The sequence below is a fragment of the Paludibacterium purpuratum genome (assembly GCF_004363805.1).
GTDB classification, from domain to species: Bacteria; Pseudomonadota; Gammaproteobacteria; order Burkholderiales; family Chromobacteriaceae; genus Paludibacterium; species Paludibacterium purpuratum.
On record NZ_SNZP01000005.1, the window covers coordinates 183990 to 240715 of the forward strand.

Consider the following 56726-nt stretch of genomic DNA (forward strand, 5'->3'; position numbering starts at 1 on the left):
GGAAGCTACAGCCTTCTTAGCGGCAGCCTTGTGATGCTTCTTGGCAGCCTTCTTGGCCGGAGCGGAAGCGTCAGCGGCTTGAGCCTTGGAAGCTACGGCCTTCTTAGCGGTAGCCTTGTGCTTCTTGGCAGCCTTCTTGGCCGGAGCGGAAGCGTCAGCAGCTTGAGCCTTCTGAGCCGAAGCGTCAGCCTTCTTAGCTACGTGCTTTTTAGCGGCGTGTTTTTTAACAACGTGATGCTTGGCCGGAGCGGCTGCGGCGGCCGAAGCGTCAGCAGCGAAGCTGCTGGCGGAAACCAGGCCGAATGCAGCGGTCAGGATAAGCGCAGCGATCTTTTTCATGAAAATCTCCACAATTGATGAATTTGACTCCTGAAGCACTGCAGTTAGCGCTTCCATAGTCGGTATCCTAGGCATGCCTTGTCTATTCGTCTGTGAGTGGTATGTAAGGTCATGTAACGACGTGTACATGCCGCCTCAGGCATTCGGCTCATCGGGCATCGGTCCATCCAACTGCGTCACCAGTAGCTGATCCACTTTAAAATTCTCGGTATCCACCACTTCGAATTTGTAGCCGCCATATTCGACCACATCGGTACGCTTGGGGATCTTGCGCAACATATACATCATGAAGCCGCCGATCGTTTCGTAGTTGGCATCGTCGGGAAACTCGTCGATCCCCAGCGCGCGCGAAACATCCTGTAGCGCGGTCATGCCATCGATCAACCAAGAGTGCTCGTCGCGACGCAGGATCTGCTCTTCCTGGGTTTGGCTGACCAAGTCGCCCATCACGGTGCTCATGACATCATTGAGGGTAATGATCCCCACCACCAGCGCATATTCGTTCATGACCACGGCAAAGTCTTCGCGAGACGCCTTGAAACGCTCCAACAGCTCGGACAGGGTCAGCGAATCGGGAATCACCATGACCGTACGGATCGGCAGCTCCTTGCGCAGCGAGATCGGCAAGCCCTTCAGTAGCCGCATCAACACGTCCTTGGAGTCGACGTAGCCGACCACACGATCGATGGTCTCGTCGCATACCAGGAACTTCGAGTGCGGCTGGGTCGCGATCTTCTCGCGAATCTCGTCTTCCGTGTCCGCCAGCGAGAAGTAGACAATGCTTTCGCGACTAGACATCGAAGAAGGAACGGTGCGGCTTTCCAGCTCGAACACGTTTTCGATCAAGTGATGTTCCTGGCGTTGCAGCACCCCGGCTTCGGCGCCGGCATCCATGATGGCGTAAATATCGTCGGAGGTGATTTCATCGCTACGCACCGACGGCATATTGAACAGTTTGAACAATTGGTTGGCCGTGCCATTGAAAAACCACACCAGCGGGCTGAACAAGGACAGGGACAACAGCAATGGACCGACGATCACCACGGCGATTCTCTCCGGATGAATCATCGCGGTACGTTTGGGAATCAAATCGGCAAAAACAATGAACAGCGATGTCACCACCGCAAACGACATGGCAAAACTGATGGTAGGCAGCAAATCGCCGCGATAAACCGTGCCGATCCAGGTTTCAAAGAACGGCGTCAACGCGGACTCGCCCAAAATACCGCCGAGAATCGCCACACCATTTAAACCGATCTGCACCACGGTAAAAAACTTACCTGGCTTTTCCTGCAACGCCAGTACTTTTTCTGCACGCAAATCGCCCTCTTCCAGGATCTGGCGCAGCTTGATCTTACGGGATGCTGCCAGCGCAATTTCCGAAACGGAAAAGAATGCGCTGGTGCACATTAATAGAAAAATAATCAATAAATGACTAGAGAGGCTCACAACACTTTCCTTGCTCTGAATGAGGGCTCCCCCAAAAGTATCCGTCATCCGCATGCCATCTTTGCCGCACGATCGGATACAGGAAGCCTATGTTAGGATACATTAATTTCTTTGATGGTAATAACTTGATGAATTGCGAGCTTTGTCTTTCAAGTGGCGAAACGCTGCTGTTTCGCGACGAGAAGTTGCGTGTCATTCTGGTCGACGATGCCGATTACCCCGGCTTTTGCCGTGTCATCTGGCATGACCATGTGAAAGAAATGTCAGATCTGAACGAGGCGGATCGCCGGCATCTGTTCGACTGGATCATGCATACCGAGCGCGCAGTGCGCGCCGTGCTGAACCCGGACAAGATCAACCTGGCGTCACTGGGCAACATGGTGCCGCACCTGCATTGGCACGTCATTCCGCGCTTTAGCGACGATCCCCATTTCCCTGCGCCGATCTGGGCACAAGCCCGGCGCGAAGGGCGCCGGCGCACGCATTCAGCTCTGGCGGAAAAACTCAAGGCTGCGCTACCGGCCTGATGTCGGCTTGCCGTGGCGCATCCGGCTCGATAGGCTGTCCTTAGCGCCTGTTCATGAACAGGCGCCAAAACAAAGGAGAGTCATCATGTTCCGCACCCTTATCAGCGCCGATCAATTACAAAAGCAGCGCGCCACGGACTGGGTCATTCTGGATTGCCGCTTCAGTCTCGACGCGCCGCAAGCCGGCGAGGCTGCCTGGCGCGACGGCCACCTGCCAGGCGCCCATTACCTTCATCTCGACTATCACCTATCCGGCAGCAAAAGCGGTCTGAACGGCCGGCACCCGCTGCCGGATGGTCAGCGTCTGGCGGTGGATCTCGGCGTGTGCGGCATCGGCCCCGACACACAGGTCGTGGCCTACGACGACGGCGCCGGGATGTATGCGGCGCGCGCCTGGTGGTTGCTGCGCTGGCTGGGCCACGAGCGCGTGGCAGTGCTGGATGGCGGTCTGGCAGCCTGGTTGAAGGCGGGCGGCACGCTGAACCGCGAAGAACCCGCACGTCACACCCGCCGCTTTGCGATGCGATCGGCGCATGCGGAATACGTCGACGTCGAACAAGTGCTAGACAATCTCTCCGAGCCTCAGTTCAGCGTGGTCGACGCCCGGGCACCGGAACGCTTTGCCGGACGAGGCGAAACGCTCGACCCGGTCGGCGGCCACATCCCCGGGGCACTCAACCGCTTCTTCCGAGACAATTTCACTGTCGACGGCGTATTCAAGGATGCCAATACGCTGCGCCAGGAGTGGCAAACCGTCCTCGGTCCCATCGAGGACGGTGCGCAGATCGTGCACCAGTGCGGTTCGGGCGTCAGTGCCTGCGTCAACCTACTGGCCATGGAAGTGGCCGGCCTGAGCGGCAGCCGGCTATACCCGGGCTCGTGGAGCGAATGGTGCGCCGATCCGACGCGCCCCATCGCGCGTTGATTAAAGCGCTCGCAAAGCGGCAGTCGGTTTCATAGAGCGCCGAGCATCAGACGCTGTAGTAGCCGCTGCCCAGCCTCCCATTGACCGAGCCGGCTATCGGCATTGATATGGCCGGCAAGGCCGATGTCGACAAAATGGCTCCCCCAATGCGCAGCCCTTTGCCGAGCATGCTCGATGGTGCAGTACGGGTCATCGCGACTGGCCACCACAATGGATGGAAACGGCAGACGCCATGCCGGCTCCCGTTCGAAACCGGTGGCCGGCACTTCGGTCGCAAAGGCCGAGCAAAGCACATCGGGCGGCGCCACCAGCAAGGCGCCCTTCACACGACGTTGCTCGGCCAAGCTCAGCGACGCTGCCCAGTGCACGACAGCGCTACAGCCCAGGCTGTGCGCCGCCAGCACCACGGTATCGTCGGCCTGCGCCACGGCATCGGCCAATCCGTGCACCCAGTCCGCGCATTGCGGTCGCAGCCAATCGGCCTGCTCGACGCGCAGGCAACCGGGGAAATTTTTTTCCCATAAGGTCTGCCAGTGCGCCGGGCCGGAGTCCTGCCAGCCGGGGACGATCACCAGAGAGGTCATCGTGCGCGCCTCAGGCCCAGTCCGGATGCCGGTAATCGACAATCAGCGGGGCATGATCGGAAAATTTCTCATCCTTATAGACCGAGGCTCGCTCGGCGCGACCGGCAATATCCGGCGAAGCTAATTGATAGTCGATGCGCCAGCCCACATCCTTGGCGTAAGCCTGACCGCGGTTGCTCCACCAGGAATAGCCAGGGGCATCCGGGTATAGCGAGCGCCAGGTATCGACCCAACCGACGCGCTCGAACAGATCGCTCATCCAGGCGCGCTCTTCGGGCAGGAAGCCAGAGTTCTTCAGATTGCCTTTCCAGTTTTTCAGATCGATTTCCCGATGGGCAATGTTCCAATCGCCGCAGAGCACCATCTCTCGCCCCTCGGCGCGCAGTGCTTCGAGGATAGGTAGAAAGCGCGCCATAAAAGCGAACTTCACCTGCTGGCGCTCCTCGCTACTGGAGCCGGAGGGCAAGTAGAGGGAAATCACGCTCAAATTGCCGAAATCGGCTCGCAGGTAGCGCCCCTCGGCATCGATATCGGCAATACCCAACCCTTCGACGACACGATCCGGCTCACGACGCGCATACAGTCCGACACCGCTGTAGCCCTTTTTTTCCGCAGGATGGAAAAAGCCGTGATAGCCATCCGGCGTCAACATGTGTTGCGCCAGATCCGGCACTTGCGCCTTGAGTTCCTGCACGCAGACGATGTCGGCATCGCTGCGTGCCATCCAGCTGAAAAAACCCTTCTTATCCGCGGAGCGGATGCCATTGAGGTTGGCGGAAACGATTCGAAGCACGCAGCTCTCCCATGTTATGCTTGCCGGCATGATGCAGACAGTTTTTCGAGGTAATAATGAGTAATTTCCGACACGATTTTATTCGATTTTCGCTGGATCGACAGGTGTTGCGCTTCGGCGACTTCGTCACCAAGGCCGGCAGGCAATCGCCGTACTTTTTCAACGCCGGCCTGTTCAACGACGGCTTGTCGACGCTGACGCTGTCGCGTTTCTACGCCCAGTCGATCATCGAGAGCGGTATCGACTTCGATATGCTGTTCGGCCCGGCCTACAAGGGCATTATCCTGGCCTCCGCCACCGCCATGGCGCTGGCGGAACGAGGCCGCAACCTGCCGTTCGCCTACAACCGCAAGGAAGCCAAAGATCACGGCGAAGGCGGCACGCTTGTCGGCGCGCCGCTGGCCGGCAAGGTCTTGATCATCGACGACGTGATTTCGGCAGGCACATCGGTGCGCGAGTCGGTCAACCTGATCCGCGCCGCCGGCGCCGAACCCGCCGGCGTGGCGATCGCGCTGGATCGCATGGAGCGCGGCTTGGGCGAACTCTCGGCGGTGCAGGAAGTCAGCCGCGACTTCGGCCTGCCGGTCGTGGCCATCGCCACGCTGGAAGACATGCTGGGCTATCTGCAGCAAAGTCCGGAACTGCAAAGCCACCTGACCGCGGTACAGGCCTATCGCCAGCAATACGGCATCCGCTAAGCCCGCAGATCATCAAAGAGAAAGCCGGCAAATGCCGGCTTTCTCTTTCCATCAAGCGTCTATTGCGCCGAATCCTTGCGCTTCCAGGCTGCACTCAGCGCCGAACTCAACTGATCCATGGTCTGCTTGGCCGCACCCTCGGCGGACTGGGCGGCAGCCAGCTCGGCATTGCTGCGCTCCACTGCCGCCTGCGCATCAAGCAGCCGCTGGTCGGCCAGTTTCTTGCCGGCCTCCGCCTGCACGCGACGGTTAGTGGCCTGGGACAACTGGGCATCGCCCTGCTGGTAGGCCATCTGAGCCGCCAGCAACTGCTCGTCCACGGTCTGAGCGGCAACGAGCGCAGAGGCCATCGACAAAAGCAGGCCCAAAGCCATGTATTTCATGCATGAACTCCATACAGTTACTTTCAGTGATTGAATTATGCGTCACCACAGTGGTCGACACAATTGCCCCCGCTTCGACGCTTGTGTAGGGCGCGTTTGCGAAGCAACGCACCAACCCGCCGGCAACGCACGGCACAAGCTATAAATCGACAACGACGGACAACCGTCACCTAACTGGAACGATTCATGACTGCATCTACTTCCCCGCTCCCCTTCTGGACACTGGCCACCCCCATTGCCGGATGGTTGTTGCTGGCCGGCAAGGCAGCCGGTCTGGGCGGCCCCTGGCAACTGCTGTTGGTGGCCGGCTTGCTGTTTGGCGTTCTGGCGGCGGTACACCATGCCGAGGTCGTGGCCCACCGCGTCGGCGAGCCCTTCGGCACGCTGGTGCTGGCCGGCGCGATCACCGCCATCGAGGTGGCGCTGATCGTCACGCTGATGGTGGCTGGCGGCAGCGCCACCTCGGCACTGGCGCGCGACACCATCTTCGCCACGGTCATGATCATTCTCAACGGTATCGTCGGTCTATGCCTACTGGCTGGCGGTCAACGTTTCGGCGAACAGCGTTTCAGCCTACTGGGCGTCAATGCAGCGCTCTCCACTTTGGCGGCAATCGTTGCACTCACGCTGATACTGCCGAACTTCACGACCACCCTCCCCGGACCGCTGTATAACCCCCGCCAGTTGGCTTTCGTCGCGGTCGCCTCGGTGGTGCTGTATGCGGCATTCGTCTTTGTTCAGACCGTGCGGCATCGCGATTATTTCCTGCCGCAGGACAACAGCGGCAATGAACACCTCCACGCAGCACCACCCACGACGCAAGTGACCTTGATCAGCCTCGTCGCACTGGTGGCGGGCTTGGCCGCCGTCGTGCTGTTGGCAAAAGCCATCTCGCCGATGATCGAGGCCGGCGTTGCAGGAATCGGCGCCCCGCACGCGCTGGTCGGGGTGATCATCGCCGCCATCGTACTGATGCCGGAAGGCTTGGCGGCGCTACGCGCGGCACGCGCCAACCGGCTTCAGACCAGCCTGAACCTGGCGCTCGGCTCGGCATTGGCCAGCATCGGCCTGTCGATTCCGGCCGTTGCCATCGTATCGATCGCCAAAGGCTGGCCCCTTACGCTCGGTATCGATGCCAAGGCCACCGTGCTGCTGTTGCTATCGCTGCTGATCGCCACGCTATCGCTGGGCAACGGCCGCACAACCATTTTGCAGGGGGTGGTCCATCTGGTTTTGTTCGCGACCTACCTGTTCCTGACTATTTTCCCTTGATGGGAAAAAGAAATGAAAAAAGCCCAGACTGGCGTCTGGGCTTTTTTCGAAATTGGTGGGTTGTGAAAGGCTCGAACTTTCGACCTACGGATTAAGAGTCCGCTGCTCTACCAACTGAGCTAACAACCCGATATTGCTGCGCAACCGGAAAGGTGGTGGGTCGTGAAAGGCTCGAACTTTCGACCTACGGATTAAGAGTCCGCTGCTCTACCAACTGAGCTAACGACCCCCTTCTGGTATACCGCACTGTTTTGTCGTTGCCGACAAACCAGAGAGCGGAATTCTAATCGCCAGACCGTAACCTGTAAAGCCCCTGACGGAATTTTTTTCGAAAGTGCGCGCGAACTCATCGCAGCAATCGACTCGGAGACCAGGGACAAGGAACAGTAAAAACAAAAAAACCAACCGCAAGGTTGGCTATTTTCTGGCAAATACTGGTTGGTGGGTCGTGCAAGATTCGAACTTGCGACCAACGGATTAAAAGTCCGCTGCTCTACCGGCTGAGCTAACGACCCCCGAGAGACCGCAACTATAATGAGGGGGATTTCCCATGTCAACGATTTTTTGACTTGGCGCGCACAAAATGCCGGTGTATTGGCGGCAATCAACGACGATGGGCGGCTATCGCACTACTCTCTTGAAAAAACCTGTCCGCCTACCCATGTTAAGTAATCAGGCAAGCCGACGACGATATCGCAAGCAACGATTTCCGGCACTTGATAAGGATGCAACGCCCGCAATTGCTGCTCGAGCTGCGGATAGGCATCGTCGGTGGTCTTGATGATCAACGGTATTTCATCAGCCGACTCGACCTTTCCTTCCCAGCGATAGACCGATCGGCAAGGGGCCAGGATATTGACGCACGCGGCCAAGCGCCCGGCGACCAGCGCTTGAGCGATGCGCTCGGCCTGCGCCCGATCCGGTACATTGCAGAATACCAGCAACGCCTTCATGGCAAAGAATCCTCCAAAGACGCCATCATGCCCATCGTTTTCTTCGTGTTGTTACTGCCCGTTATCGAGATTCTGTTGCTGGCTTCACTCGCCAGCCATATCGGTTTATTCGCCACACTATTGTACCTGCTCTTGAGCGCCTTGCTGGGCAGTTGGATGCTGCGCCATCAGAAGGTTGGCGCCTTGCTGACGCTGGGCAGCCTGCTTCGCAATGGCGAGGGCATATCCATATATTCCCTTCTATGGCCACTGCGCTACTCGTTGGCGGGTGTATTATTCATCATACCCGGTGTGCTGAGCGAGATTGTCGGGATTGTATTGCTGTTGCCGCTAAAGGGGCCGCGGGTCAATCTGGGCGCCAAGCCGACGGCGCACCCGATGGACGAAGAGGTGATCGAAGGAGAGTTCCAGCGCGTCGATACCCCATCCGAACGACTTGAGCACGACTCGCGCGACGAGCAACGCTAGAGCCCATTGGCTCAATCGGCGAGGCCGAGTCGGGCCAGGATGGCCGATTCGTCGCTGGGGCGCGCAATAGCCACAATTTTGTGGCGGTTCTTCTCGCCTGATAACAGTGTGACATCACGCCTGGGGACGTCGAAGCAGTCGGCCAACCACAGGATCAGCGCGCTATTGGCCTTGCCCTCGACCGGCGGCGCCGCCAGGCGAATCTTCAACGCCTCGCCATGTTCGCCGCAGATTTCGGTTTTTTTGGCCCCCGGCTGGACGTGCAAGGTCAAGGTAAACCCGTTTTCAGTGCTTTTCAGCCAGGATTTCATGGCAACTTTCATCAACAGTGTCCCAAGACAGGGATCGCATGGAGGATACAGCATGGATATCGGCATCAACCAGCAAGACCGACAACAGATTGCGGAAGGCCTTTCCCACCTGTTGGCAGACACTTACACCCTTTATCTCAAAACCCATAATTTCCATTGGAACGTCACCGGCCCGATGTTCCAAACGCTGCATCTAATGTTCGAGCAGCATTACAACGAATTGGCGCTGGCCGTCGATTTGATTGCCGAGCGCATCCGCGCGTTGGGCCATCCGGCACCGGGAAGTTATGCGGATTATGCCCACCTGACCGCCATATCGGAAGCCAATGGCGTACCCAAAGCAGAAGAAATGATCCGCCAACTAGTCGAAGGGCACGAAACGCTGTGCCGTACCGCACGCAGCATCTTTCCGGTCGTGGAGGAAGCTCGCGACGAACCGACCGCCGACCTACTGACTCAGCGGCTGCAGGTCCATGAAAAAACTGCTTGGATGCTGCGCAGTCTTCTGGAAAAATAAGGCGGAACAAGCGTTTGGCCCCGCCGACAGCACTTTGCGGGGCGCTTTCACCCGGATAGGAAATGCCATCAGCCCGCTCCCGACCACTTGACCGCGTTTGGCCCTGGCTGCTCGCCTTGGCGTTATCGCTTGGGGCACACTTGCTACTGCTGCTGTTGCCTGGCCCCGCAATCGCACCGACCGTGGCGGAAACACAGCCGCTGCAACTGCAGCTTTCGCCGGCGACGCCCCAAGCACCGATTGCGCCAGCATCCCGGCAACTCAAGGCACTCGCAGAGGCTAGGCCGCAGCAGCATCCTGAGCCCGCCGCGTACGCGCCCCCTTCCGCGGCGCCGCGCGCACATCGTGCCGCCACGCCGGCCACGGCACCGCTGTCGGTAGGAAACCTGCTGTCCCAGGTTGGCGCAGGCGTCGGTTCGGAAGAATCGGCTCAGCCACCGTCATCCGCCGGCACTCGACTCGTCTATGGCAGTTCGGCACGCGGCTATCTGTGGCGGCAATACATGGACGATTGGGTCAACAAAATGGAGCGTATCGGCGCACTGAACTATCCGCAGGAAGTGCGCAGCCAGGGACTGAGCGGCGGTCCGACGTTGAGCGTGGTGATCAATGCCGATGGCTCGCTGGCTGCGTTGCGTGTAACGATCAGCTCCCACAATGCCACGCTGGATGCGGCAGCGGAAAAGATCGTGCGCGCGGCGGCGCCGTTCGCGCCTTTCCCGCCAGCGCTGGCGGCCCAGGCGCAATCGCTGGAAATCCGCCGTAAATGGCACTTCACCACCGGCAACGATTTGTCGGTGCAATAACCAGGAAGATGCAATGTTCGAAGTCAATCGCAGTGTCGCTATTCTCCGTCCCAAACAACCGTTTCTGGACTGGCTGAAAAGCCTACCTGGCGGTTTCGAAACCGAGCCGACCCTGCACGATCTGCGGGAAAACGGCAATGCGCTGCTGGTGCCGGCGGTCGATGATCTCGATGAGCTGGCCGAATTCATTGCCGAAAACTGTATCGAGATGTTCGAAGCCGAGCTGGCCGACTGGTGCGAGGAAGACAAGCTGTGGCCGCAACAACGGTCGCAGGCGCTATTCGAGCGCTGGTTCGATATCGAGGTGCACGGTGTCGTGACCGATCTTGTCGCGGAACCGCTGGAACGCGATCGCTTCCAGCCTTTCGCCCTGGATGACGAATAAACAACAAACAATAGGCATGGCCACACCATGCTTCCACGAGGAAAAAAGGAGAAACCACACAATGCCGCACACCACCCGCATCAAAGTTCGGGGCTATCACCTCGACCTGTACAGCCATGTCAACAATGCCCGCTATCTCGAATTTCTCGAAGAGGCGCGCTGGACCTTGTTCGAAGAGCGCGCCGATCTGCCGCGCTATATGGCCTCGGGCCTGGCGCTGATCGTGGTCAACATCAATATCGATTACCGATACCCGGCCACCATGGGCGATGGGCTGATTATTGAATCGTCGGTCAAGTCGATCAGTCATCGTAGCGCGGTCATTCACCAACGCGTCGTGTTGGCCGGCAAGGACACGCTGGTGGCCGAAGCCGATGTAACGCTCGTGGCATTCGATGGCAAAGCCAACAAAGCGGTCCCGATCAGCGGCGAATTGAAGACCGTGCTCGAATCCATGCAGGTGCCGGCGACGGTCGAGTAAGGGCTGTTTACCGACCAGCGCCGTTCAAGAAAGATGGCACATAGGCCCTCACAACCCGGATTGGAAGTCGCAGAGCAATGAAGAAAATCCTGATCGCCCTGGTATTGGCGCTGGCCACCGGTTTCGCCGGCTATACCCTGTGGTTCGGTCCGACACCGGCGCCCGCCGTGCGCTTTACCACACTGCAGGGCCGGCAGATGGATCTGGCCTCGCTCAAGGGCAAGGTGGTACTGGTCAACTTCTGGGCCACCAGTTGCCCGGGCTGCATCGAGGAAATGCCGCAAATGCAGCGGATGGTGCAGCAATACGGTCCCGCCGGTTTCACGGTATTGGCGGTGGCGATGAACTACGACCCGCCCAACTACGTGCAGACGTTCGTGCAGAAGAATGCCTTGCCGTTTCTGGTGACCATGGATACGCAGGGTGAAATCGCCAAGGCATTCGGCGATATCCAACTGACGCCGAGCACTTTCCTGATCGATCGCGACGGCAACATCGTCAAGCGCTATGTCGGCGTGATGAACTTCAACGAGGTGAGACAACTGATCGAACGCGGTACGCGCGCCTGAGCGCGTACCGCTTCGTTATTTCTTGCCCGCGCAGACCGGACAGTCGGGATCGCGCGGCACCTTGAACTGGCGGAAACCACCCTCCAACGCATCGTAAACGGTCAAGCGCCCCAACGGCGAGGCGATGCCCGCCAGTAGCTTGATGGCCTCGACCGCTTGCAGACTACCGATGACCCCGACGAGCGGCGCCAGTACGCCGAAGGTGGCACAGGGACCGTCGGTAGCCGGCCCATCCTCCGGAAACAGGCAGTGATAGCAAGGGCTGTCGGCTTGGCGGCTGTCGAACACCGCCAATTGACCGTCAAAGCGCACGGCGGCGCCACTGACCAACGGCACCTGTGCCGCCACGGCGGCTCGGTTGATGGCGTGGCGCGTCGCGAAATTGTCGGAACAATCCAGTACCACATCGTGCGCGGCCACTTGCTGCAGCAGGTCGTCCGGTCCCAGCCGCCGGCACAGTGCCGTCACCTGAATGTCCGGATTCAATCCCAACATGCGCGCCTGAGCGGATTGTGCCTTGGCTTGCCCAAGGCTGGCCATGTCGTGTGCGATTTGACGCTGCAGGTTACTCAGTTCGACCGTGTCGTCGTCGGCGACGGTGATAAGGCCAACACCGGCGCTGGCCAGGTACAGGGCTACTGGAGACCCCAGCCCGCCGGCGCCGACCACCAAGGCGCGACCGGCGCTCACGCGGCGCTGGCCCGTCACATCGATCTGCGGCAACAGAATGTGCCGGCTGTAGCGCAACAGCGCGTTGTCGTCCAGTTCCATCACTCTTCTCATGACAACGCCGCTACCTAAGAGTCTGTTCATGACTTTAGGCAACGGCGTCTTTCAGGCAGGCGCGAAACGCGCCGGCTCACTCCTCGACAGTGCGACGGGAGAACTTGATGCCCAGTTGTTTCAACTTGCGATACAGGTGAGTGCGTTCCAGACCAACCTTCTGCGCCACGCGGCTCATATTGCCGTTTTCCAGCGAGATGTGGTACTCGAAATAGCGCCGTTCCAGTTGCTCGCGCAGTTCGCGCAGCGGCAAATTGAAGTCGAAGCCGGTCTCCTCGATCGGCTTCTCGTGGCGGAATTGCGCCAACACCTTGTTGACCGCCGGCGCATCGATGTCGTCGGACTCGGCAGTCAATGCCAAGCTCTTGATGATGCTGCGCAACTGTTCGAGATTGCCCGGCCAATCGTATTGCCGCAAGGCATTGAGAGCGGCGGTGGTCAGTTTGCGTGCCGGCACCTGCTTCGACTCGACCAGTTCGGTCAGAATCTGTTCGGCGATGAAGATGATGTCCTCGGCGTGTTCGCGTAGCGGCGGAATCGGCACGATGACGCTCGACAACGAGGTCAGCAACCGGTTGTCGCACTCCGGATCGACCAGCAGTTCCTGCAGCGGCCGGCTACACGAGCAGATCAACCGCACGTTGAAACGGTCGAGCTTGGACAGCAAAAATAGCAGACCCTGCTGAACGCGTCGGTTGTATTGACCGATTTCCGGCAGGAACAATACGCCGTTATTGGCTTTCTGCAGCAGCTCCAGCGGCGCATCCGCCAGTTGCTCCGGCTTGGCCGGGGTCACCCACGGCGTGTTGCCCTGATGGAAGAAGCGCGCGACCAATTCGAAGCCGGAACCGGACTCGCCGGTCATCAAGACCGGAGAACGAACCTTGGCGACCCGTTCCAACTGACGCTTGAGCTCCTGCACCGGCTCGCTCTTGCCCAATTTGTCGAGATTGAGGGAGGTATTGGCTTGCATGTCGCCATATTTGAGCGCGCGCTGCACGGTGGTCAGCAGCTTCTGCAAGGCAATCGGCTTCTCCAGAAAATCGAAGGCGCCGATGCGAGTGGCTTCCACCGCGGTGTCGATGCTGGCATGACCGGACATCATCACCACCGGCATGTTCAAATGTCCCGACTTGGCCCATTCTTTCAGCAGCGTGACGCCGTCGCAGTCGGGCATCCAGATATCCAGCAAAACAAGGGCCGGACGGGTCTGGTTCCGAAGCTGTCTGGCGACCTCGGCATTTTCCGCCAACGCCACCGTATAACCCTCGTCCTGCAGGATTTCGGACAGCAATTCGCGGATACCGATCTCATCGTCCACAATCAAAATGTCGCTGCTACGCACGCTTAGGCCTCCAGCATTGGCAAGATGAGAAGAATACGCGCACCTTGCGGATCGGCACTCCCGAGAATGACTTGCCCTTGGTGGTCCTCTACGATCTTTTTCACCACGGCAAGCCCCAACCCGGTTCCCTTGGACTTATTGGTCACATAGGGTTCGAATGCACGGGGAAGAATATCGGCCGAAAAACCGGGACCGCTGTCTTCCACGCAAACATACACGTTTCTTCCTTCTAGTCGGCTGCTAATGTGAATCATCGGGTTTTCGACGTCAAGAACTGCATCTTGCGCGTTTTGTAGCAGATTATGCAAAACCTGCCGCAATAACGCCGCGTCACCCATGATCATCAGCGGACCGTCGGAAAGGTCAATCTTAACAGCAGGATTGGATTCGTAAAGCGTCATCACCTCACGAATCACCCCATTTACATCAAGCTTTTGTAATTTGGTGCGTGGCGAACGGGCATAATCGCGGAAAGCATCGACCATCCCCTTTAGCGCCGCAACCTGATTCACGATGGTATCGGTTGCGCGGCGCAGTATTTCCGCATCCGCCGGCGCCAGTTTATCCGCCAGCTTCATTGCTAGCCGTTCCGCCGATAATTGAATCGGTGTCAGCGGATTGCGAATCTCATGGGCCAGCCGTTTGGCCACTTCACCCCAAGCGGCATCGCGCTGCGCCCGAGCCAGATCGGTAATATCGTCGAAGACCAATACATAGCCGGCATTGCTGAACTCCGACAAGCGCGCACCGCGGATCAACAGTGCACGTTCGCCCTGCGCCGTCGGATAATCGAGTTGGAGTTGCCAATCGCGCTGCGCCTGATCGCTGGCCTGGGTGCGTACCGTATCCACCAACATCTGCAAACTGGGAATCTGCTCGGGCCACATCGGGAAGGGCTGTTTGCCCAACTCGTCGAAGTCGACGTTCAGAATGCGGGCGGCGCTGATGTTGAATGCCCTCAGATCCCATCCTGCGTCGAAGGCGATCACGCCGGCCGATAGATTGGCCAGAATACTCTCAAGGTAGATTTTACCGGCCTCCAACTGGCGGTGATTTTCTTCCGCCAGCTGGCGCGCCTCGTCCAATTGCCGGGTCATGCGGTTGAACATCGAGGTCAGCATGCCCAATTCGTCGCGCCGGTAGACTGGATGGCGCCGCGAGAAGTCGCCCTGGGCCACGGCGCGCGTGGCGGCGGCCAATTCCAGCAATGGCGCGGAAAAGCGCTCAGAAAGGAACAGTGCGAAGGCAAGCGCCAGCGTCAACGCCAGCAAAAAGGCCAGCGCCAATGTCAGCATGTAGAAGGTTTTCAGGCCATGCCGATTGAACAGTAGACCACGGTAGTCGGAGCGTGCGCTTTCGATCAAATCGGCGTCGCGAGCGATGCTCTCCGGCGCGCTTTGCTGCACCATCAGCACCCGCACACTATCGTCCGGCATACGGTAGCCGAGCAGTACTTTCAGCAATAGCCCGCTCTGGTTTTCGTTTTCGATGCTATCCACCGATTGCATCGGACTGATCGAGCGCAGCACATCGCGCGATGGCGGCACTGGCCGCCGCACGCCTGGCGTCCCGGAATAGCCCACTAGGCCACCGTCGCGGTCGTAGATGGCGATCTGACGTAATGCCAGTTGCTCGCGCATGACATCCAAGCGGCCGGGCAGTGCCGCGTCGTCCAGGCCCTGCAGGTTCTCCTGCACCACGTGCCCCTTGCGACTGACGTCCTGCAGCACGAACCCCAGGGCATTGCGCCCCAGCGCCAGCCCACGGTCAAGTGCGGACTCGACCCGAACGTCGAACCAGCTTTCGATACTGCCGGTCAGGAACTGGGCGGAAATGGTAAAAATCAGCACGCCCGGTACCAGCGCCACTAATGCGAACATCACCACCAGCTTTTGCGTCAGCTTGGCGCCGAACATCCGACTACGTACTCGCGAGCGCAACCGCAGCACCTGACGCCCCACCACCCCGACCAGGGCCGCCAACAGCAGCGTATTCAGGCCGAACACCCACCAGTAGTAGGCCTCGAGACGGCTGGCGTTGCCCGTGGCGATCGCCAGCAGATACAACATAATGGCCGCGACCGATGCGACGGCGATCACGGCATAGGGCATCAGCTACGTCCTTTCATGTCCAGCGCGACCCAATTGGAGCCAAGTGTCCAGTCGGCGGAGCCCAGGGCGTTGAGCTGAAAGGGTTTGGGCAATTCGCTGATGTCCAGCACCAGTCGCACGCGACCCGCCACCTGATCGGGCGTATCGCCCGACAAGGTGCCGGCATTGAGGACGCGCCAACTTTGGATCGCACCGATGGCGCGCATGGCGTCGTTCAGACTGGCGTAGTAATTGGAGAACGAACCGATTGTCACACGGTAGCGGTCGGTCAACGGCTGATAGGACAATTTGAAGATGATGCTGGCGTGCGGCGCGAACCACTGACTGAGGTTCAGGTAATAGGCGGTGGTGCGCGGCCGGGTCAATTCGAATTCGAGCCGGAAAGTCAACGGGACGCCCTGTGTGAGCGCCTCGCTGAGACCGGGAGGCAACTTGATGCCGAAACGGGTGCTAATGGCGAGCTGTCCATCGACTAGCTCGGCCTCGGCACGGCGGGCACTGATGCTGTCTGCCCAAGCGAAATGGGATAGACAAACCAGCAGGCACACCAGCCAGCTAACGTTTCTCAAGCAGCGCGTAATAAAAGCCGTCATGGCATTCAGTAGGCAGTAGTTGTTCTTGACCCAGGCAATGCGCATCCGCGCGGCGCTGCAAGAAGGCCAACAATTGCTGCGAGTTTTCTTCTGGATAAATCGAGCACGTAGCGTAAAGCATTTTACCGGACGGCGCGAGTAAAGGCCAAAGTGCATCCAGCATCCGTGCCTGCTGGCGCGCAAACGAGGCAAAATCCTCCGGTCGGCGCAACCAACGGATGTCCGGATGTCGCCGTACCACGCCCGAAGCGCTGCACGGCACATCGGCCAAAATACGATCGAACGGCTTACCATCCCACCAATCCTGCGGATGGGAGGCATCGCCGGTCAGCAGCGTGGCTTGCAAGCCAAGGCGGTCGAGGTTTTCGCTCACCCGTGCCAGCCGTTCGCCATCGATGTCCAATGCCGTCAGCGCCAGGTCGGCCTGTTCAAGCATGTGGCAGCTCTTGCCGCCCGGGGCGGCGCAGGCGTCCAGAACGCGCATGCCGGCCTGCAGATCCAACCGAACAGCCGCCTGTTGCGCCCCCCAGTCCTGCACCGACACAACCCCCTCGGAGAATCCCGGCAGCTCGCGCACCGACATTGGCCGCGCCAGCCGCACTGCGACCTCGTCCAGAGCCTCGGCCTCGATACCCGCTTCGGCCAGCCGCGCCAGGAAGGTCGGCATATCGGTCAAACGACGATTGATACGCAAGGTCATCGGCGGGTGGTTGTTATCGGCCGCGACAATGGCCTGCCAATCGGCCGGGTAGTGTTGTTGCAGTGCCTTTAGCCACCAAGCGGGATGGTTGCAGCGTGCCTCGTCGTTCTCCGCCACCGCTTGCATCAACGCCTCGCGACGACGTAAAGCATTGCGGAGCACACCGTTGACCAGGCCTTTGAAGCGGCCTCGCGCTTGCATGCCGGCGAGATGCACGGCTTCGTTGACGATGGCGTATTGAGCTGTCCGACTGTAGTAGAGCTGATAGAGCGCGACGATCAACAGATGCTCGAGAAAAGGCAGCGGAATCGTATTGGGCACCAGTTGGCGCAGCACCAGCCGTAGTTCGGCCCAGTGCCGCATCACCCCGAAGGCGATATCCTGGATCGCACCGCGCTCCTGCGACGTCAGATTCGGCGCAGAGCGCCAACGGGCCGCCAGCGCCTCGGTGAGGTTTTTGCCGTCGGCGACCTGTTCGACCGTCAAGGCGGCCAGTTCCTGAATGCGATGCATAGACCTTCTTCAAATAGTCGGGCCACAGCCGGGGAAACCTTGCTGTGGCCCGAATGCGGCCCATCAGAGCCTGTTCACGCCGTTTTACGGCGCCGCCGGGGATCGCCCCCCGGCGATCGAATCGCTTAGCTCACGCCACGTGCCATGTCCGTCAGACGAGCGATACGCTCCTCGGTACGCGGGTGCGTGCGAAACAGATCGCCGATACCGCCTCCCGCCAACGGATTGATGATCATCATCTGCGCCGTCGCCGGATGTGCTTCGGCGGCGGGGAACGGTAAGCCCTGCGCATAATACTCTATTTTGCGCAACGCGGAAGCGAGCGCCAATGGGTCGCCGGAAATCTGGGCCCCACCTCGGTCGGCGTCGAACTCGCGCGAACGCGAAATCGCCATCTGGATCATGCTGGCGGCCAGCGGCGCCAAGAGAGCAAGCAGGATGCCGGCAAGCGGATTGACCGGCCGACCGTTCTCGTCGCGCCCGCCGAAGAACAGGGCGAAATTGGCCAGGGCGGAAATGGCGCCGGCCATGGTCGCGCTAATGGTCGAGATCAGGATATCGCGGTGCTGCACGTGCGCCAGCTCGTGCGCCATCACGCCGCGCAGCTCGCGCCGATCCAACATGCGGATGATGCCGGTCGTGGCTGCGACGGCGGCGTTTTCCGGGTTTCGCCCAGTCGCGAAGGCGTTCGGCTGTTCTTCGTGAATGACGTAGACCCTGGGCATCGGCAAACCGGCACGCTGAGCCAATTCGGCCACCAGCGAATAGAACTCCGGCGCCGTCTGTTGATCGACCTCCTGAGCGTTGTACATACGCAACACCATTTTGTCGGAGTTCCAATAAGCGAACAGATTCATGGCGCCGCCGAACAACAACGCCAGCAACATGCCGCTCTTGCCGCCGATCATGCCGCCGATCACGCCGAACAGGGCAATGATCGCCGCCATCAAGACTGTGGTTTTCAGCCAGTTATTCATTGCCCGTATTTCCTCCGTAACTAAATTTTACGTTGGAGTGTTCTATCCCAGATGGGTTCCCGTCAGACCGGCATGGCCGGCGAGGAAATCGCGCACCGGCAAACGTCGCGCACCCGGTGCCTGCAATTCGCTCAGGCACACCAGCCCTGCACCGCAGCCGACCAGAATCCCGTCCGTATCGGCCCGCACTATCAGCCCCGGTTCGGCTGTACCCGACAACGCTTCGGCCATCCACAGCTTCAGAGGTTCGCCATTGAGCAAGGTATGGGCGCCCGGTGCTGGATTAAAAGCGCGAATCATGCGCGCAATCGCGTCGGCGGATGCCGACCAGTCGATCAGCGCTTCCTGCTTGCTGATTTTGTGGGCATAGCTGACACCTTCGGTCGGCTGCGCCTGTGGCGTCAATGCGTCCAACTGCGACAGCGTCGCGACGATCGCCTCGGCACCCAAGCGGGTCAGACGGGCAAACAGCGTGCCACTGGTCTCCAGCGCGTCAATCTCGAGCGGGTGTCGAGTCAACATGGCCCCAGTATCCAGCCCGGCATCCATCTGCATGATGGTGATACCGGTTTGCCGGTCGCCGGCCTGGATGGCGCGCTGCACCGGCGCCGCCCCCCGCCAGGCAGGCAACAGCGAACCGTGGATATTCAGACAGCCGCGTGCGGGCATATCCAGCACCGACTGCGGCAGAATCAGGCCATAGGCCGCCACCACCATGACCTCGGCCCCGATCTCGCGGATCATCGCCTGCGCTTCCGGCGTCTTCAGGGTCGGCGGCTGCTCGACGCGCAGCCCGTGCTGCATGGCAACGGTCTTGACCGCGCTGGGTTTGAGCTTCATACCGCGGCCGGCCGGCCGATCCGGTTGGGTCAGCACCAGCGGAATGTCATGTCCGGCGGCGATCAGCGCTTCCAGCGCACAAGCGGCAAAATCCGGCGTACCGGCAAAAATCAGTTTCATGGGCGTTCCTGCGGGGAGGCGGTTACAGCGTGCGCTTTTCCAGCTTTTTCATCTTGGTGCGGATGCGGTTCTGCTTAAGCGACGACAGATACTCGACGAACACCTTGCCATCGAGATGATCGATCTCGTGCTGCAGGCAAATGGCTAGCAGGCCCTCTGCTTCCAGCTCGAAAGGCTTGCCGTCGCGTCCCAGGGCACGCACCTTGACATGCTCGGCACGGCGGACGGTTTCGTAAATGCCGGGCACCGAAAGGCATCCTTCCTCGTATTCGGTTTCACCGCTTTTCGCGATGATGACCGGATTGACGAAGGCGGTGGCGCCGTCGCGCTCCTCCGAAACATCGATCACCACCAGCCGGCGGTGCACATTGACCTGGGTCGCGGCCAGACCGACGCCCTTGGACGCGTACATGGTCTCGACCATATCATCGATCAGCTGCAAAACCTCGTCATCCACCGCTTCAATCGGCTTGGCCACTTTGTGCAGGCGTTCATCCGGGTAATGCAGGATATTGAGTAGCGCCATCTGGCTTACAGTCTCCATTCGTTGCTTCGCCACACCCGGGAAGCGGGGCGGCAGGTTTGAATCATCGTCGATCTACATTATATCCCGACATTCGCCGCACACTGCGAGGCAATCATGACCCACCCCTCAGACTCGTCGCTCCAGGACTGGTTGCTGGCGGCCCTGACGCCCGGCCTGGGCTCGGCCGGGATACTGGCCCTGATCCAGGCATTCGGCAGCATCGGCGCCGCGCGCCGGGCGGAGCCTGCCGCCTTGCGCCGCCATATCCGCCCCGCCGCGGCCCAGGCCTTGCAGCAGTGCATAGCGATGCCTGCCGTCGAGCAGGCACTGGCCTGGGCGCACACACCCGGCGCCTTCCTGCTCACCTTGCAAGATGCCGACTACCCGTTGGCTTTGGCACAAGCACCGTCCCCGCCGGTTCTGCTGTTCGGCCTGGGCCGGCGCGACTTGCTCGCCAGTCCCATGCTGGCCATCGTCGGTAGCCGCAGTGCCGGACCGCAAGGTTGCGCCACCGCACACGACTTCGCGGCGGCGCTGGCGGAGCACGGCTACACCATCGTCAGCGGACTCGCCAGCGGTATCGACGGCGCGGCGCACCGCGGCGCCCTGCCTTACCCCGCATCCAGCGTGGCGGTGATCGGCACCGGTATCGACCGAGTCTATCCCGCCAGCCACCGGGATCTGGCCCGGCAGCTGGCATGCAACGGCTTGGTGCTATCGGAATTTCCGCTCGGGGCAGGGCCACTGGCGCAACACTTCCCGCGCCGCAATCGCATCATCGCCGGCCTGAGCGCCGCCTGCCTAGTGGTCGAGGCCAGTGTCGAATCCGGGTCGCTGATCACCGCCCGGCAAGCCCTCGACGCCGGACGCGACGTCATGGCGATCCCTGGTGCCATCCACCATGCGCGCGCACGCGGCTGCCACCGCCTGATCAAAGACGGTGCGGCATTGATCGAAACCGTCAACGACGTTCTCGATCAGGTCGGACGCCTATCGGCAACGCCCTACACGCCCAAGGCGCCGGACTTGGGCGGCCATCCGCTGCTCGACGCAATCGGCGCCGATACGGTCACCCTGGACGAACTGGTCGCAAGACTCGGGTTGACTGTGGCGGAGCTTTACGCGATCCTCTTGCAGCTTGAACTGGAAGGCCGAGTCGCGTCCCTGCCCGGAGGTCGTTTCCAGCGCATCGACCCGCCGCCGGTCGAATCGCCTCTATAAAAGTAAAGTTGCACCATGTTTGATGTTCTCGCCTATCTCTTTGAACAGTACCGCGACCCGGAGTCTTTCGACGATCGCAAACTGCTGACGCACCAGTTGGCGGCTGCCGGTTTCGACGACGAGGAAATCCAGGACGCGCTCGACTGGCTCGATAGCCTTTGCCACTTCTCGGACGGCGCCTTTGCCGCCGCCGATAATGCCACCGGCATGCGCATCTACAGCGACATCGAACAAAAACGACTGTCCGTCGAAGTGCGTGGCCTGCTACAGTTCCTGGAGGATCATGGCGCGTTGGGTGGCGCTCGGCGGGAAATGGTCATCGACCGCCTGCTCGCGCTCGCGGACGACGAAATCACGGTACCATCTGCCAAACTCGTCGCGCTGATGGTGTTGTGGGTGCAGAAGGCGGAATTGCCTATTCTGCTTGGAGAGGAACTCCTGGATGCGGTGCATGGTGAGCCCACCATGCAATAACTTGTCAAGCGGGCTTGGTCGGCATACCATCGCCGGCTTTCGCGGCCATGCCCCACAGACCGTATCCAAGAGCGCAAGACGGCGCTCTTGTTTTATTTTTGATAATCGCATATTGAGCACTCTGGGCCAACGACCATACGGCCGACTAACTGAAGAATACGAACATGCCTTCGAGCCTTTTGATCGTCGAATCGCCATCCAAGGCGAAAACGCTGAAAAAATACCTGGGCCCGGACTTCGAAGTCCTGGCATCGTACGGTCACGTGCGGGATCTGGTACCGAAAAACGGTGCAGTCGACCCGGCCAAGAACTTCGCGATGAAGTATCAACTCATTCCGAAGAACGCCAAGCATGTCGACGCCATCGTCAAAGCGGTAGCGGAAGCCGACAACATCTACCTGGCAACTGACCCGGACCGCGAAGGCGAAGCCATCTCCTGGCACCTGGTACAAATCCTCGACGGCAAAAAGCTGTTGAAGGGGAAAATTGCCAAACGGGTGGTGTTCCACGAAATTACCCGCAACGCCGTGCTGGAAGCGATCGAAAACCCGCGCGAAGTCTCGCAGTCGCTGGTCGATGCCCAGCAGACCCGCCGCGCACTCGACTACCTGGTGGGCTTCAACCTGTCGCCATTGCTGTGGAAGAAGATCCGCCGCGGGCTATCGGCTGGCCGGGTGCAAAGTCCGGCGCTGAGGCTGATCTGCGAGCGCGAGAACGAGATCCGCGCCTTCGTGGCGCAGGAATACTGGAGCCTCCATCTCGACAGCCACAAGGGCCGGCAGAAGTTCCGTGCCCGGCTCATCGAACTAGCCGGCAAGAAGCTCGACCAGTTCGACATCGCCAACGATGTCAGCCATCAAGACGCGTTGGCGCAGTTGATCGACCACCCGGCGGTAGTCGGCAATATCGAAAAGAAAAAGAAGACCCGCAACCCGACCGCGCCGTTCACCACCTCGACGCTGCAACAGGAAGGCGTGCGCAAGCTCGGCATGACCACCGACCGCACCATGCGCACCGCGCAGCAGCTGTACGAAGGGGTCGACATCGGCCAGGGCACCGTCGGTCTGATCACCTACATGCGTACCGATGCCGTCGTGTTGGCCAACGAGGCGGTCGCCGAAATCCGCGACTACATCACCGCCAACTTCGACGCCGATTTCCTGCCGAAGCAACCGGTCACCTACAAAAACAAATCGAAGAACGCGCAAGAAGCGCACGAAGCGATTCGTCCGACCTCGATCCTGCGCACGCCGGAGTCGGTCAAACCGTTCTTGACCGCCGACCAGTTCAAGCTCTACGACCTGATCTGGAAACGCACGCTGGCCTGCCAAATGGCGCCGGCTAAATTCGACACGACCAGCGTCGACATCGCCGTCGGTCCCGGTACTTTCCGCGCAACGGGCCAAGTGCAGGTTTTCGCCGGCTTCCTCGCCGTATACGAAGAAGACGTCGACGATGCCGAGGATGAAGACAACGCCAAGTTGCCGCTATTGGAGACCGGCGAAACGCTGCCGATCGACAAACTCTACGGCGAACAGCACTTCACCCAGCCGCCGCCGCGCTTCTCCGAAGCCAGTCTGGTCAAGGCCCTGGAAGAGTTCGGCATCGGCCGGCCGTCGACCTACGCCAGCATCATCTTCACGCTGAAGGACCGCGAGTACGTCACGCTGGACAAGAAGCGCTTCATGCCGACCGACACCGGCGAGATCGTCAACAAGTTCCTGACCGAGCATTTCGCCCAGTACGTCGACTACAACTTCACCGCCAAGCTCGAAGACCAGCTCGACGAAATCGCCGGCGGCCAGCGCACCTGGATCCCGGTGATGGAAACGTTCTGGCAAGGCTTCTCCAAGCAAATTGCCGAGAAAGAGACCATTTCACGCGCCGAGGTCACCACCGAGAGCCTGGACGAGGCGTGCCCCAAGTGCGGCAAGCCCCTGATGATACGTTTCGGTAAACGCGGCCGTTTCGTCGGCTGTTCCGGCTATCCGGATTGCGATTACACCCGCAACATGAACGAAACCGCGGAACAAGCGGCCGAGCCGGACGAGCCGGAAATCGTCGAAGGCCGCGTCTGCCCGGATGACGGCGGCCAACTGGTGATCAAGAAGGGGCCTTACGGCAAGTTCATCGGTTGCGCCAACTATCCGAAGTGCAAGCACATCGAACCGTTGGAAAAACCGCGCGATACCGGCGTACAGTGCCCGGAATGCAAGACCGGCACGCTGATAGAACGCAAGAGCCGTTACGGCAAGCTGTTCTACAGCTGCAACACCTATCCGAAGTGCAAGTACGCCACCTGGAACCCGCCGGTGGCGGAACCCTGCCCGAAGTGCGGCTGGCCGATTCTGACCATCAAGACCACCAAGCGTCGCGGTACGGAAAAGGTTTGCCCACAGAAGGAGTGCGGTTTCAGCGAAGTCATCGCCCCGCCGGAACCGAAGGAGTAATCCGGCATCGCCGGTCAAAAAAAGCCAGTTCAGCGATGAACTGGCTTTTTTGCATCCTGGCCCGCCGAACTCAGCCGAACAGCACGATCGCCCACACCACCGCCAGATTGATCAGGCCGAGCAACTGCGCCGCGCTCCCCATGTCCTTAGCGCGCTTGGCCAGGGGATGGCGCTCGAGCGAAGTATGATCCACCGCGGCCTCGATCGCCGAGTTCAACAGCTCGATGATCAACGTCGCCAGCGAACTACCGACCAACATGGCCCGCGCCAACGGCGCAGCGTGCACGAAGAAGGCCAACGGAATCAACACCGCCGCCAGCAAGACCAATTGGCGGAAAGCATCCTCGTGACGAAAGGCTGCGCGCAGGCCATCGAAGGAATAGCCCAGCGCATTGATCAACCGCACCAGGCCTGTCTTGCCCTTGTACGGGCTCTCGCGCGGCGGTACGCCATCTTGCATATTCATCAGTGGTGCGCCAATTCTCGTTCCAACGCATCAATGTACAGACCGGCCACGTTCAGACCGGTCTGATCCATGATCTCGCGGAAGCAGGTGGGGCTGGTCACGTTGATTTCCGTCAGATAATCGCCGATCACATCCAGACCGGCCAGCAGGATGCCGCGCCGCTTGAGCACGGGGCCGACCGTCTCGGCGATTTCGCGATCGCGTGCCGTCAGCTCGCGCGCCTCGCCACGGCCGCCGGCCGCCAGATTGCCTCGGGTCTCCCCGGCTTTCGGGATACGCGCCAGGCAGTAATCCACCGGCTTGCCGTCGATCACCAACACCCGCTTGTCGCCGTTGCGGATTTCCGGAATATAGCGCTGGATCATCACCGTACGCGCCCCGCGCTGGGTGATGGTCTCCAGAATCACGTTGAGATTGGCGTCATCCGGCCGCAGACGGAAGATACTATCCCCACCCATGCCATCCAGCGGTTTGACGATCGCGTCGAAATGCTGATTCACAAAGGCGTGCAACCGCCCGATATCGCAGGTGACCATGGTTGGCGCGATCAAATCGGGAAACTGCAGAATCGCCAGCTTCTCGTTGAAATCCCGTAGCGCCTGCCCGCTGGTGAACACCCGGCTTCCCTGTTGCTCGGCCAGCGAAAATAACTGCGAGGCGTACAGATACTCCAAATCGAACGGCGGATCCTTGCGCATCACCACAGCGTTGAAGCCGGCCAGCGGTTGGCGGTAGCAATCGCCCAACCGATACCAGGGGTCCTGCTCGCCGGTCAGCGTCAGATTCGTCGCGTCGACCATGATGCGTCCCCCCTCAAGCGCCAGATCCCGCGCCTGAGCCACGGACAGCGCGTGCCCGCGGCGCGCGGCCTCCTGCATCATGGCAAAGGTCGTGTCCTTGTAGATCTTGAACGACTGCAGCGGGTCGGCAATAAACAGGACTCTCATCGTGCCTCCTTATTATTCGTAATCGGGATCCGTGGCTTCGAGTTCCCGCGCGCCGGCCAACAGCGCCAAACGGGCAATCACCCCGTAAGAGTAGAATCGGTTCTGCGGACAGTCCGGGTTGCCTTGGCGATCCGGCAGGCAGGCCGTTTCGAACGACAACGGCACAAAGTGCATGCCCGGCGCGTTAAGGTTCTCGTCGACCCCACGACCGGTGTGCACCCGGTAGAAGCCGCCGATCACGTAGCGATCCATCATATAGACCACCGGCTCGGCCACAGCCTCCTCGACCGTCTCGAAAGTATAGACACCTTCCTGCACGATCACTTCGGAAACGGCCAAGCCCTCCTTGACCACCGACATCTTGTTGCGCGCCTTGCGGTTCAGGCCGATCACCTCCTCCGGCGACTTGACGCTCATGACCCCCATACCATACGTACCGGCATCCGCTTTAACGATGACGAACGGATCATGCTCGATGCCCTGTTCGCGGTATTTCACCCGGATACGAGTCAGCAGATCGGACACCGTATCGGCCAGCATCTGCTCGCCCTGACGCGACTGGAAGTCGAGCCCGCCGGCGCTGGCAAACAGCGGATTGATCAGCCAGGGGTCGATGGAAATCAGTTGAGCAAAGTCTTGTGCAACCTCGTCGTACGCCTGGAAATGATGCGACTTGCGACGCACCGCCCAGCCCGCATGCAAGGGCGGCATCAAATTCTGCTCGATATTCTGCAATAGCGGCGGAATGCCGCCGGACAGATCGTTGTTCAGCAGCACCATGCAAGGATTGAAACCGTCGGCCAGCACCAGGCGATTACCCCGGCGCTCGACCGGCTCCAGGCGTACCGGTGCGCCGTTGGCGGCGGTCAACTCGGTGGCCTCGGTAATTTCGGGGTTCAGCGTCCCCAAGCGCACCTTGAGACCCGCCAGTTCGAAAATCCGCACCAGCGCGGCGACATTTTGCAGATAGTAGGTATTGCGTGTGTGGTTTTCCGGGATCAGCAACACGCTCTTGGCTTCGGGGCAGACCTTGTCCACCGCGCTCATCGCCGCTTGTACGGCCAACGGCGTCATATCGGTATTCAGATTGTTGAAGCCGCCAGGGAACATATTCATATCGACCGGCGCCAGCTTAAAGCCGCTATTGCGCAAATCGACCGAGCCGTAGAACGGCGTCGCATGCGCACACCATTGACTACGGAACCAGTGCTCGATTTGCGGCTGCGCCTCCAGAATGCGGCGTTCGAGCTCAAGCAAGGGTCCGTTTTGCACGTTCGACAGGTGTGGTACGGGCATAAAGCCCTCCTAAAGGAAGAAATACGATAGCAGTGTGTTGGGGGCGACCCCTGGATATTCAACCCTAACCGCATGACAAATCGGCATGACACGCTCGCATGCCCCTTTTTGCCACGCTATGATTGAACGCATGCCTCAAACGAATGTCATTTTAGCACCAAGCGCGGCCCGCTCGCCGGCGTCCGCACCGTGATCATCCGCATAGAGAACCCCATGCCCCATCCGCAGCGCCTCTCCCCCGCCCGTTTACTCGCCTGCAGTCTTGCCTTGCTCGCCAACTTCGCCCTGGCCGGACCGCTCGATCAAGCCGCGTTCACCGACTTGGCCGGCCGCCAGGTTCATCTGACTGACCTACGCGGCAAGACCGTGCTGGTCAACTTCTGGGGGACATGGTGCGGCCCCTGCCGCAAGGAAATGCCCATGCTGAACGCCATGCGGCAGAAATGGCGAGGACGCAACGTCGAGGTGGTCGGCATCGCTTTGGATGAAAAAAAACCGGTTCAACAATTCATCCAACAGCAAAAAATCAACTACCCGATCTGGCTTGGCGACGAAAACACGACAGATTTACTACCACAACTTGGCAATCCGGCCATCAGCGTGCCATTCACCCTACTTATCGACAAAAATGGGGCGATTTTGCAACGCTGGGTTGGCGAAGTCAGCGAGGCTTCGTTGAAAAAAGCACTTTCTTCGCCCGCCAAGTGAAAGAAATTTCAAATTTTTTGATGGCCACACAAGAAAATAGCCAACAAAAACCCATTTCAATACACTCCTAAACACACAACGCCGCCAAAAAGACAACTTTGCCGGCGTTTTTCTCGCTCACGTTATTATTTCTACGTGAAGATATGTCCGCCTATTTGATTTGCATCATATAAAGATATATCGACCGTCCTATACTGCATTTTCACTCTACCGTCGCGACGCGTAGGCCTTCTAGCACAATTATCGGGACTCTCCATGGCACAACTCGGCAAATCCCTGATGGATAAAATGCATGCCTACTGGCGTGCAGCCAACTACCTCTCCGTCGGCCAGATCTACCTTCTGGACAACCCGCTGCTCAGACAACCATTGCAACGCGAGCACATCAAGCCGCGTCTGATGGGCCATTGGGGAACCACTCCCGGGTTGAACTTCATCTACGTCCACCTCAACCGTGTCATTAACGCCCGCAAACAACCGATGATCTATATCACCGGCCCGGGGCACGGTGGTCCAGGTCTGGTCGCCAATAGTTGGCTGGAAGGTTCCTACTCCGAAATCTATCCGAACGTTTCGCAAGACTATGAAGGCCTGCGCAAACTGTGCAAGCAATTCTCTTTCCCGGGCGGCATTCCTTCGCACGTGGCACCGGAAACACCGGGCTCGATGCATGAAGGCGGTGAATTGGGCTACTCGGTCTCGCACGCCTACGGCGCGGTCTTCGACAATCCCGAGTTGGTCGCCGCCTGCGTGGTTGGCGACGGCGAAGCGGAGACCGGTCCGCTTGCCACCAGTTGGCATTCCAACAAATTCCTCAACCCGCTGCGCGACGGCGTGGTGCTGCCGATCCTGCACCTCAACGGCTACAAAATCGCCAACCCGACCGTTTTGGCACGTCTGTCCACCGACGAGTTGACCAAGCTGTTCGAGGGTTACGGTTACAAGCCGCACTATGTCGAGATTGGCAAAGATCCGGACGACTTCGCCGCCATCCACCGCAAGATGGCCGCCACGCTCGACACCGTGATGGATGAGATCGCTTCGATCAAGGCACGTGCGCTGCGCGAAGAGAAGTCCGGCCGCCCCTTGTCGCGACCGAAATGGCCAATGATCATCCTCAAAACGCCAAAGGGTTGGACCGGCCCGAAGGAAATCGACGGCAAGAAGGTAGAGGGTTACTGGCGCAGCCACCAGGTACCGTTCTCCGACATGACCCCAGGGCACATCGCCGCGCTGGAAACCTGGCTCAAGAGCTACCAGCCGGACGAACTATTCACCGAATCCGGCGAGCTACGCCCGGATCTGGCTGCGCTGGCGCCGCGCGGCGAACTGCGCATGAGCGCCAACCCGCATGTACACGGACTGGTGTCGCGCGACCTGAAGATGCCGGACTTCCGCGACTACGCCGTCGCGTTCGACAAGCCGGGGAATAAAGTCGCCGAGGCCACACGCGTGATGGGCAAATTCCTGCGCGACGTGATGCGCGACAACATGGACGCCCAGAACTTCCGCATCTTCGGCCCGGACGAAACCGCCTCCAACCGTTGGGGCGACGTGCTGGACGCCAGCGCCAAAGTCTGGCTGGCCGACTACAAGCCGGAAGACGAAACCAACGACCACCTGTCCACCGATGGTCGAGTGATGGAAATTCTCTCCGAGCACACCTGCCAAGGCTGGCTCGAAGGCTATCTACTCACCGGCCGTCACGGTTTCTTCAGTTGCTATGAAGCCTTCATCCACGTCATCGACTCGATGTTCAACCAGCACGCCAAATGGCTGAAAACCACGCTGGACATCCCCTGGCGCCGTCCGCTGCCGTCGTTGAACTACCTGCTGACCAGCCACGTCTGGCGTCAGGATCACAACGGCTTCAGCCATCAGGATCCGGGCTTCCTCGATCACGTGGTCAACAAGCGCGCCGAAGTGATCCGCGTCTACCTGCCGGCGGACGCCAACATGCTGCTGGTCACCACCGATCACTGCCTGCGTTCGCGCCACCACGTCAACGTGGTTGTGGCCGGTAAACAGCCTGCGCTGCAATATCTGACCATCGATCAGGCGATCAAGCACTGCACCAAGGGTGTGGGGATATGGGATTGGGCCTCGACCGATGCCGGCGTCGAGCCGGACGTGGTCATCGCCTGCGCCGGCGACGTGCCGACCATGGAAGCCCTGGCGGCCACCGACCTGTTGCGCCAGCATTTCCCGGATCTGAAGGTGCGCTTCGTCAACGTGGTCGACCTGATGACGTTGCAACCGAAGAGCGAGCACCCACACGGTCTGGACGACCACGAGTATGAGTCGATCTTCACCACCGACAAGCCGGTCGTATTCGCTTTCCATGGCTACCCGTGGCTGATCCACCGACTGACCTACCGTCGCTGCGGCCAGGAAAACATGCACGTGCGTGGCTACGTCGAGGAAGGAACCACGACGACGCCGTTCGACATGGTGGTGATGAACCGCGTCGATCGCTACACGCTGGCCATCGACGTCATCGACCGAGTGGAAAAACTGACCCGCACCGGCGCTCATGTGCGCCAGGCCTTCGAGGACAAACTGATCGAACACAAGTCGTACATCCATACGCATGGCGACGACATGCCGGAGATCAAGAACTGGGCGTGGCCGTACTAAACGCGCAAAGCTCCACCGCCACAAGGAACGGCAGCCCATTGGCTGCCGTTTTTTCTATGGCGGAGATGAAGAACGGACCCGCCGAAGACAACCCGCCGACTGCCATTCGCCGCCGCTATGCCCCACAGCGCCAGCCCGTCAAACCTCCGCGGCCAGCTGCGTACCCTGCGCGATGGCGCGCTTGGCATCCAGTTCGGTGGCCACATCGGCGCCGCCGATCAGGTGGACGGTCATGCCCATCGCCTCGAGCGGTGTCTGCAACTCGCGCAGAGATTCTTGCCCGGCACAGATCACCACATTGTCTACCGCCAGCAGCTGCGGCTGGTTTTTGATAGTCACATGCAAACCTTCGTCGTCGATACGGTCGTACTGCACACCGCCCAGCATCTCGACTTGTTTCATCTTCAAGCTGGCGCGATGAATCCAGCCGGTGGTCTTGCCGAGCCCCTCGCCCGGCTTAGCCGGTTTGCGCTGCAGCAGCCAGATCTGGCGTGGACTGGGTTCGGGGTGCGGGCCGGAAGCCTTGAGCCCGCCCGGTTCGGCCACGGCCATATCGACCCCCCACTCGCGCATGAAGGCGGCGACGTCGAGCGAGGGCGGCGTGCCCTGGTGCGCCAGGTATTCTGCGGTATCGAAACCGATGCCGCCGGCGCCGATGATTGCCACACGTTTACCGACTGGCTTCTTGTCGCGTAGAACGTCTAGATAGCTCAGCACCATCGGATGCTCCACCCCGGGAATGGGCGGTGTGCGCGGTGCGATACCGGTCGCCAGCACCACTTCGTCGAAAGCGGACAGATCCTCGGCCGATACGCGTCGGTTCAACTGCAATTCGACGCCGGTGAGTTCGAGACGGCGGGCGAAATAGCGCAGCGTCTCATAGAACTCTTCTTTGCCGGGAATCTGCTTGGCGACATTGAACTGGCCGCCGATCCGATCCGCCGCGTCGAACAAAGTCACTTGATGGCCGCGGGCAGCCGCCTCGGTGGCGAAGGCCAGCCCCGCCGGCCCGGCCCCGACCACCGCCAGCTTTTTCTTGCGGGTAACGGGTTGGACAACGAACTCGGTCTCGCGACAAGCGCGCGGGTTGACCAGACAAGAAGTCAGCCTTCCCTGGAAAATATGATCCAGACAGGCTTGGTTACAGCCGATACAGGTATTGATTTCATCGCTCTTACCGGCGGCGGCCTTATTGACGAACTGCGGGTCGGCCAGGAATGGACGCGCCATGGAAACCATGTCGGCGCAGCCGTCAGCCAGAACCTGTTCGGCCACTTCCGGCATATTGATGCGGTTAGTCGTGATCAACGGGATCTTCACCTGCCCCATCAACTTCTTGGTGACCCAGGCGAAACCGGCGCGCGGCACCATGGTGGCGATGGTCGGGATGCGCGCCTCATGCCAGCCGATACCGGTGTTGATGATCGTCGCGCCGGCGGCTTCGACCAGGTGGGCCAGTTCGACCACCTCTTCCCAGCGGCTGCCTTGGTCGACCAGATCCAACATCGACAGGCGATAGATGATGATGAAGTTCGGTCCGACCGCCTTGCGTACGGCCTTGAGCACTTCCAAGGGGAAGCGGATGCGGTTGGCGAAACTGCCGCCCCACTCGTCGGTGCGCTTATTGGTGGCCGCAGCGATGAACTGATTGATCAGATAGCCTTCCGAGCCCATGACTTCGACGCCGTCGTAACCGGCTTGCTGAGCCAGGCGCGCGCAACGAGCGAAATCGCCGATCGTGCGCCAGATCTCTTCTTCCGAGAGCGCCTTCGGCTTGTAGAAATTGATCGGCGCAATCAACGCCGAGGGCGCCACACAGCCCTCTTGGAAACTATAACGACCGCTGTGCAGGATCTGCAGGCAGATCTTGCCGCCAGCGCCATGCACCGCTTCGGTGACGATGCGGTGATGCGCCACATCCTCTTCCGACGCCAACTTGGCAGCCCCCTCGCCGACACAGCCTTCCGCATTCGGCCCGACCCCCCCGGTCACGATCAAGCCGACGCCGCCGGCGGCGCGCTCGGCGTAAAACGCCGCCATTTTTTCGAAGCCGCCCGGGGCCTCTTCCAGGCCGGTGTGCATCGACCCCATCAAAACGCGATTCTTCAGCGTGGTGAATCCCAGATCGAGCGGGGCCAGCAAGTGCGGATAAGCTGTCATGTCATGGTCTCGGTGAACGCAGTTGGCGAACGGGCAAGGCTCGGAACGGTGAACCTGCTCTATGGCAAAACAACATACTGACTAGTAAGTAAGTTGTCAATGGCATAGAAAGCGAACGGATAAAATCGGCTCGCAACCGTCGAGCCGGCAAGGGTACTCGATCAGAACGTAGGCTGCGCCACCACTGCCAACGGCACCGGCAGCAAGGCGCCCCGTCCCTCCAGCCATAGCACCAAGTCGCGTATGACGGCATCGCGATTGATCTCATTGTGCATCTCGTGGCGACCGCCTCGATAGACCCGGACTTCAACCTGGCTCAAGCCAGCGGCACGATAGCGCGCGGCCAGTTGGTTGAGGCCGAAATAGCCCAGGCTGACCGGATCGCGGCTACCGGCCAGCAAGAGCACCGGGCAGGCGCTGGCCAGGTCGGGCGCGTGCTTTTCCGAGCGCTCCATCGCCACCACGCCTCCAAATAGATCCACCCATAGTCCGGCCGTGGGGAAAGCGGCACACAGCGGATCGGCCAAATAGCGATCCACTTCGTCCGCATCGCGCGACAGCCAGTCCGCCGCCGTACGTTTGGGCCAGAAGGTCAAATTGAAGCCGCCGAAGATCAGCCGTGCCAAAAAGCGGCTCGGCACTTGCCGTCCGACCAGCCCGCCCCAGGCCATAGCAACACGACGCATCACCCGCGCAAGCACCCCCTGGCGATAACCGGTGGCGGACAACACCAGCGCCGCCAAGCCCTCGCCGTGTTGCAAGAAATAACAACGCGCTACGAACGAACCCATACTATGACCGAACAAGGTCAGCGGTAGGCCCGGGTGAGTGTCATCGAGGTGGCGGCGTACCACATCCAATCGGTCGAGTACACGCCGCCATCCGTCTCGTTCGGCAAAAAAGCCCGGCACCTCCGCCCGCGGCCCATGCCCGGGGTGATCCAGCGCATAAACCACGAATCCGGCCAGGCAGAGTTCGCGCGCCATACGGTCGTAGCGCTGCCCATGCTCGGAAAGACCGTGCGAAATCAGCAGCACCCCACGTGGCGCACCGGCTGGTTGCCAGCGGTAGAGGGAAATGTCGGCGCCATCGGGCGCCTTCAGTTGCAGGGAATCCATGGTACTCCTGGCAGGGACTACAGCATGTCGGAGGCATCGAAATTTGGATTGATCAGCGCTGTCATCACATGATCGCGCCACGCACCATCGAGAAACAAATATTGGTTGGCTCGGCCCTCGATCTGGAAGCCCAAGCGCGCCAGCAAAGCGGCACTGCGCAGATTGGCCGGCTGGTAATTGGCCTGAAGCCGGTGCAGCTTCAAGTCGTCGAAAGCGAAGGCCAACACCGCCTGCAGCGCCTCGAACATCAGCCCTTTGCCTTCGCAGCGCTGATCCAAACCGTACCCGAGCATCGCATACTGTGCCACGCCGCGCTGGATTTGAGACAGCGACACCGTTCCGATCACCTGCTGTGGCGCTTGCCGTGCTTGCAGCACGAACGAAGCGCAACGCCCCTCCTGCCACTCTCGAACTCGCAACCGACAGCGACTTTGCCAGAAGGCCAGGGTGAAAAACTGCGCGCCGGGCGTCGGATCCCAGGGTGCCAAGTGCGCACGGTTGCGGATTTGGTAGTCAAGCATGGCAGGGGCAAGAATCGGATCGACCGGCGCCACCCGCAACCGCAACGTTTCAAGCGTCGGTTGTAATAGCATGTCTTCCATCCATGAAAAAGGGCGCAATGCTCGCCGCGATTGCGCCCTTGTCCCTCCAGCAGTCGGCTGGGACCACCCCCCCTAGGCCGTCAGACGGGTCAGCGCCTCGCGGTACTTATCGGCGGTCTTCTGGCGCACTTCGAGCGGTACGGACGGTGCCGGCGGACGCTTGTTCCAACCGCTGGCCTCCAACCAGTCTCGAACGAACTGCTTGTCGAAGCTTGGCGGATTACTGCCTGGACGATACTGGTCGGCTGGCCAGAAACGACTGGAATCCGGCGTCAGCACTTCGTCCATCAAAGTCAGCGTTCCGTCGCGATCGAGCCCAAATTCGAATTTGGTATCGCAGATGATAATCCCACGACTTGATGCATATTGACTAGCCACTTGGTATAACTCGATGGCCTTGGCACGCACTTGTTCGGCCAACTCGGGCCCAATCAGTTCGGCGCACTGTGCAAAACTGATGCTTTCATCATGATCGCCGACCGCCGCCTTGGTCGACGGCGTAAAGATCGCGGCAGGCAGTTGCTGAGCTTCCACCAAACCCGTCGGCAGCGGGATCCCGCTGACCGCACCGCTCTTCTGGTAGTCCTTCCAGCCGGAGCCGGCCAGATAGCCGCGCACGATCGCCTCGATCGGCACCGGCTTGAGGCGCTTGACCACCACGGCGCGCCCCGTGACCTGCGGCAGATCCTCCGCGCCAACCACGTCCTCGACCCGGTCGCCGGTCAAATGGTTGGGTACGACACCGGACAACTTTTCGAACCAGAAATTGGAAATCGCGGTCAGGATCTGGCCCTTGGCGGGAATCGGGTCGTCGAGAATCACATCGAAAGCCGATAGGCGGTCGGTCGCCACCATCAACATGCGCTGGTCATCGATGGCATACAGGTCGCGGACCTTGCCCGAATAGATTTTCTGCAGACTCTTCAGATTGGTGGTGCTAATGCCGCTCATCGCTCGATACCCTTGCTCGAAAATTCGGTTGCTACAGTGTGTCGTACAACGCCTGCGCCTGATCGAGCGCCGACGCCGCGCTATCGCTCAAGACGTTGAAATGGCCCATTTTGCGCCCAGGGCGCGCCTCGGCCTTGCCGTATAAGTGCAAATGGGCATTTGGCGCCTCCATCAGTACGTCCCAATTCGGCGGGGTGCCGTCCGGCTGCCATAAATCGCCCAGCAGGTTGACCATGGCCACCGGCGAGAGCAGGGCCGTCTTGCCCGGCAACAAGCCGCACAAGGTGCGCACTTGCTGCTGAAATTGGTCGGTCAAACAAGCATCGAGGGTGAAATGGCCGGAATTGTGCGGACGCGGCGCGATTTCGTTAATGACCAGCGAATCGTCCGCCAACACGAAGAACTCGACTGCCAACACGCCGACGTAATCGAGGGCATCGGCAAGCCGGCGGGCCATATCGCGCGCCTGGCGGGCCAAGTCAGGGGCAATACGCGCCGGCACCAGGCTAATATCGAGAATGCCATCGCGATGGCTGTTCTCGGCCACGGGAAAAACTTCGACCTGGGCACGGCTCGTGCGTGCCACGATCGCCGACACTTCCAGCTTGAGTTCGAGCATCTTCTCCAGCACGCAAGCCTGCCCGCCCAGCGCAGCGAATGCCGCACGCGCCTCATCGGCCGTGTGCACCCGCGCCTGCCCCTTGCCGTCGTAACCAAGACGCGCGGTTTTCAGGATACCCGGTAGATAGCGAGTCAAATCGCCTTGCAAATCGTCGTCGGTCATCACCGGCAGCCAGGCGGTGGTCGGTAGACCGGCCTGGTTGATCCAGCGCTTCTCGGCCATGCGATCCTGGGCAATGGCCACGCACTCGGCGGAAGGTGCAACCCGTGTCAGCGTCGCCAACAGCGCCATCGACTCGGCGCTGACGTTTTCGAATTCGGTGGTGACGGCGGCACAAGTCTGTCCCATCTGGCGTAGCGCTTCGGCATCGTCGTAGGCGGCGCAGAGGTGGACATCCGCAAAATCGGCCGCCGGCGCTGACCGATCGGGATCGAGCACGGTGATACGGTAACCCATGGTACGGGCAGCAATGGCAAACATGCGACCGAGTTGGCCGCCCCCCAGGATGCCCAGCATCGACGGCGGTAAAATCGCGCGCATCTTACTGTACGTCCGGCAGGGTCATGGCCAACACCGTGTCGCGCTGCTGCTGGCGGAAAGCGGTCAGCCGGTCGGCCAGCGCCGGATTGCCCGCCGCCAGCATGGCAATCGCGAACAACGCGGCATTGGCGGCGCCTGCCTCGCCGATGGCGAAAGTCGCCACCGGCACGCCCTTGGGCATTTGGACAATGGACAGCAGCGAGTCTTCGCCACGTAGATATTTGGAGGGTACCGGCACGCCGAGAATCGGCACCGGCGTCTTGGCGGCCAACATCCCAGGCAAGTGGGCGGCACCGCCGGCACCGGCGATGATGGCTTTCAATCCGCGCGCACCGGCATTTTCGGCATATTCGAACAGCAGATCCGGTGTACGGTGCGCCGAAACCACCCGGGTCTCATAGCCAACGCCAAAATCTTGCAACATGCGTGCCGCGTGCTGCATGACGTCCCAATCGCTGTTGCTGCCCATCACGATGCCGACTTCAATCATGTCTTTTCGCTACCGATGCGTGAAAAAACATGATTTTAACCGATGGCGCACTCACGTCGGGTAGTGTCTTTATGTGGAAGGAATAAAAAACCCCTAGCTACAGCTTCTTCAACATCGCCTTGGCCTTGGTCGCAGCGGCGCTCTTGGGGTACAGCTTGATCAAGCGCTTCAGCGTCACTTTGGCTTCGTCGTTCTGAGCAAGTTCGATTTGGCAACTGGCGACATTGCGCATGGCATCCGGCGCTTTGGGGTGATTCGGATATTGCTCGACGAACTGGCGGTGAATAGCGATCGCCGCATCGTACTGTTTCAGCGCAGTGTGCGCCACGCCTTGCCAGAACAGGGCATCGGCCGCTTGCGGATCGTTGGGATTCTGCTTGATGTACTGGCCAAGTGCCGTGATGGCATTGGCGAAATCGCGCTGGCGCAGCAAATTCAACGCGCGGTCGTAATCCGGCACGGTCTGAGCGCCATTGCCGGCGACCGGCGGCACGACAGCGGCCGGTGCGCTACTGGCAGCCGCCGGCGACGACGAGCCCTCCAGCTTGTTCATGCGGCCGTCCAGATCCGCATACAGGTCGTTCTGCCGCTTCTGCGTGCTCTGCAGATTGTAGTTCAGCACCTCGACTTCGCCGGAAAGCTTGGCCACCTGGGCACGCAGATCGTCCAGTTGGCTGACCATGTCGAGCAGCTTATCGTTGGATAACTTGGTCTCGATTTGCGACAGGCGCGCGCTGGCCTGCTGATTGACCTGGTTGATCTGCTGACGGGTGTCTTCCAGATCGGCATTGGTTGCACAGCCGGAAATCAGCGCCAGTAGGGCACCGCCAATGGCAAGGCGTTTCATTGAGAGCTCCGTGAAGGGGAACAGCCGGATATCTTAGCGATACCCGGCCCGGCTGTCATGACGCCCGCGGGCGTCGAGCTTACTGACCGTCGTAGACAATATCCGCGCGGCGGTTCTCGGCATAATCGGCATCGCTGGTGCCGGTGGCCTTGGGCTTTTCCTTACCGAAGCTGACGGCTTCCAGTTGCTTATCCGCCACGCCCAGCACCTCCATGGACTTCTTCACGCTTTCGGCGCGACGCTGGCCCAACGCTAGGTTGTATTCGCGACTGCCGCGCGCATCGGTATTGCCCTGGATGGTGATCTTGTGATTGCCGTTCGCCTTCAGGTAATCGGCATGGGTACCGATCAGACCCTTATAATCTTCCTTGACCACCGAAGAGTCGAAATCGAAGTACACGCTACGTTGTGCCAGCGGGCTGTTCGGGTCGTGCAAGGGGTCGAGCGCCGTTTGGCTCTGCTCGCTCGACGTGGTCGGCGCCACCGCGGTCGTCGGCTGACTAGCCACGGGGGCGGTGGTTTCTGGCGGTTTGGTGCTCGAACACGCTGCCAACAAGGAGGCCGCGGCGGTACCAATCAGCAATTGTTTCCAGTTCATGTTTGCTCCCTTTCTAAAACGAATCAATGGGTAAACGGCCCCCAGGCCGGATCCTGCACTTCGCCGTTCAAGACGGCCAGACGAGCCTTATTACCGCCATCCAGCGTCGCGGCATAGAGCACGCTCTGGCCACCTTGGACACTCGCGTACAGCACCATTTGGCCATTAGGCGCAAAACTTGGGCGTTCGTTGTACGGATCGCTCGACAACACCCGCACATCGCCACTGGCGCGATCCTGCATCATTACGCGGAATGCGCCCGCTTGGCGCTGGATAAACGTCAGCGTATTGCCATCCGGCGACAAGCGCGGCGACACGTTGTAGCTGCCTTGCCAGGTCAACCGCGTCGCATCGCCGCCCGTCGCCGCCATGCTATAAATCTGCGGCCCGCCCGCCCGGTCGGACACGAAGACGATTTTCGCGCCATCGGCCGACCAAGACGGCTCGGTATCGATCGCATCGCTGCGGGTCAGGCGGCGCGGTGCACCGCCACCGGCGGCATCGACCAAATAAATCTCCGAATTGCCGCTCGTGGTCAGCACGACCGCCAGTTGCCGACCGTCCGGCGACCAGGCCGGCGCGGAGTTGCTGCCCTTGAAATTGGCGGCCGCACGGCGCTGACCGGTGGCCAGATCCTGCACCCACACCACCGGCTTATGGGTCTCGAAAGACACATAGGCCAGATAGCGGCCATCCGGCGACCAGGCGGGCGACATAATCGGCTCCTTCGAGCGCAGCACGGTCTGTGCCCTGCCGCCATCGATATCGGCCACCTGCAACTGGTAGTTGGCGTTGCCCTGCTTAAGCACGTACACGATCCGCGTGCTAAAAATACCCGGCTGCCCGGTGATCGCCCGATAGATCATGTCGGCGATCTTGTGTCCCACCTGGCGCCCCTGATCCGGGCCCACCGTGAACTGCCCGGCGGTCAGTTGCTTTTTCTGCGATACATCCATCAGGCTGAACGACACAGTGACCTGACCGTTGCCGGCGTCGCTCACCGTCCCCACCGCCACCGATTGGGCGCCGGCACCCTGCCAAAGCGGATATTGAATCGCCGCGGAGGTATGCGGCACATCGCTCACGTTCGACGTATCGAGCACGCGGAACATGCCCGAGAGATTCAGATCGTTGCGTACCACCAGCGTCAACGGGTCGCGCAAACGGGTGCTTTCATCCTTGAACGGCACCACTGCGATGGCATGCCGGGTCGACCCGCCACCGACAATTTCAATGGTCATATCCGCTCTAGCTAAAGAACTCGCCAGGGATACAACAACAAATATCGTCCTCAACAGAGGCTTTAAGCTAAGCATTAGTTCCCTCGGAGATCAATTTTTTGGTGGCATACGCCCCATTTTCAGTGTGGTCTGAATTCAAGGCGCAACTGACGCACATCGCCAAACCGGGTACCGGCGGGTAGCGATGGGAAAGTGCCCGCTTCGCGAATCGCGCGCTGCACCGCTTCATCGTAGGCCGTGTTGCCGCTGGTTTGCAGCAGCGTCACGCTACGCACTTCCAACGTTGGCAGCAGAACCACCTGCACAACCGCCATAGGATTTCCCTGCAGGCCTGGCGGCAACTGCACCAGCGGCAGAATTTTGGCCCGCACCTTGGCGGCGTAGTTGTCGCGCGCCTGGCTCGTTCCGCGAGGGGAACCGCCGGCCACACCGCCCTGGGCGCCGGCCTGGTCGATGCGGGCGTTGGGTGCGCGCGAGGTGTTGCTACTGCCCAGTTCGGCCAGCAGATCGTTACTGTCGTCGTTATAGTGCTTGGCAGGTTGTTTGCCCTTGTTGGCGGGCTTCGTTTCCGCCTTGGGCTTGGCTTCCGGCTTGGGCTGGGAGGCTAGCTGTTTTTTCACCTCGGGCTTTTTACCCAATTGCACATCCGCCTTGGGCGCTTCGGGGGTCGGCATCGTGGGCGGCTGTGGCTGTTCCACCGGTTTGGCGACGACCGCGGGGGTGGGTGGGGCGGCGGACCATAGCTCGACCGACACCGGTGCGGGCTCGGTCAGAATGGTCTCACGGGCGGCAAACCATAGCAGCAATGCCAACGCCGCATGCAGCAACAGGGAAACAAGAATGGAACGGCTCAATCCACGCGCCGGACTCATTGGCTTTGCTTCACCGTCAACGCCACGCGCTTGATCCCCGCCTTGTGCAGGGCGTCGGCAACCTTGAGCACATCTTCGTACTTCATGTTGCGTTCGGCGGAGATGGCAAACGGGCGATCGCTTTGCGCCATGGCGGCCGCCGCGGAGGCCAATTCGTCGACACTGGTAAAGGTGCGCGTGGCGTCGACGCTCCTCAGGGTAATCGTGCCGGCCGTATCGAGCGCTACTTCAACCGGCTGAATATCGGGCGTACGCGCCTGCGAGACGCTGGGAACATCGACCACGCCCGGCGAAAACATCGGCGTGGCGATCATGAAGATCACCAGCAATACCAACATCACGTCGATATAGGGGACGACATTCATCTGATTGATTTGACGGCGGGGACGGCGGTTCAGCATAGTTCGGATTATGTTGGGGGTCTGCAGACATCATAGCACCGGCCATGGCAGGCCGTGCCGTCACAAGGAACCCAAAATGCTATCCGACATGCTAATTCAGTGTTGGTTCACAATTTCATCGCCAACGTCATCCCATCTCCCATGGGCAACACCGACAGGCGAATACGCGCGTCCTTGGCCAGCCCGGCATTGAAGGTATGCATCACATGTACGCCGGGCGGGTCGTTCGGCTGCGGCGCCAGGACGCGCCCGCCAAGAAAGATATTGTCCAGCAAGATGACGCCGCCGGGACGCACCAGTTGCAAACACGCTTCGAAATACTCAGGCGTACCGGGCTTGTCGGCATCGATGAACGCCATGTCGAAATCGTTGTACCGACCCGCCTCCAACAACTCCTGCAGGGTTCGTGCAGCCGGCTGCAGCGTCAGTTGGATACGCTCGGCCACGCCGGCCTTTTGCCAATACTCGCGAGCGACTCGGGTGAACTCCTCGCTGACGTCGCAGGCGACCACCTCGCCATCGTCCGGCAGCGACAAAGCCACCGCCAAAGCGCTGTAACCGGTGAATACACCGATCTCCAAATAGCGACGGGCGCCGATCAACCGTGCCAGCCACCCCATGAATTGCCCTTGCTCCGGGGCGATCTGCATCTTGGCCAATCGATGGGCGGCGGTGTATTCGCGCAATTCGCGCATCACAGGGTGTTCGGTCACGCCAATCGCGTGCAGATAATCCGTCAGGGTAGCGTCAAGCGGTATCGATTGTCGGGTCATATAAAGGGGCTACGGAAAAACAAACAACGCCCAGAGGGCGTTGCGGCGAGGAAGGCGGCCGATCAGTCCGGCTGATAAACGTAGGGCTTCTGCGGCACGCGCGATTCGCGCCAGCGACGCTGATCGTCCAGGTCGGGTTGGCGATCCCACCAGGTCAAACGCAATGCCTGGCGGTCGCTGTCGACCTGCGGGTTGCTCGCTAGGTACTCTTGCATGAATTTAGTGAAATCAGACTGGTACATGCCGACTCCTGAAACAAATATTTGGGCCGATTGTACTGCAAATCGATCCCGTTCGCATCCACCCCGCCGTCATACCGCCAGCACCGGCTCGTTCTTTTCGCCGTACATCTTGCGGTCGGCCACCGACAGCAGCTCTTCGATCAACACGCCGTCCTCCGGATAATAGGCGACCCCGATGCTGACGCCGAGGCGGATGGTATGGCCATCCAATTCGTAAGCGCGTTCGATCGCCCGCTTCAGCCGCTCGACCACCAGGATGATCTCCTGCTTGGACTCGACTTCTTCGATCAGCACCGCAAATTCATCGCCGCCAAGCCGCGCCACCGTATCCTCGGTACGCAGCTCGGCCTTGAGCCGTGCGGCGATCACTTGCAAGACGCGGTCGCCGGTGGCATGCCCGTAGGTATCGTTGACCGGTTTGAAGCGATCCATGTCGAGAAACAGCACCGCCAAGTTTCTACCCTTGCGGTTCAAACGCGAGATCGCATGCTGCAGGCGATCGTAGAACAAGTTGCGGTTCGCCAGATTGGTCAGCCGATCGTGATTGGCCAGGTAGAACAGACGCATTTCGCGCTCTTGGCTTCCCTCGAGGAAACGCGCATAACGCGTCAAGCCAAGCAGCATCGCAATGAGGAGTCCCAGCGAGATCACGCCAGCCGCGACGCAGTCAAGCCGGCGAACCTCGGTGAAGCCCAACTGCCAGGACAGCTGTAGCGTCAACGGCTGTGCCACCCCGCCAAGCTGATGCAGCGAGTTGAACTGAGGAAACAACAGGTTTTCCAGCGCGCTGCGCGACGCTGTCTGGCGCGCCAATAGCCAGCGGTTACCCTGCTCGCCTTGCCATAGCCGCAGATAGCCGCCCGCCGGCAGTTTCGTCAGATCGGGCAACAGCGCGGCGGCCATCACCTGCATGGCCACGAAATGTCGCATGCTGGGGTCGATGGCTCGCACCAAGTAGAAGCTCGGCTCGCTGTTTGGCCGATCGTCCATCTTCATAACCGGTGCGCCATGCCGTGCCACCACCGCTTGGCGCAGCGTCATCAACTGACGCCGATCGGCATCGCTCAATGTCGACAGGAAGCCATCGCGCGGCGCCGCATTCGAATCGTCGAAAGAAAACAAACGTTTGATTTGTGGATTATGTGCGATCAGCCGTGCGGCAAATGCCTGTTTTTCGACATCCGTCCGGGCAATCGACTGAAATGCCGCGTAACTGTAGAGCACGACTTCGTTGGCTTCCAACGTCTGGCCGATCCGCTCGACCAAGCGCTGCTCGAAAGCATGGAAGTCCTGCTCGGCCAGAAAGACCGAACGGCTGATAAAAGACAGCCCGATCAGAACGCTCATCACCAGCCACAGCAAAGTGCAGGTCAGGTAGACCAGTCTCATCCGCATGGCAATGCCATAATTTTGATGGAATAACAGAATATTGTAATTGAAATCGCCCCAGGTTTCAGCTCATTTAGATATTTGGGAGACAAGAAAACCAACATGTCGTAAGCATGAAACAATACTATGACCCGGCAAAGGAAAAACTCACAACCCCCAGTGCGGCTTACCCAGTTTTTCCGTCAATAGACGCCAAGATTGCATCTGTTTCTGAAATTTATTGTTGGTTGGCGCCACCTCGCGTACCTTCATCAACAATTCGCTGGCCCGGCGCATATAGCTTTCGTGCCAACCGTTGCGATGCACATAGGCCATGGTGGCGTTAACCAAGTTGAGCATGATCTGGATGTTGCTCGGCATTTCGGTCAACGCACGGGCGAAGCGTTCGATGGCGGCCTCGTAGGCACCGCTTTGCGCATCCTTCACCGCCAGGTTGTTCATATCGACCACACCCTGCACGTTCTCCGCAATCAGTTGCCGGCCGGCATCGCCGCGTCCGACTTCGTCGAATAGCGTGCCCAGCCGAGCCAGCATGCTCTCGTCGTCGTGGTGGTTGCGCACCAGGTCGCGCATCACCCGATCGCCCAACTGCGTCTTGTGCTGGGCATAGCAGGCCCGGGCAAACTCCATCTGCGCCTCGGCGTCCAACCCGTCGACCAAGACTTCGAAGCGCGTCTCGGCATCTTTGAGCAACTGCTCGGCGCGCACGCCGTTGCCGCTATGCACTTGCACTTGACTGTCGATGACATCGGCCATCCACTCGCCGGCCTGGTTGTAGCGGAAATCGCGCCGCAATCGTCCCAGCGTGCGGCTGGCATTGCCCGTCTCGCCCTGCGCCAACTGGACACGCGCCAACATGGCGTAATGGTTCGGACTGCGGTGCCAGGTGTACTTGGCAATCTCTAGTGTTTCGCTGCAGGCGAACTCGGCCACCGGCAGATCGTTGTTCATGAACGCCACCTCGGCCAGTTGCTTCTGGCGGCGAATCACCACCGGCGACAGATCGGTGGCTTTTTGCAACAAGGCCTGTGCGCGAACCAAGTCGCCGCCGTCGCGATGCAGGCGCGCCAGCCAATCGTAGGCCTCCATGATGCGGTCGTTGTCGGCCAGCACTTCCTCGAACAGCATGCGCGCCTCGTCATGCGACTTGAGGCCGGTCAGCGCCTTGGCGAGCCCCAGCTTGGCCCAGGGCACGTCCTTGAGCCGCAGCACTTCCATGTACAGGCTACGCGCGGTATCGAAGTCGCCGATACGCAACGACAACGAACCTTTGATCTTCATAAAGTCCAGCGTGAACTCGCCGCGCTCCGCAATCTTGCGATTGCAGATCTCGATGGCCGCCAGATACTCATTGCGCAGGATGGCTTCGTCGATCGGGCGGAAGGCGGTGCGCTTGCGCATCGCCTTGGACAGGCGCTGCGACAGCATCTCGCCGGAAAAAGGTTTGAGCAGGTAGTCGTCCGGCGCAAGCTCGGCAGCGGAGATCACCCGCTGCGAGCGTCGCTCGCCGGTGACGATCATGAACACGCAAGACTGTTTGATCAGGTTGCGTTCCTTGACCTCCTCGAACAGGTATAGGCCGTCGTAACCGTTGCCCAGATCGTAGTCGCACAGGATGACGTCGAAGTCATAACGCCCCATTTTCGACAAGGCGTCGCTGGCGCGGTTGGCATACTCGACTTTCTCCGCGCCGAACGACGACAGCGTCATGCCCATGGCGCGCTGCATTTCCGGCACGCTGTCGACCACCAAGAACAGCCGTCCGCCGAAGCTATTGCGATAAGCTTCTTCACGGTGGCCCGCCTCGGCAGTCACCCCCAATTGGGCCGACTGGATGACAGGAGTCTGAGATTGCGGCTTGTCTGCCATTATTTGCCTCAGTCAATATCCGCGATCAGGCCGGCTGCAGCTTGGCATAGCGCAAATCCAGCCATTTCATGCCGTGTTCGGCAAAATTGATCTGCAGGCGCACGTCGCTGCCAGCACCCTCGGCGTTCACCACCACGCCGAGCCCGAACTTGGCGTGACAAACAGATTGGCCGATACGAAAACCGCCGATTTCCGCCGTCGAACGACGCGGCGCCGGCGCACTTTGCCAAGCGGCCGGGGCGGCTGGCGACGCCGAGGCACTCTGGCTCGACAACACCTTCACCAACGCCGCCGGCACTTCGTCCACAAAACGGGAACGGATCGGGTAACGGCTTTGCCCGTGCAACATACGCGCTTGAGCACAGGTCAGGTACAACCGTTTGCGCGCCCGCGTCACTGCAACGTACATCAGCCGACGCTCTTCTTCCAGCCCCTTATCGTCGTTCAGGCTATTTTCATGCGGGAAAAGCCCTTCCTCGAGACCGGAAACGAACACCGCGTCGAACTCCAGCCCCTTGGCCGCGTGGACGGTCATCAACTGCAACGCGTCCTCGCCGGCTTCGGCCTGATGTTCGCCCGCCTCCAACGCCGCCGAAGTCAAAAATTCGATCAGCGCCAGCGACGGCTCATCGGCCACGAAGGCGGCGGCGGCGTTGATCAATTCATCCAGGTTGGCCAGCCTTTCCTCGCCCTCCTTCTTGTCCTGCTCGTACATGGCGCGCAGCCCGCTGTCGTCGATGGCCAGGCTGACGGTCTCCGCCAATGTCAGCCCTTCCGAGCGCTCGCGCATGGCGTCGATCAGCAGCACGAACTTGGCCAGGCTGGTCGCGCGTTTGCCGCCGCCGGCGCCACATACCGCCTGCCACAACGACATGCCGCCTTCGGCGCTGGCCGCTTGCAATCCTTCCACCGTGCGCGCGCCGATGCCGCGAGCCGGCAAATTGATCACGCGCAGCAGCGCATTGTCGTCCTCCGGGTTGGCCAACAGCCGCAGGTAGGCCAACGCATGCTTGATTTCCTGACGTTCGAAGAAGCGCAAACCGCCGTACACGCGGTAGGGGATGCGGCCATTGACCAACGCATGTTCCAGCGCCCGCGATTGAGCGTTGGAACGATACAGCACGGCCATATCCGACAGATTCAGACCTTCGCGCTTGAGCGCGCGCGCCTCGTCGACGATGAATTCGGCCTCGTCGCCATCGGACCAGGCCTCGTAGAAGCGGATCTCCTCGCCATCGCCGGCTTCGGTCCATAGATTCTTGCCCAAGCGACCGTCATTGTGCTCGATCAGCGCATTGGCCGCCTTGAGGATCGTGCCCGCCGAGCGGTAGTTCTGCTCCAGGCGGATGGCGTCGCCGATGCCATAGTCGCGCAACAGCGAACGCATGTTGCCGACCTCGGCCCCGCGGAAGGCATAGATAGACTGGTCGTCGTCCCCAACGGCGAACAGCGCGTTATCGGTACCGGCCAGAAGGCGCAGCCAAGCGTACTGTAGGCGGTTGGTGTCCTGGAACTCGTCGACCAGGATAAAGCGAAAGCGACTGCGGTAATGTTGGCACAGCGCCTGATTGGCCGATAACAGCTCGTAGGAGCGCAGCAACAATTCGGCGAAATCGACCACGCCCTCGCGCCGACACTGCGCGTCATAGGTCGCGTACAGCTCGATCAGCTTTTGGCCATAGTAGTCGTGCGCGGTCAGCCGGTCGGCACGATTGCCGGCTTCCTTATTGCCGTTGATGAAGTGTTGCACTGTGCGCGGCGGGAATTTCTCGTCCGACAACTCCAGGCTCTTGAGCAACCGCTTGATGGCGGCCAGTTGATCTTGGCTATCGAGAATCTGGAAAGTCTGCGGCAGGCCGGCATCGCGGTAATGCATGCGCAGCAGGCGGTTGCACAGACCGTGGAATGTGCCGATCCACATGGTGCGCACATTGACCGGAATCATGGCCGACAACCGCGCCTGCATCTCGCGCGCAGCCTTGTTGGTAAAGGTCACCGCCAGCACGCCGGCCGGGCTGATCTGCCCGGTCTGGATCAACCAGGCGATGCGCGTGGTCAGCACACGGGTCTTGCCGCTACCGGCACCCGCCAGCACCAGGGCGCTTTGCGCCGGCCAGGTGACCGCGCGCAATTGTTCCGGGTTGAGGCCGGCCAGTAAATCTGAACTCATGTGCATCTCACAAGCATGAAAAGCCGGATTTTACACCAGGGACCCTCGGAACAAGGCATTTACCCCCGGCGGCACGATCCGGCATGAAGCGCATCGGCATGCAGAATGGCCGATTACACCCGCTGATCCATATCCAGCGCCGGCGTACCGCCGATACCCTGGCTGACCACGCGCGCCGGCACGCCGGCCACCGTACAGTGCGCCGGCACATCGTCCAGCACCACGCTGCCGGCCCCCACCTTGGCGCACTCGCCGACATGGATGTTGCCTAACACCGCGGAGCCTGCACCGAGCATGACGCCGTCGCCGATTTTCGGATGGCGGTCGCCGCGTTCCTTGCCCGAACCGCCAAGCGTCACGCCATGCAAGATCGACACGTTATTGCCGATCACCGCGGTCTCGCCGACCACCACGCCGGTGCCATGATCCAGCAAAATGCCATGCCCAAGCCTGGCGGCCGGATGAATGTCGGCGCCGGTGATTTCGGAGATGCGATTCTGCAGGAACAGCGCCAGCGGCTGACGATCGTTCTGCCACAGCCAGTGAGTGATGCGCTGGCTTTGGATAGCGTGAAATCCTTTGAAATACAACAACGGGGTCGCATAGCCGTCGCAGGCCGGGTCGCGCTGATAGCAGGCTTCGATATCGGCACGCACACTGGCGATGATCGTCGGATCGGAATCGAACCCCTCGCGAAACAACTCCATCAGTGCGCGCGCGTCCATCACCGGACTCGCCAACTTGCTCGACAGATGAAACGCCAGCACGTCCTCCAGCGAACGGTGACGCAGCACGGTCATGTGCAAGAAACTGGCCAACAGCGGCTCCGCTTCAGCGGCAGCCTGGGCCTCCAGCAAAATCGCAGACCACAAGGGGTCGTAAGGCATATCGGACATCGGAACTCTCAATCCTGGGGGCTCGGGATACGGCGCCCTGCCCGCTCGTTACAACAAAACCACGTCGAACTGTTCTTGCGTGTACGACGCCTCGACCGACAACGACACCGGCTTGCCGATGAAATCCACCAGCATCGCCAAACTTTGCGACTCTTCGTCGAGGAACATGTCGATCACCGGCTGCGCCGCCAGGATGCGGAAGCCGCGCGCTTCGAACTGGCGCGCCTCGCGCACGATTTCGCGCTGGATCTCGTAGCACACGGTTTGCGCCGTCTTCACTTCGCCGCGGCCCTGACACTGCGGACACGTTTCGCACAGTACGTGCGCCAGGCTCTCACGGGTGCGCTTGCGGGTAATCTCCACCAGTCCCAAGCTGGTGAAACCGTTGAGCGTCACCCGGGTACGATCGCGCGCCAGCGATTTGGCCAACTCGTTGAGAACCGCGCTGCGGTGGTCCTCGTTGTCCATATCGATGAAGTCGACAATGATGATGCCGCCCAGATTGCGAAGTCGCAGTTGGCGGGCCAGCGCCTGGGTGGCTTCCAGGTTCGTCTTGAAAATCGTCTCGTCGAAGTTGCGGTTGCCGACGAAGCCGCCGGTATTGACGTCGATCGTGGTCATCGCCTCGGTCTGGTCGATGATCAGATAGCCGCCGAACTTCAGATTGACGCGCCGCGCCAGCGCCTTGTCGATCTCAGCCTCGATGCCATGCAGTTCGAACAGGGGTCTTTCTCCGCTATAGCGCTGGATCTTGTCCACCGCCAGCGTCACGTACTGTTCGGCGAACTCGGTCATCCGGCTGTAGTTCTCCGTCGAGTCGACAATCACCTGTTCGGTGGCTTCGCTCACCATATCGCGCAGCACGCGCAGCGACAACGGCAGGTCTTCGTACAGCAGCGATTGCGCCGGCAGATTCTTCGACTTGTAACGGATATCCGACCACAACTTCGACAAATAGTCGACGTCGGCGGCCAGCGTTTCGTCGTTGGCGGTCTCGGCGCTGGTGCGGATGATAAAACCGTGCGGCATATCCGGCGGCAGCAACAGCTCCAGCCGGGATTTGAGCGACTGGCGCTCCTCCTCGTTCTCGATCTTTTGCGAGATGCCGATGTGGGTTTCTTGCGGCAGATGCACCAGGAAGCGACCTGCCAGGCTGATCTGGGTAGAGAGGCGCGCGCCCTTGGTGCCGATCGGGTCCTTGATCACCTGCACCAGCACGGTCTGCCCCTCGAACAGCATTTTCTCGATGCGTTGCGGCTCGGTGGGGTGCTGGCGCTGCTCCAGCACGTCGGCGATGTGCAGAAACGCCGCGCGCTCGAGACCGATCTCGATGAAGGCCGACTGCATGCCCGGCAACACCCGCTTGACCTGACCGAGATAGATATTGCCGACGATCCCGCGGCTGGCCGAACGCTCGATGTGCAATTCCTGGACGATGGCATCCTCCAACACCGCCACCCGGGTCTCCTGCGGCGTAATGTTGACCAGGATCTGCTCCTTGTGGCGCGGCAGATCGCGCGGCAGGGGAATGGTCTGATGCATCATGCCCCCTTAAGGAAAGACGTAGCCGAAGCGCGACAACAGCTCGGCGGTTTCGAACAGCGGCAAGCCGACCACGCCGGTGAAACTGCCGTCGATCCGCTCGACGAACACCGCCGCCAGCCCCTGGATACCGTAGGCGCCGGCCTTATCGAAGGCCTCGCCGCTATCCAGATAGCGTTGGATAGCGTCTTCATCCAGTTTGCGGAAGGTGACATCGGTCACCGAGGTCGCCAACTCGATCTGTTCGCCCCGACGCACCGCCACCGAGGTGATCACTTGGTGGGTGCGGCCGGAAAAAGTCTGCAACATGCGACGCGCATCGGCCTCATCGACCGGCTTGCCGAAAATCACGCCGTCCTGCACCACGGTGGTATCGGCCGCCAACAGCGCCCGCGACGGCAAGCCGCAGCTCTGCACCACCGCCCAGCCGGCATCGGCCTTGGCTCGTGCCAAACGCTCGGCATAGGCGCGCGCCGCCTCGCCGGGCAGCACCGACTCATCCACCTCGGCGTGAATCCGCTCGAAATGCAGCCCAAGCAGGGTTAACAACTCTCGACGTCGCGGACTGCCGGACGCCAGGTACAGGGTTTCGTTTTCAGTCATGTTGGCCAGGGCTATGGTGATTTACTGTAAGCCTACCAGACGACGGTAGGGGCGGACTACTCGCATTCCGACTTGCGGCGCCGGCGATCGGGATAGCGCATGAAAAACGCCACGCTTCGATGGGCGTGGCGTCGCAGTCGCAATGCAGTACCGGCGTCAGGCCAACTTACCGTGGCACTGCTTGTATTTCTTGCCGCTGCCGCATGGACACGGATCGTTGCGACCGATGCGCAGCCCGCGGTTGGCCAATGCTTCCGGGCTCAGTTCGTCCTCGGACAGACTGGAGGCCGGGCTGTCATGCAACAACGCGGTCTCGCGCTCCTCGTGCGTCTCCAGCGCCTCGACTTCTTCGCGACTGCGGATCTGCACGGTCATCAACACGCCCACCACGCTGCGCTTGATACGTTCGAGCATATCGGCGAACAGTTCGAAGGCTTCGCGCTTGTACTCCTGCTTCGGATTCTTCTGCGCATAACCGCGCAAGTGAATGCCCTGGCGCAGATGCTCCATCGCCGACAGGTGCTCGCGCCAGTTGGTATCGAGCATCTGCAACACGATCGAGTGTTCGAACTTGCGCATCCCCTCTTCGCCGACCAGCTCGACCTTGGTGCCGTAGCTTTCCTCGGCCAACTGTAGGATACGTTCGCGGATCTCGGGAATATCGAGGTTGGCTTCGTTCTGCAACCACTCGGCAACCGGGGCTTGCAGTTGGTATTCGCCTTCCAGCACCTTCTCCAGACCCTGCAGATCCCACTGCTCTTCCATCGAGTCCGACGGAATGTGCAGATCGATCAGATCGCCCAGCACGCCTTCGCGCATGTTGGCCACGATCGCACTGACATCCTCGTCCTCAAGGATCTCGTTACGCTGTTGGTAGATCACCTTACGCTGGTCGTTGGCGACGTCGTCGTATTCGAGCAATTGCTTACGGATGTCGAAGTTACGGCCCTCGACCTTGCGCTGGGCATTTTCGATCGAGCGGCTGACCCACGGATGTTCGATGGCTTCGCCGGCCGGCATTTTGAGCCGTTCCATGATCGCGGCGACGCGGTCGGACGCGAAGATGCGCAAAAGCGGATCTTCCAGCGACAGGTAGAAGCGCGAGGAGCCCGGGTCGCCCTGACGGCCGGAACGGCCGCGCAGCTGGTTGTCGATCCGGCGCGACTCGTGGCGTTCGGTGCCGACGATATGCAGGCCGCCGGCCTCCAGCACCGCATCGTGGCGCTGCTGCCACTCGGCGCGCAATGTCTCGACGCGCTGCTGCTTGTCGGCATCGCTCAGCGTCTCGTCCGACTCGATGGCGCGGATATCGTTTTCCGGATTGCCGCCGAGCACGATGTCGGTACCGCGGCCCGCCATATTGGTCGCCACGGTCACCACGCCTGGACGGCCGGCCTGAACCACGATCTCGGCTTCGCGCGCATGTTCCTTGGCGTTGAGCACGTTATGCGGCAACTTGGCGCGGGTCAGCAGCCCGGAGATCAATTCCGAGTTTTCGATCGAAGTGGTGCCCACCAGTACCGGCTGACCGCGCTTATGGCAATCGGCGATGTCGTCGACGATCGCCTGGTACTTCTCGGCGGCAGTGCGATATACCTTGTCCTGCGCGTCCTTGCGCACCATCGGGCGATTGGTCGGGATCACCACGGTTTCCAGGCCATAGATTTCCTGGAATTCGTAGGCTTCGGTATCGGCCGTACCGGTCATGCCGGACAGCTTGCCATACAGGCGGAAGTAGTTCTGGAAGGTGATCGAGGCCAGTGTCTGGTTTTCGCGATTGATTTCCACGCGCTCCTTGGCTTCGACAGCCTGATGCAGACCATCCGACCAACGGCGACCCGGCATCAGTCGGCCGGTGAACTCGTCGACGATGATCACTTCGCCGTCTTGCACCACGTACTGCTGGTCGCGCAGGAACAGCGAGTGCGCCTTCAGCGCGGCCATCAAATGGTGCATCAGCGAAATATTGGAGGCCGAGTACAGACTGTCGCCTTCGCGCAGCATGCCCGTCTGGGCCAGCAACTGCTCGCAGCGCTCGTGGCCAGCCTCGGACAACATCACCGCGTGGCCCTTTTCGTCCACCCAGTAATCGCCCTCGCCGTCCTCCTTGTCTTGGCGGCGCAGCTGCCCGGGAATCGCGTCCATGCGCGTATAGAGGTCGAGGTTGTCCTCGGCCGGGCCGGAGATGATCAGCGGCGTGCGCGCCTCGTCGATCAGGATCGAGTCGACTTCGTCGACCACCCCGAACGCCAGCTTGCGTTGTACCTTTTCGCCCAGGTTGAACACCATGTTGTCGCGCAGGTAGTCGAAGCCGAATTCGTTGTTGGTACCGTAGGTGATGTCGGCGGCGTAGGCGGCCTGCTTGGCGGTGTGATCCATCTGGCTCAGGTTCACGCCGACCGACAGGCCGAGGAAGTTGTACAGGCGCCCCATGGTGCTGGCATCGCGACTGGCGAGGTAGTCGTTGACCGTGACGACGTGAACCCCCCGGCCGGTGAGCGCATTCAGATAGACCGCCAGCGTCGCCACCAGGGTCTTGCCCTCGCCGGTACGCATTTCGGCGATCTTGCCGGCATTGAGCACCATACCGCCGATCAGCTGCACGTCGAAATGGCGCATGCCGAGCACGCGACGCGATGCTTCGCGGCAGACAGCGAAGGCCTCGGGCAGCAGATCGTCGAGCGCGGCGCCGGCCGTCAGCCGTTCGCGAAATTCCGCGGTCTTGCCCGCAAGCGCCTCGTCGGACAATGCGCGCATCCCTTCTTCAAGGGCATTGATGCGAACCACCACTTGGCGGTACTGCTTCAACAACCGCTCGTTGCGGCTGCCGAACACTTTCTTGAGGAGCGTGGAAATCATCTATCGAATCCAGGGGAGCCAGCTAGGCCAAAATGACGGAGAGTTTAGCACATTCAATGAACTGGATATCAGGGCATGATTGCTTTGTATCAAGTGCGAGTGCAGAGAAAACGACCCGACATCCGGGGGAGAGAGCGAGAGCCGACAACGCAATCGGCTCGCAATGCAGTAGAATTCAGACGAATCCTCAGCGGAAAATCGATGAAAAGCCGTACACCCTACCAGATCGCCAGCCGGGACCGCATGCTGGCGCAGTTGACCGAACAGGCGCGCGCCTTGATGAAGATGGATCGCCAGTTCCGCAAACTGCTGCCGGAAGCCGTGGCCGCCTGCTGCCACGCCGTGCGCATCGAGGATGGCGAGCTACTGCTATTCGCCGATAACGGCCTGATCGCCGCCCGCCTGCGCATGATCGCACCGGGATTGTTGCCGCGCATGGCGACGCTCGGCTACCCGGCGACACGGGTGAAAGTACGCGTCAATCCGCGAACGCCGCCCGCCAAGCGGGAAAAACGGTTGAAAATCAGCGAAAGTGCGCTCGACGGTATCGAACAGGCGGCCACCACGGTGACAAATCCGCTGGTCGCCGATGCACTGGCACGACTGATCGCGCATCACCGCCGCTAAATAACGTAATCCTGCCCATCCGGAAACACCGCGAGTTTACGCGGCTTCACATACACCAGATCCCCCGGCGCAATCCCCAGCTCGCGATAGCGTTCCTTTGCCAGCGCCACCTCGATGGCGGCGCCGTCATCGCGCTGCAGTTCCAGGCGCACCAGCGGCCCGACCGCATGAATATGCGCCACCCGCCCCGCGGCCAGCGCGCCGTCCGCCAACCGAGAAATATCCAGATCGTGCGGCCGTACATAAGCGACGGCGCGCTCGGCGTCGTCGACGCCATTGACCGCATGGGCAAATGGTCCGATGGTCAGCCGGCCCGACTCCACACGGCCGTGGAACAGATTCACATCGCCCAGGAAGTGTGTGACGAACGGCGAGGCCGGACTTTCGTAAATATCGTCCGGCGCGCCCACCTGCTCGATGCGGCCGTGGTTCATCACCACGACCCGGTCGGACACTTCCAGCGCTTCCTCCTGGTCATGGGTGACGAACACGCTGGTCAAGTGAATCTGGTCGTGCAGATCGCGCAGCCAGCGGCGCAGATCCTTGCGCACCTTGGCGTCCAATGCGCCGAAAGGTTCGTCCAACAGCAAAACCTTCGGCTCGACCGCGAGCGACCTGGCCAGTGCGACACGTTGGCGCTGACCGCCGGACAGTTGAGCCGGATAAGCGTTGGCCAACCAGTCGAGCTGCACCAGCTTGAGCAGACTCATCACCCGTTCGCGAATCTCCGCCTTGCCCGGCCGCGTGGCGCGCGGCTTGACCGACAAACCGAACGCCACGTTGTCGAACACGGTCATGTGGCGAAATAGCGCATAGTGTTGAAACACGAAACCGACTTGGCGCTCGCTGACATGACGTGCGGTGGCATCTTCGCCGGAAAACAGCACCTGACCCGCGTCGGGTCGATCCAGGCCGGCGATCATGCGCAACAAGGTCGTCTTGCCGCAGCCGCTAGGCCCAAGCAGCGCCAGCAGCTCGCCGTGATCGACGCTCAAATCGACCCGATCCAGCGCGACAAAATCGCCGAACCGCTTACTCAATTGACGGACTTCGATACTCATGCGGATTCCCGATTCAGATGGGTCAAGGCGCGGGCGCGCAAATCAAGCGTCTGTTCGCCGGCACGGACCGTGGCGCGATGCTGGCGCCACTCGACCAGCGTCTTGGCCAGCAAGGTCAACAAGGCTAGCAATGTCAGCAGCGATGCACAGGCAAAGGCGCCGACGAAGTTGTACTCGTTGTAGAGAATTTCGATATGCAACGGCAGGGTGATGGTCTCTCCGCGAATATGGCCCGACACGACGCTGACCGCGCCGAACTCGCCCATGGCGCGCGCATTGGTCAAGATCACGCCATACAACAGCCCCCACTTGATGTTGGGGACGGTCACGCGCCAGAAGGTCTGCCAGCCCGAAGCGCCCAACACCAATGCGGCCTGCTCTTCCTCCGAACCCTGCGACTGCATCAGAGGAATCAGTTCGCGCGCGACGAATGGGAACGTCACGAACACCGAGGCCAGCACGATGCCGGCAGTCGAAAACACCACCTTCAAACCATGCGCCTCCAACCATCCGCCCAGCGGCGAATGCACCCCGAACAGCAGCACGTACATCAAACCTGCCACTACCGGCGAGACCGAGAACGGCAGATCGATCAAGGTGCTCAGCAGACTTTTGCCTCTAAATTCGAAACGGGCGATACACCAGGCCGCACAGACACCGAACACCAAGTTCAACGGCAACGCCACCGACGTGGCCAACAGCGTTAGGCGAATAGCGTCGCGCGCATCGCTATCGGCCAGCGCCGCCAGGTATAGGCCGAGCCCCTGGCTCAGCGCCTGTTGGAAAACCACGTATAGCGGCAAGAGCAGGAACAACGCCAAAAACAGAATGGCGAGCAAAATCAACAATCCGCGCGTTGCGCGGCCTTCACGATTCGACAACTGGCGTTCGACCATCCGCGCCTCCTTATCGACCGACGCCGTGGCGGCGGGCCACGCGCCACTGCAGCGCATTGATCAGCAATAGACAGACAAAGGAAATGGCCAGCATCACCACGGCCACTGCCGTCGCGCCATGTAAATCGTATTGATCGAGTTTGGCGACGATGATCAGCGGCGCGATCTCCGACACGCGTGGAATATTGCCGGCGATGAAAATCACCGAACCGTACTCGCCGGCACCACGGGCGAAAGCCAGCGCCGCACCGGTCAAGAGCGAAGGCAGCAAAGTCGGTAGCAACACCCGGCGAGCGATTTGCCAACGCGATGCGCCCAGGCAGCTGGCGGCCTCCTCCCATTCCTTTTCCAGCCCCTGCAACACCGGCTCCACGGTACGCACCACGAAAGGCAGACCGATGAAAGTCAGCGCCACCACGATGCCCAAGGGCGTGAACGCCACTTTGAGGCCGAGCGGTTCGAGCCACTGCCCGATCAGCCCGGACGGCGCGTACAGGCCCGTCAGGGCAATGCCGGCCACCGCGGTGGGCAGGGCGAAGGGTAGATCGATCATCGCGTCGAACAGCCGCCGACCGGGAAACGAATAGCGCACCAGCACCCAGGCCACCAACAGGCCAAAGGCGCTATTGATCAGGGCGGCGCATAGCGACGTTGCGAAAGACAGCCGGATCGACGCCAACACGCGCCCGTCGGCCAGGGTATGCGCGAACGCGCCCCAGCCCATGCCGGCGGTCGACACAATCAGCGCGGCGAAGGGCAGCAGCACGATCAGGCCGAGCCAGAACAGACTGACACCGAAGGCCAAGCGAAAGCCCGGCAGCATACTGTATTGGCGATTGAGAAGGCTCATGATCCGACGGATTTGGAAAAGGAAATCAATTCGATAGCTGACTATACCGCCCGATTTTTATTCCCATAAATAATATCGAGAAATACCGATAGCCTAATGGGTTATAAAACGAAACAAATCCTAACAGTGAACCCGCCCGATCAGGCCTAAGCCGATCAGACGCGATAACGACGACTGCAAATCGAAGCTCGCCGTGTCCGGCACGACGCTCAGCGCCTGGTACAGGCTGCAACCAGCATCCAGCGCGCGTACGAACGCCGCCTCGGCCGTTTCCAACGCCGTCACGACGACACCGGCGTCCGGACGGCGGCTCACCAGCACGCTCTGCGCCAACGAGAAA

At 60.5% G+C, this 56726-nt stretch carries 58 protein-coding genes and 3 tRNA genes (1 of these 61 only partly in view); 16 read left to right on the top strand and 45 right to left on the bottom strand.

The genetic code is table 11. From position 1 onward, the window contains the following. On the bottom strand, positions 1-396 hold a 396-nt coding region (locus tag DFP86_RS19290), incomplete at its 3' end, for a hypothetical protein (RefSeq protein WP_166642193.1). Positions 397-474: 78 nt separating this feature from the next. Next, positions 475-1788, bottom strand: a complete 1314-nt coding sequence (gene paeA, locus DFP86_RS07800) for a polyamine export protein PaeA (protein ID WP_208108259.1) — start codon at positions 1786-1788, stop codon at positions 475-477. Between the two features lie 128 nt (positions 1789-1916). Here paeA and DFP86_RS07805 point away from each other — a divergent pair, with 128 nt between their 5' ends. Then, a complete protein-coding gene (locus DFP86_RS07805) occupies positions 1917-2315 on the top strand; it encodes an HIT family protein (protein ID WP_133679850.1) in 399 nt (132 codons plus the stop codon). Positions 2316-2400: 85 nt separating this feature from the next. Then, positions 2401-3240, top strand: coding sequence for a sulfurtransferase (locus DFP86_RS07810; protein WP_133679852.1), 840 nt, complete (start codon positions 2401-2403; stop codon positions 3238-3240). A gap of 29 nt (positions 3241-3269) precedes the next feature. Here the strand turns inward: DFP86_RS07810 and DFP86_RS07815 are convergent, their stop codons facing one another. Continuing rightward, complete coding sequence (locus tag DFP86_RS07815) at positions 3270-3824, bottom strand: RBBP9/YdeN family alpha/beta hydrolase (protein WP_133679854.1); 555 nt, start codon at positions 3822-3824, stop codon at positions 3270-3272. Positions 3825-3834: 10 nt separating this feature from the next. Beyond that, positions 3835-4617 (bottom strand): exodeoxyribonuclease III, encoded by a 783-nt coding sequence (locus DFP86_RS07820; RefSeq protein ID WP_133679856.1) that lies wholly within the window; start codon positions 4615-4617, stop codon positions 3835-3837. Positions 4618-4673: 56 nt separating this feature from the next. On the opposite strand from DFP86_RS07820, the gene pyrE reads away from it, so the two are divergent. After that, positions 4674-5315, top strand: a complete 642-nt coding sequence (gene pyrE / locus DFP86_RS07825) for an orotate phosphoribosyltransferase (RefSeq protein WP_133679858.1) — start codon at positions 4674-4676, stop codon at positions 5313-5315. A gap of 59 nt (positions 5316-5374) precedes the next feature. Here pyrE and DFP86_RS07830 read toward each other — a convergent pair whose 3' ends face one another. Then, a complete protein-coding gene (locus tag DFP86_RS07830; RefSeq protein ID WP_133679860.1) occupies positions 5375-5698 on the bottom strand; it encodes a hypothetical protein in 324 nt (107 codons plus the stop codon). Between the two features lie 186 nt (positions 5699-5884). Between DFP86_RS07830 and DFP86_RS07835 the strand changes: the two genes are divergently transcribed. Continuing rightward, complete coding sequence (locus DFP86_RS07835; protein ID WP_133679862.1) at positions 5885-6970, top strand: calcium:cation antiporter; 1086 nt, start codon at positions 5885-5887, stop codon at positions 6968-6970. Between the two features lie 53 nt (positions 6971-7023). Here DFP86_RS07835 and DFP86_RS07840 read toward each other — a convergent pair. The 4 genes from DFP86_RS07840 to cutA form a co-directional block, all read right to left on the bottom strand. Beyond that, a tRNA-Lys gene (locus DFP86_RS07840) sits at positions 7024-7099 on the bottom strand. 24 nt (positions 7100-7123) lie between these two features. Continuing rightward, positions 7124-7199, bottom strand: a tRNA-Lys gene (locus DFP86_RS07845). Between the two features lie 210 nt (positions 7200-7409). Continuing rightward, positions 7410-7485: transfer RNA gene (locus DFP86_RS07850), tRNA-Lys, on the bottom strand. Between the two features lie 114 nt (positions 7486-7599). Next, complete coding sequence (gene cutA / locus DFP86_RS07855; protein WP_133679863.1) at positions 7600-7923, bottom strand: divalent-cation tolerance protein CutA; 324 nt, start codon at positions 7921-7923, stop codon at positions 7600-7602. A 27-nt stretch (positions 7924-7950) separates the two neighbouring features. Between cutA and DFP86_RS07860 the strand changes: the two genes are divergently transcribed. Continuing rightward, positions 7951-8391 (top strand): FxsA family protein, encoded by a 441-nt coding sequence (locus DFP86_RS07860; protein WP_133679865.1) that lies wholly within the window; start codon positions 7951-7953, stop codon positions 8389-8391. A gap of 11 nt (positions 8392-8402) precedes the next feature. Here the strand turns inward: DFP86_RS07860 and DFP86_RS07865 are convergent, their stop codons facing one another. Further along, on the bottom strand, positions 8403-8702 hold the full coding sequence (locus DFP86_RS07865) for a DUF167 domain-containing protein (protein WP_133679867.1): 300 nt from the start codon (positions 8700-8702) through the stop codon (positions 8403-8405). Positions 8703-8754: 52 nt separating this feature from the next. Here DFP86_RS07865 and DFP86_RS07870 point away from each other — a divergent pair, with 52 nt between their 5' ends. From DFP86_RS07870 to DFP86_RS07890, 5 genes are all read left to right on the top strand, one after another. Continuing rightward, positions 8755-9219 (top strand): Dps family protein, encoded by a 465-nt coding sequence (locus DFP86_RS07870; protein ID WP_133680024.1) that lies wholly within the window; start codon positions 8755-8757, stop codon positions 9217-9219. A gap of 62 nt (positions 9220-9281) precedes the next feature. Continuing rightward, entirely contained in the window at positions 9282-10025 is a 744-nt protein-coding gene (locus tag DFP86_RS07875) for a TonB family protein (protein WP_133679869.1), read from the top strand. A 13-nt stretch (positions 10026-10038) separates the two neighbouring features. Further along, complete coding sequence (locus DFP86_RS07880) at positions 10039-10410, top strand: VacJ (RefSeq protein ID WP_133679871.1); 372 nt, start codon at positions 10039-10041, stop codon at positions 10408-10410. A gap of 61 nt (positions 10411-10471) precedes the next feature. Then, complete coding sequence (locus tag DFP86_RS07885; RefSeq protein ID WP_133679873.1) at positions 10472-10891, top strand: acyl-CoA thioesterase; 420 nt, start codon at positions 10472-10474, stop codon at positions 10889-10891. A 77-nt stretch (positions 10892-10968) separates the two neighbouring features. Beyond that, complete coding sequence (locus tag DFP86_RS07890; protein WP_133679875.1) at positions 10969-11460, top strand: peroxiredoxin family protein; 492 nt, start codon at positions 10969-10971, stop codon at positions 11458-11460. Positions 11461-11475: 15 nt separating this feature from the next. On the opposite strand, the gene DFP86_RS07895 is transcribed toward DFP86_RS07890, so the two are convergent. From DFP86_RS07895 to def, 8 genes are all read right to left on the bottom strand, one after another. Then, positions 11476-12243, bottom strand: coding sequence for a HesA/MoeB/ThiF family protein (locus tag DFP86_RS07895; protein WP_208108260.1), 768 nt, complete (start codon positions 12241-12243; stop codon positions 11476-11478). 76 nt (positions 12244-12319) lie between these two features. Continuing rightward, positions 12320-13588: a sigma-54-dependent transcriptional regulator gene (locus DFP86_RS07900; RefSeq protein WP_133679877.1), complete on the bottom strand. Its 1269-nt coding sequence runs from the start codon at positions 13586-13588 to the stop codon at positions 12320-12322. Positions 13589-13590: 2 nt separating this feature from the next. After that, a complete protein-coding gene (locus DFP86_RS07905; protein WP_133679879.1) occupies positions 13591-15699 on the bottom strand; it encodes a sensor histidine kinase in 2109 nt (702 codons plus the stop codon). Further along, positions 15699-16268: a DUF4390 domain-containing protein gene (locus DFP86_RS07910; protein WP_243729337.1), complete on the bottom strand. Its 570-nt coding sequence runs from the start codon at positions 16266-16268 to the stop codon at positions 15699-15701. Before DFP86_RS07910 ends, DFP86_RS07905 begins: the two co-directional genes overlap by 1 nt. After that, entirely contained in the window at positions 16255-17505 is a 1251-nt protein-coding gene (rsmB, locus tag DFP86_RS07915; protein WP_133679881.1) for a 16S rRNA (cytosine(967)-C(5))-methyltransferase RsmB, read from the bottom strand. Before rsmB ends, DFP86_RS07910 begins: the two co-directional genes overlap by 14 nt. Positions 17506-17630: 125 nt before the next feature. Then, positions 17631-18482, bottom strand: a complete 852-nt coding sequence (gene htpX / locus DFP86_RS07920) for a zinc metalloprotease HtpX (protein WP_133679883.1) — start codon at positions 18480-18482, stop codon at positions 17631-17633. Positions 18483-18524: 42 nt separating this feature from the next. Next, complete coding sequence (gene fmt, locus DFP86_RS07925; RefSeq protein ID WP_133679885.1) at positions 18525-19442, bottom strand: methionyl-tRNA formyltransferase; 918 nt, start codon at positions 19440-19442, stop codon at positions 18525-18527. A gap of 22 nt (positions 19443-19464) precedes the next feature. Further along, positions 19465-19968 carry a peptide deformylase gene (def, locus tag DFP86_RS07930; RefSeq protein WP_208108265.1) on the bottom strand — a complete coding sequence of 168 codons (504 nt, stop codon included), beginning with the start codon at positions 19966-19968 and terminating at the stop codon, positions 19465-19467. Positions 19969-20082: 114 nt separating this feature from the next. Here def and dprA point away from each other — a divergent pair, with 114 nt between their 5' ends. From dprA to topA, 3 genes are all read left to right on the top strand, one after another. Beyond that, complete coding sequence (gene dprA, locus DFP86_RS07935) at positions 20083-21189, top strand: DNA-processing protein DprA (protein WP_133679889.1); 1107 nt, start codon at positions 20083-20085, stop codon at positions 21187-21189. A 15-nt stretch (positions 21190-21204) separates the two neighbouring features. Continuing rightward, complete coding sequence (locus tag DFP86_RS07940; RefSeq protein ID WP_133679891.1) at positions 21205-21663, top strand: Smg family protein; 459 nt, start codon at positions 21205-21207, stop codon at positions 21661-21663. 164 nt (positions 21664-21827) lie between these two features. Next, positions 21828-24113, top strand: a complete 2286-nt coding sequence (topA, locus tag DFP86_RS07945) for a type I DNA topoisomerase (RefSeq protein WP_133679893.1) — start codon at positions 21828-21830, stop codon at positions 24111-24113. A 70-nt stretch (positions 24114-24183) separates the two neighbouring features. On the opposite strand, the gene DFP86_RS07950 is transcribed toward topA, so the two are convergent. Genes DFP86_RS07950 through gshA form a run of 3 tightly spaced genes read right to left on the bottom strand, consistent with a single transcriptional unit; the run spans position 24184 to position 26822 of the window. Beyond that, the gene (locus DFP86_RS07950; RefSeq protein WP_481848695.1) at positions 24184-24579 is read right to left on the bottom strand and encodes a diacylglycerol kinase; all 396 of its coding nucleotides are present in this window, start codon (positions 24577-24579) and stop codon (positions 24184-24186) included. Further along, positions 24579-25526 (bottom strand): glutathione synthase, encoded by a 948-nt coding sequence (gene gshB / locus DFP86_RS07955; protein WP_133679895.1) that lies wholly within the window; start codon positions 25524-25526, stop codon positions 24579-24581. The genes DFP86_RS07950 and gshB overlap by 1 nt, the downstream gene beginning before the upstream one ends. A 12-nt stretch (positions 25527-25538) precedes the next feature. Beyond that, positions 25539-26822: a glutamate--cysteine ligase gene (gene gshA / locus DFP86_RS07960; RefSeq protein WP_133679897.1), complete on the bottom strand. Its 1284-nt coding sequence runs from the start codon at positions 26820-26822 to the stop codon at positions 25539-25541. A 213-nt stretch (positions 26823-27035) separates the two neighbouring features. Here gshA and DFP86_RS07965 point away from each other — a divergent pair, with 213 nt between their 5' ends. Beyond that, complete coding sequence (locus DFP86_RS07965) at positions 27036-27530, top strand: TlpA family protein disulfide reductase (RefSeq protein ID WP_133679899.1); 495 nt, start codon at positions 27036-27038, stop codon at positions 27528-27530. 255 nt (positions 27531-27785) lie between these two features. Next, complete coding sequence (locus DFP86_RS07970; protein ID WP_133679901.1) at positions 27786-30167, top strand: phosphoketolase family protein; 2382 nt, start codon at positions 27786-27788, stop codon at positions 30165-30167. A gap of 138 nt (positions 30168-30305) precedes the next feature. Here DFP86_RS07970 and DFP86_RS07975 read toward each other — a convergent pair whose 3' ends face one another. From DFP86_RS07975 to secA, 20 genes are all read right to left on the bottom strand, one after another. After that, the gene (locus tag DFP86_RS07975) at positions 30306-32327 is read right to left on the bottom strand and encodes an NADPH-dependent 2,4-dienoyl-CoA reductase (protein ID WP_133679903.1); all 2022 of its coding nucleotides are present in this window, start codon (positions 32325-32327) and stop codon (positions 30306-30308) included. Between the two features lie 161 nt (positions 32328-32488). Further along, on the bottom strand, positions 32489-33445 hold the full coding sequence (locus tag DFP86_RS07980) for an alpha/beta fold hydrolase (protein ID WP_133679905.1): 957 nt from the start codon (positions 33443-33445) through the stop codon (positions 32489-32491). 17 nt (positions 33446-33462) lie between these two features. After that, the gene (locus DFP86_RS07985; RefSeq protein ID WP_133679907.1) at positions 33463-34038 is read right to left on the bottom strand and encodes a GNAT family N-acetyltransferase; all 576 of its coding nucleotides are present in this window, start codon (positions 34036-34038) and stop codon (positions 33463-33465) included. Between the two features lie 81 nt (positions 34039-34119). Further along, positions 34120-34998, bottom strand: coding sequence for a phosphoribosylaminoimidazolesuccinocarboxamide synthase (locus DFP86_RS07990; RefSeq protein WP_133679909.1), 879 nt, complete (start codon positions 34996-34998; stop codon positions 34120-34122). A gap of 31 nt (positions 34999-35029) precedes the next feature. After that, on the bottom strand, positions 35030-36160 hold the full coding sequence (locus tag DFP86_RS07995) for a 5-(carboxyamino)imidazole ribonucleotide synthase (RefSeq protein ID WP_133679911.1): 1131 nt from the start codon (positions 36158-36160) through the stop codon (positions 35030-35032). Between the two features lies 1 nt (position 36161). Next, positions 36162-36650, bottom strand: a complete 489-nt coding sequence (gene purE, locus DFP86_RS08000; protein WP_133679913.1) for a 5-(carboxyamino)imidazole ribonucleotide mutase — start codon at positions 36648-36650, stop codon at positions 36162-36164. A 97-nt stretch (positions 36651-36747) separates the two neighbouring features. Continuing rightward, positions 36748-37497 carry a tol-pal system protein YbgF gene (gene ybgF, locus DFP86_RS08005; RefSeq protein ID WP_133679915.1) on the bottom strand — a complete coding sequence of 250 codons (750 nt, stop codon included), beginning with the start codon at positions 37495-37497 and terminating at the stop codon, positions 36748-36750. 79 nt (positions 37498-37576) lie between these two features. After that, complete coding sequence (gene pal, locus DFP86_RS08010; protein ID WP_133679917.1) at positions 37577-38095, bottom strand: peptidoglycan-associated lipoprotein Pal; 519 nt, start codon at positions 38093-38095, stop codon at positions 37577-37579. 23 nt (positions 38096-38118) lie between these two features. Next, positions 38119-39411, bottom strand: a complete 1293-nt coding sequence (gene tolB / locus DFP86_RS08015) for a Tol-Pal system beta propeller repeat protein TolB (protein ID WP_133679919.1) — start codon at positions 39409-39411, stop codon at positions 38119-38121. A gap of 44 nt (positions 39412-39455) precedes the next feature. Next, complete coding sequence (gene tolA / locus DFP86_RS08020; protein WP_133679921.1) at positions 39456-40208, bottom strand: cell envelope integrity protein TolA; 753 nt, start codon at positions 40206-40208, stop codon at positions 39456-39458. Beyond that, positions 40205-40609 carry a biopolymer transporter ExbD gene (locus DFP86_RS08025; RefSeq protein ID WP_133679923.1) on the bottom strand — a complete coding sequence of 135 codons (405 nt, stop codon included), beginning with the start codon at positions 40607-40609 and terminating at the stop codon, positions 40205-40207. Before DFP86_RS08025 ends, tolA begins: the two co-directional genes overlap by 4 nt. 107 nt (positions 40610-40716) lie before the next feature. Then, positions 40717-41382, bottom strand: coding sequence for a class I SAM-dependent methyltransferase (locus DFP86_RS08030; protein WP_133679925.1), 666 nt, complete (start codon positions 41380-41382; stop codon positions 40717-40719). Positions 41383-41444: 62 nt separating this feature from the next. Next, a complete protein-coding gene (locus tag DFP86_RS08035) occupies positions 41445-41624 on the bottom strand; it encodes a DUF3460 family protein (protein ID WP_133679927.1) in 180 nt (59 codons plus the stop codon). Positions 41625-41693: 69 nt separating this feature from the next. Continuing rightward, entirely contained in the window at positions 41694-43019 is a 1326-nt protein-coding gene (locus DFP86_RS08040; protein WP_133679929.1) for a GGDEF domain-containing protein, read from the bottom strand. A 141-nt stretch (positions 43020-43160) separates the two neighbouring features. Beyond that, entirely contained in the window at positions 43161-44882 is a 1722-nt protein-coding gene (locus DFP86_RS08045; protein ID WP_133679931.1) for a response regulator, read from the bottom strand. A 25-nt stretch (positions 44883-44907) separates the two neighbouring features. Beyond that, complete coding sequence (locus DFP86_RS08050; RefSeq protein WP_133679933.1) at positions 44908-47052, bottom strand: UvrD-helicase domain-containing protein; 2145 nt, start codon at positions 47050-47052, stop codon at positions 44908-44910. Between the two features lie 113 nt (positions 47053-47165). After that, on the bottom strand, positions 47166-47948 hold the full coding sequence (gene cysE, locus DFP86_RS08055; protein ID WP_133679935.1) for a serine O-acetyltransferase: 783 nt from the start codon (positions 47946-47948) through the stop codon (positions 47166-47168). A 48-nt stretch (positions 47949-47996) separates the two neighbouring features. Then, complete coding sequence (gene rng / locus DFP86_RS08060; protein ID WP_133679937.1) at positions 47997-49493, bottom strand: ribonuclease G; 1497 nt, start codon at positions 49491-49493, stop codon at positions 47997-47999. 6 nt (positions 49494-49499) lie between these two features. Continuing rightward, entirely contained in the window at positions 49500-50093 is a 594-nt protein-coding gene (locus DFP86_RS08065; protein WP_133679940.1) for a Maf family protein, read from the bottom strand. Between the two features lie 156 nt (positions 50094-50249). Then, a complete protein-coding gene (secA, locus tag DFP86_RS08070; protein WP_133679941.1) occupies positions 50250-52952 on the bottom strand; it encodes a preprotein translocase subunit SecA in 2703 nt (900 codons plus the stop codon). Between the two features lie 201 nt (positions 52953-53153). Between secA and DFP86_RS08075 the strand changes: the two genes are divergently transcribed. Continuing rightward, a complete protein-coding gene (locus DFP86_RS08075) occupies positions 53154-53579 on the top strand; it encodes a DciA family protein (protein WP_133679942.1) in 426 nt (141 codons plus the stop codon). Here DFP86_RS08075 and DFP86_RS08080 read toward each other — a convergent pair. The 4 genes from DFP86_RS08080 to DFP86_RS08095 form a co-directional block, all read right to left on the bottom strand. Further along, positions 53576-54640, bottom strand: coding sequence for a sulfate/molybdate ABC transporter ATP-binding protein (locus tag DFP86_RS08080; RefSeq protein WP_133679944.1), 1065 nt, complete (start codon positions 54638-54640; stop codon positions 53576-53578). The genes DFP86_RS08075 and DFP86_RS08080 overlap by 4 nt on opposite strands. Continuing rightward, complete coding sequence (gene cysW / locus DFP86_RS08085) at positions 54637-55536, bottom strand: sulfate ABC transporter permease subunit CysW (protein WP_208108261.1); 900 nt, start codon at positions 55534-55536, stop codon at positions 54637-54639. Before cysW ends, DFP86_RS08080 begins: the two co-directional genes overlap by 4 nt. A 10-nt stretch (positions 55537-55546) precedes the next feature. Continuing rightward, complete coding sequence (gene cysT / locus DFP86_RS08090; protein WP_133679947.1) at positions 55547-56386, bottom strand: sulfate ABC transporter permease subunit CysT; 840 nt, start codon at positions 56384-56386, stop codon at positions 55547-55549. 120 nt (positions 56387-56506) lie between these two features. Beyond that, positions 56507-56726: the end of an HvfC/BufC N-terminal domain-containing protein gene (locus DFP86_RS08095; protein WP_166642194.1), read on the bottom strand. The gene runs 548 nt beyond the window's last position; 220 of the gene's 768 nt are visible here — the last part of the coding sequence; the start codon falls outside the window, past its right edge; its stop codon occupies positions 56507-56509.

Bases quoted from the DNA above. Each gene is read 5' to 3' on its own strand.
- DFP86_RS07805 (WP_133679850.1), top strand. From the start codon at position 1,917: ATGAATTGCGAGCTTTGTCTTTCAAGTGGCGAAACGCTGCTGTTTCGC.
- DFP86_RS07810 (WP_133679852.1), top strand. From the start codon at position 2,401: ATGTTCCGCACCCTTATCAGCGCCGATCAATTACAAAAGCAGCGCGCC.
- DFP86_RS07815 (WP_133679854.1), bottom strand. From the start codon at position 3,824: ATGACCTCTCTGGTGATCGTCCCCGGCTGGCAGGACTCCGGCCCGGCG.
- pyrE (WP_133679858.1), top strand. From the start codon at position 4,674: ATGAGTAATTTCCGACACGATTTTATTCGATTTTCGCTGGATCGACAG.
- DFP86_RS07830 (WP_133679860.1), bottom strand. From the start codon at position 5,698: ATGAAATACATGGCTTTGGGCCTGCTTTTGTCGATGGCCTCTGCGCTC.
- DFP86_RS07835 (WP_133679862.1), top strand. From the start codon at position 5,885: ATGACTGCATCTACTTCCCCGCTCCCCTTCTGGACACTGGCCACCCCC.
- cutA (WP_133679863.1), bottom strand. From the start codon at position 7,923: ATGAAGGCGTTGCTGGTATTCTGCAATGTACCGGATCGGGCGCAGGCC.
- DFP86_RS07860 (WP_133679865.1), top strand. From the start codon at position 7,951: ATGCCCATCGTTTTCTTCGTGTTGTTACTGCCCGTTATCGAGATTCTG.
- DFP86_RS07865 (WP_133679867.1), bottom strand. From the start codon at position 8,702: ATGAAATCCTGGCTGAAAAGCACTGAAAACGGGTTTACCTTGACCTTG.
- DFP86_RS07870 (WP_133680024.1), top strand. From the start codon at position 8,755: ATGGATATCGGCATCAACCAGCAAGACCGACAACAGATTGCGGAAGGC.
- DFP86_RS07875 (WP_133679869.1), top strand. From the start codon at position 9,282: ATGCCATCAGCCCGCTCCCGACCACTTGACCGCGTTTGGCCCTGGCTG.
- DFP86_RS07880 (WP_133679871.1), top strand. From the start codon at position 10,039: ATGTTCGAAGTCAATCGCAGTGTCGCTATTCTCCGTCCCAAACAACCG.
- DFP86_RS07885 (WP_133679873.1), top strand. From the start codon at position 10,472: ATGCCGCACACCACCCGCATCAAAGTTCGGGGCTATCACCTCGACCTG.
- DFP86_RS07890 (WP_133679875.1), top strand. From the start codon at position 10,969: ATGAAGAAAATCCTGATCGCCCTGGTATTGGCGCTGGCCACCGGTTTC.
- DFP86_RS07895 (WP_208108260.1), bottom strand. From the start codon at position 12,243: ATGAGAAGAGTGATGGAACTGGACGACAACGCGCTGTTGCGCTACAGC.
- DFP86_RS07905 (WP_133679879.1), bottom strand. From the start codon at position 15,699: ATGCCCTATGCCGTGATCGCCGTCGCATCGGTCGCGGCCATTATGTTG.
- rsmB (WP_133679881.1), bottom strand. From the start codon at position 17,505: ATGCATCGCATTCAGGAACTGGCCGCCTTGACGGTCGAACAGGTCGCC.
- htpX (WP_133679883.1), bottom strand. From the start codon at position 18,482: ATGAATAACTGGCTGAAAACCACAGTCTTGATGGCGGCGATCATTGCC.
- fmt (WP_133679885.1), bottom strand. From the start codon at position 19,442: ATGAAACTGATTTTTGCCGGTACGCCGGATTTTGCCGCTTGTGCGCTG.
- def (WP_208108265.1), bottom strand. From the start codon at position 19,968: ATGGCGCTACTCAATATCCTGCATTACCCGGATGAACGCCTGCACAAA.
- dprA (WP_133679889.1), top strand. From the start codon at position 20,083: ATGACCCACCCCTCAGACTCGTCGCTCCAGGACTGGTTGCTGGCGGCC.
- DFP86_RS07940 (WP_133679891.1), top strand. From the start codon at position 21,205: ATGTTTGATGTTCTCGCCTATCTCTTTGAACAGTACCGCGACCCGGAG.
- topA (WP_133679893.1), top strand. From the start codon at position 21,828: ATGCCTTCGAGCCTTTTGATCGTCGAATCGCCATCCAAGGCGAAAACG.
- DFP86_RS07950 (WP_481848695.1), bottom strand. From the start codon at position 24,579: ATGAATATGCAAGATGGCGTACCGCCGCGCGAGAGCCCGTACAAGGGC.
- gshB (WP_133679895.1), bottom strand. From the start codon at position 25,526: ATGAGAGTCCTGTTTATTGCCGACCCGCTGCAGTCGTTCAAGATCTAC.
- gshA (WP_133679897.1), bottom strand. From the start codon at position 26,822: ATGCCCGTACCACACCTGTCGAACGTGCAAAACGGACCCTTGCTTGAG.
- DFP86_RS07965 (WP_133679899.1), top strand. From the start codon at position 27,036: ATGCCCCATCCGCAGCGCCTCTCCCCCGCCCGTTTACTCGCCTGCAGT.
- DFP86_RS07970 (WP_133679901.1), top strand. From the start codon at position 27,786: ATGGCACAACTCGGCAAATCCCTGATGGATAAAATGCATGCCTACTGG.
- DFP86_RS07975 (WP_133679903.1), bottom strand. From the start codon at position 32,327: ATGACAGCTTATCCGCACTTGCTGGCCCCGCTCGATCTGGGATTCACC.
- DFP86_RS07980 (WP_133679905.1), bottom strand. From the start codon at position 33,445: ATGGATTCCCTGCAACTGAAGGCGCCCGATGGCGCCGACATTTCCCTC.
- DFP86_RS07985 (WP_133679907.1), bottom strand. From the start codon at position 34,038: ATGCTATTACAACCGACGCTTGAAACGTTGCGGTTGCGGGTGGCGCCG.
- DFP86_RS07990 (WP_133679909.1), bottom strand. From the start codon at position 34,998: ATGAGCGGCATTAGCACCACCAATCTGAAGAGTCTGCAGAAAATCTAT.
- DFP86_RS07995 (WP_133679911.1), bottom strand. From the start codon at position 36,160: ATGCGCGCGATTTTACCGCCGTCGATGCTGGGCATCCTGGGGGGCGGC.
- purE (WP_133679913.1), bottom strand. From the start codon at position 36,650: ATGATTGAAGTCGGCATCGTGATGGGCAGCAACAGCGATTGGGACGTC.
- ybgF (WP_133679915.1), bottom strand. From the start codon at position 37,497: ATGAAACGCCTTGCCATTGGCGGTGCCCTACTGGCGCTGATTTCCGGC.
- pal (WP_133679917.1), bottom strand. From the start codon at position 38,095: ATGAACTGGAAACAATTGCTGATTGGTACCGCCGCGGCCTCCTTGTTG.
- tolB (WP_133679919.1), bottom strand. From the start codon at position 39,411: ATGCTTAGCTTAAAGCCTCTGTTGAGGACGATATTTGTTGTTGTATCC.
- tolA (WP_133679921.1), bottom strand. From the start codon at position 40,208: ATGAGTCCGGCGCGTGGATTGAGCCGTTCCATTCTTGTTTCCCTGTTG.
- DFP86_RS08025 (WP_133679923.1), bottom strand. From the start codon at position 40,609: ATGCTGAACCGCCGTCCCCGCCGTCAAATCAATCAGATGAATGTCGTC.
- DFP86_RS08030 (WP_133679925.1), bottom strand. From the start codon at position 41,382: ATGACCCGACAATCGATACCGCTTGACGCTACCCTGACGGATTATCTG.
- DFP86_RS08035 (WP_133679927.1), bottom strand. From the start codon at position 41,624: ATGTACCAGTCTGATTTCACTAAATTCATGCAAGAGTACCTAGCGAGC.
- DFP86_RS08040 (WP_133679929.1), bottom strand. From the start codon at position 43,019: ATGCGGATGAGACTGGTCTACCTGACCTGCACTTTGCTGTGGCTGGTG.
- DFP86_RS08045 (WP_133679931.1), bottom strand. From the start codon at position 44,882: ATGGCAGACAAGCCGCAATCTCAGACTCCTGTCATCCAGTCGGCCCAA.
- DFP86_RS08050 (WP_133679933.1), bottom strand. From the start codon at position 47,052: ATGAGTTCAGATTTACTGGCCGGCCTCAACCCGGAACAATTGCGCGCG.
- cysE (WP_133679935.1), bottom strand. From the start codon at position 47,948: ATGTCCGATATGCCTTACGACCCCTTGTGGTCTGCGATTTTGCTGGAG.
- rng (WP_133679937.1), bottom strand. From the start codon at position 49,493: ATGATGCATCAGACCATTCCCCTGCCGCGCGATCTGCCGCGCCACAAG.
- DFP86_RS08065 (WP_133679940.1), bottom strand. From the start codon at position 50,093: ATGACTGAAAACGAAACCCTGTACCTGGCGTCCGGCAGTCCGCGACGT.
- secA (WP_133679941.1), bottom strand. From the start codon at position 52,952: ATGATTTCCACGCTCCTCAAGAAAGTGTTCGGCAGCCGCAACGAGCGG.
- DFP86_RS08075 (WP_133679942.1), top strand. From the start codon at position 53,154: ATGAAAAGCCGTACACCCTACCAGATCGCCAGCCGGGACCGCATGCTG.
- DFP86_RS08080 (WP_133679944.1), bottom strand. From the start codon at position 54,640: ATGAGTATCGAAGTCCGTCAATTGAGTAAGCGGTTCGGCGATTTTGTC.
- cysW (WP_208108261.1), bottom strand. From the start codon at position 55,536: ATGGTCGAACGCCAGTTGTCGAATCGTGAAGGCCGCGCAACGCGCGGA.
- cysT (WP_133679947.1), bottom strand. From the start codon at position 56,386: ATGAGCCTTCTCAATCGCCAATACAGTATGCTGCCGGGCTTTCGCTTG.